This window comes from Streptomyces sp. JK94, from assembly GCF_053613315.1.
This window is the reverse complement of the sequence record NZ_JBSICH010000027.1, coordinates 57,672-113,730: the sequence shown is the minus strand read 5'-3', so window position 1 is coordinate 113,730 and position 56,059 is coordinate 57,672. Positions and strand designations below refer to the sequence as shown.

Genomic DNA, 56,059 nt, shown 5'->3' with positions numbered 1-56,059 from the left:
CGGAGTCGGGGTGAACCGGTCCACGACCGGCGGTCCCGGCGGCCGACGGGGAAACGGGGGGCGACGGGGGCGACGGGCCCTCGCGGGGCCGGGCGACGCCGATCGTCGAGCGTCCGCCGCGGCCCGGGCACGGCTCTCGGAGGCGGCGTCAGACGGCGAGCGCCCGGACGGCCGACAGGTCCTCGCCGGTCAGCTGTGCGACCCGGTGCGCCGGTACGCCGGCCGCCAGCGCACGGACGAGCAGGGCCTCGCGGCCGTCCGCGCAGGAACGGTAGGCGAGCAACTCGTCCTCCAGTCCGGCGACACTCTCCGGCGCGGCGTGGTGGCGTACCCGGCTCAGCTCCTCCTCGCTCAGCGGTACGGGCAGTCGTGCGGCCTCCTCGGGAATGGCCGCCGTGTCCTCCGGCGGAAGCAGCCGAAGTCCGGCGGACGACGCGCCGACACCCTGCGCGTCCAGCCACGCACGTACGGCGGGGGTCCCCATACAGGCAAGCTCACCGACGGCCGCGGGCGGCACTCCGAGGCTCACGGCGGTGTCACTCAGCAGCACGAGGTAGGCGTCATCGGTCATCCGCGGTTCCTCACGGGAGAAGGTCGTGTCCTGGCTGTTCCCCCTCTACCCGGCTTCGGCCGTCTCACGGCCGGACCTGCCGGTGTGCTTCCCCGGAGCGTCGGCCGGAAGCGGCCCGCAGCCGCCTCCGGCCGCCGCGGCGTCACCGGGGACGGCCGCGGGATCACCCATCACCGCGGGCCTCTCCGGCAGTTGTCCGCCCCCGGTCGGTCTCCGCCGCGCCCCGGAGGCCCGTCGACCGGCCCCGCGGTGTCGCCGCGCAGGGCCGCCCCCGCAGGGCCTCATCCCGGGGACCCGCGACCGTCGGTCCCGGTGCGGCGGAGCCGGTCCGTGCGACGCGCGAGGGTGTCGAGACGGGCGGCCAGCTCCACGTGGTCGTCGGCGAGGTGCTCCCGAGCGCCCGTCAGCGGACCGAGGAGCCCGGCGGCGTCGTCGTGCCCCAGGGCCCGCACGAGGGGCGTCCGGGCCTCGGCCGGCAGCCCGGCGAGGGCGGCGAGCTGGCCGGCGAGCTGACGGAGGTCGGCCGCGTTGCCCCGGGCCCAGGCGGTGACGGCGCGGTCGGCGGCGCGGCTGTCCCGGGTGGCCTGTACGCGCTGTTCGCCGGTGGTTCCGGGGGCTCCGGGCCGTAGGCGCAGGTACCGGCGCTCGGCGGCCTGCCGGCTGGCGACGCCGAGGGGGCGTGCCAGGTCGGCCCAGCTCGCCCCCGCCTCGCGGGCGGTCTCGATCAGTCCCGTCTCCCAGCCGGCGAGCTGGTCGCGCACCTCGCGCAGCAGCAGCAGCGCGGCGAGGGCCTGGTCGGAGCCGACCTCGGTGCCGGGCTGCTCCGCGGACCGCGGTCGCTGGGCGGTGTGGACGGCCTCCTCGATCGCCGCCAGCGCTGCCTGGGCGGCGAGGAAGGACGCGGGCCGTGCGCCGGACTCCTGCGGTTCTGCGGCGGCCATGGTCACCTCCGTTCGTGTCACCCGTCGGATGACGATCGTGTTTGTCATCGTTTCGATGACATGCTACAACAGAGGCAGGAAACAGCGCAGGAGCGAATCCGCTCGACGTTGGAGGTGTTTTCCGTGCTGATGCGCACCGACCCCTTCCGTGACTTCGACCGGCTCACCCAGCAACTGCTCGGCGGCACGTCCGGTACCTGGTCCCGTCCCTCGGCGATGCCCATGGACGCCTACCGGGAGGGCGACTCGTACGTGATCGCCCTCGACCTGCCCGGCGTCGACCCCGACGCGATCGACATCGACGTCGAGCGGAACATGCTGACGGTCCGGGCCGAGCGCCGGCCCGCCCCCAAGGCCGACGGCGTGCAGATGGAGCTCTCGGAACGCCCCCTGGGTGTCTTCTCCCGCCAGGTGATGCTGGCGGACACCCTCGACACCGAGCACATCACCGCCGACTACGACGCGGGCGTGCTCACCCTGCGCGTCCCGATCGCCGAACGGGCCAAGCCGCGCAAGATCTCCATCTCCACCACGTCGGAGCGCAAGGAGATCTCCGGCTGAGACCGGCCGGACCGCGCCGGGCGGCGGAGGACCGAACACTTCGCACCCCTCGTCCTCCGCCGCCCGCGGGACCTTCGCACCGGTCCGGCCCTCTGCACCCGCTCCCCCTCACCTCTGCGGGCCCACCCGGCCCCCCAGCACCCGCCACGAACGAGAAAGGCCTTCCATACCGATGCAGTCCACGACGGTCCGGGTTCCGGCGGCAGCCACGACCGAACCGCTCACGCCGTACGACCGGATGCTGGAGCAGGTCCGCTACCACGGCGCCTACTCCACCCGCGAGCGGGCCGAGGAGGTCGCGTCCGCCGTGCTGGCCGCCCTCGGCCGCCGGGTCACCGGCGAGGAACGCGTCGAGCTGGCGGCCTGCCTGCCCCGCGAAGCCGCCGAGATCTTCGCCGCCCAGATGCCCGTGCCCGAACCGATGACCGGCTGGGCCTTCGTCAGGGACCTCGCGGACCGCACCGGCGGCAGCCTCGCCACGACGCGTTGGGACGTCGGTTCCGTCCTGGGCGTCGTCGCCCGCCTCGCCGGCCCGGACCTGCTCGACCGCGTCATCGCCCAGCTCCCCTCCGGCTACGGCATCCTCTTCGGCCGGGCGGAACTCACCCAGGCGGCGTGACCGGCCGCCGGTTCGCGGCGGAGGCGGCGCCCCGCTCCGCCGCCGCGAGCCGGCGCAGCGCGCGCACCAGGGCCTCGACACCCGCCTCCGCCTTCGACCGGGGGCATCCGACGTTCAGCCGCACCCGCCCCGGGGCGCCGTAGGCGGCCCCGGGCATGATCGCCACCCGCTCCGTCTGCACGAGTTCGCGCTGCAGCACGTCGTCGTCGACGCCGAGGGGCCGCAGGTCGATCCAGGCGAGGTAACCCGCCTGCGACGGCTCCCAGGCGAGCTGCGGGAACTCGGCACGGAGACGGTCCGCGACCATCGCGAGGTTGCCCGCCAGGTACGCGCGCAGAGCGTCCAGCCAGGGCGCCCCCGCCCGGTACGCGGCGATGTGACCGACCAGGGACAGCACCGCGGGGGAGGAGAGGCCATCGGCGTCCTTGAGCTGCCGCAGGTAGGCGTCGCGCGACGCCGGGTCCCCGATGATCCCGTAACTGCCCGTCAGAGCAGGGATGTTGAACGACTTGGACGCCGAGGTGAGCACGGCCCAGCGACCGTCGCCGCCGTGCCGGACCCATGGGCGGTGGACGTGCGGGGCGTGGGCCAGGTCGGAGTGGATCTCGTCGCTGATGACCGCGACGCCGTACCGTGCGCACAGCCCCGCCATCCGGTCCATCTCGTCCACCGACCACACCCGGCCCGTCGGGTTGTGCGGGGAGCACAGCAGCAGCACGGCCGTGTCGGGAAGCGCCAGGAGCCGTTCGAACTCGGCCCAGTCGTGCGTCGGACACGGCCGGAGCCGTCGTCCGTGGGCCGCCACCGTCCTGGGGAACGCGTCGTACATGGGCGTGTGCGCGACCACGCCGTCGCCGGGCCCGGACCACAGGCGCAGCAGCTGCGAGATCTGGTAGACGACGGAGGGCCCGTAGACGACCGACCCGGGGTCCACGTCCGTGGCGTGCCGTGACGCGTACCAGTGGACGATCGCGGAGAGGAAGTCGTCCTGGCGCCACCGCGAGTATCCGAGGACCCCGTGGTCCAGGCGGTCGCGGAGTGCGGACAGGATCTCCGGGGCGGCCTCGAAGTCCATGTCGGAGACCGTGAACGGCAGCAGGTCCGGCACCCCGAAACGGTCCTGGACGTAGTCCCACTGCGTGCACCAGGTGCCGTGCCGGTCCACGGGGGTGTCGAAGTCGTAGTGCACCGGGGGGAGGCCGGGCGCCGGTCCTTGCGAGGCGGGGGAGGAGGTCACGGCCGGCCCACCGGGATCATCGTGGCGAGGGCGTCCTTCACCGACTGGACCTGGGGACCGATGACGACCTGCACGTTGTGCCCGTCGAGCTTGACGACACCCACGGCCCCCAGCTTCTTCAACCGTGCCTCGTCGACCTGCCCGGCGTCCTCGACGGTCATGCGCAGGCGGGTGATGCAGTTGTCCAGCGACCGGACGTTGGCGGCGCCGCCGATCGCGTCGAGGATGGCTACGGCGTCGTACTTGCCCGCGACCAGCTCACGCGCGGGCTCCGCCGCCTCACCCGGGGCGGAGCCCGCCGCCCCGCCGGAGCCGGCGGCCTCGTCGTCTGCGGACGCGTGCGCCTCCCCCTCTCCCTCCGGATCCTTCTCGCGGCCGGGAGTCCGGAGGTCGAACCGGGTGATCGCCCAGCGGAACAGGACGTAGTACACGGCGAACCACACCGCCGCGATCAGCGGCACCAGATACCACCTGGTGGTCGAGCCCTGGAGCACTCCGAAGACGACCCAGTCGATGACGTTGCCGTCGGTGTTCCCGATGAAGACGCCGAGCACGGCCGCCGTGAGGAAGCCGAGGCCCACGAGGACCGCGTGCAGGACGTAGAGCCACGGTGCGATGAAGAGGAACAGGAACTCCAGCGGCTCCGTGATGCCGCCCACCACGCAGGCCACCACACCGGACACCAGCAGGGCCTTGATCTCCGGGCGCATCCGCCGGTTCGCACAGTGGTACATCGCGAGCGCCGCACCCGGAAGACCGCCCAGGTAGGCAGCCATCTTGCCCTGGGAGAGGAAGTGCGTCGCGTCGGTGACGGCGGCGTTGGGCGCGGCAGAGCAGTCGAGGTGGGCGTAGAACAGGTTCAGCGCACCGGAGACCTGGTCCCCGCACACGGTTCCCGAACCGCCGACGTCCGTGAAGCGGAACATGGCCACGAGGATGTGGTGCAGGCCGACCGGCCGCAGCAGGACCTCTCCCATGCCGAAGAAGAACGGCCCGAACACCCCGGTGTGCCCGATGCCCCGGCCCACGGCGGTGATCCAGCCGTTGAAGGCCGGCCAGACCAGCGGAATGAGCAGACCGACCGCGCTCAGCACCAGCGCCGACACGATCGGTACGAAGCGGAGCCCGCCGAAGAACGCCAGCGCGTCGGGCATCCGCTGGGCGCGGAAGCGCCGGTGCAGCAGGCTCACGACGATGCCCACGGCCACGGCGCCCAGCAGGCCCGTGTCGATGGACTGCACCCCCAGCACGTCGGCCGTGCCGTAGTGCTCGATCGCCTTCTCGTCCTCGAAGTCGACGCCCTTGGCGGTGAGGTGGAAGTTCACCGCGAGGTTCATGGCGGCGAAGCCGACGAAGCCGGAGAAGGCGGCGACCCCCTTGTCCTCGCGGGCCAGACCGAGGGGGATCGCCATCGCGAAGAGGACGGGCAGGAACGTGAAGGCGACCAGACCGGTGTTGGCCATCCAGGTGAAGACGAGGTGCCAGCCCTCACCCCGCAGGAAGACAACGTTGTCAGTGACCGCCTCGCTGGAGAGGGAGGAGCCGATGCCCAGCATGATGCCGCAGAACGCGAGCAGGGCCACGGGGAGCATGAACGTCTTGCCGAGTCCCTGGAGGAATTCCCAGAGTGCGGCCTTGGTCTTCTGCATCTGTACGGAACTTTCGGGCCTGGGGAAAGGGCGGATCGAGGGGGCCGGGGGCCGCTCCGCCGCACGGATCACATCACAGCGGATCGGCGACTGTCCATGCCCCCGACCGGCGGCGGAGACCACCCCGCTGCACCGTCGGCGTGTTCGAACGCGTACGTCGTCCCGTGCGGAACCGCAGCCCGCGAACCCGCATCCGGAACTCGTCCGGGTCGAGCGGCGCGGCGGATTCGCGCGCAGATCCGGACATGGCCGGCTCGCGCCCTTATCGCCCGGCCTCGTGCCGTTCAGACTGCCCGTGGACGGAACCGAGGGGGAGGGGCATCGATCGTGGCTGGGCGACGACGGGGTGCGGCCGCACGCAGGCGGCGGACGGCGCGGCCGGCGGCGTCGGCGGCGGGCGGCGTCGCGCTGGTGCTGATGGTGGTGTCCCGGCCGGTCGTATGGCCGTACCTCGCGGGCGCGGTGGCGCTCGGCGCACTGGGAGCGGCGGGCTGGTGGCTGTGGCGCACGGACCGGCTCGCGCGTGGCCGGGACCGTCGGTGGCGGCACGAGGAGGCGGTCAGGGCGGGGCACCGGACGCTCGCGGAGGTGGACGCGATGACCGGTACCGAGTTCGAGGAACTGGTCGCGGGCCTCTGCCGCCGGGACGGCTGCACGGAGGTGCGCCGGGTGGGCGGTGCGAACGACAACGGAGCCGATGTCGTCGGCCGGCTTCCGGACGGGCGGACCATGGTGATCCAGTGCAAGCGCTATGCGCCGAGCAGCACGATCGCGAGCCGTGAGGTGCGCGACCTGCTGGGTGCCAAGGTGCACTTCGGTGCCGACCTGGCGGTGTTCGTGACGACCACTCGCTTCAGCCGGCCCTCCGAGAGGTTCGCGCTCCAGCACGGCATCCTGGCCGTGCACCGGGACCACCTCGGACTGTGGAACAACGGGGTCCGCCTGTTGTCCCTGTCCGAGGTCAACGGCCGCGGACAGGGTGATTCCCGCCACCGGACGCGCTGGAAGCAGGCGTACGGCAAGTGACGTCCGGCGCCGGCCCGGGTTCCCCCGGACGTCCGCCGGAGCAGGACGACGGGCGGAGGCCTGCTCGCGCGGAGGGTGACGGGCGGACGCCGACGCGCGGTGTCACGCTGGACCGACACAGGATCTGCGAAAGGGCATCGCCGTGATCACCGATGACTTCGTCCCCGGCTCCCCCTGCTGGCTCGACCTGGGTACCCCCGACGTCCGTGGCGCCGCGGTCTTCTACGGCGCGGTGTTCGGCTGGGACTTCGAGCCCATGGGAGAGGACGCGCAGGGCGGCGTGTTCCGCAAGGGCGGCAGGACCGTCGCCGGGGTCGGCCGGCTCACCGAGGACGGCGCGCGTTCCGCCTGGATGGTCTACTACTGCGTCGCCGACGCGGACGCCACCGCCCAGGCCGTGCGGCAGGCGGGCGGCACGGTACGAGTGGAGCCGACGGATCTCGACGACTGGGGCCGGATGGCCCAGTACAGCGACCCGGCGGGCGGCCAGTTCGCCACGTGGCAGCCGGGCCGGACCAAGGGCGTCGAACTGGTGGACCAGCCGGGTTCGCTGTGCTGGACGGAGCTGTACACGAACGACGCGGCGGCGGCCAAGGAGTTCTACGGCGGTGTCCTCGGCTGGCGGTTCGGTGACGTGGAGACGCCGGGCGGTGGGGGCACGTACTCCCTCATCACCCCCGCCGGTCTCCCCGAGGAGCGTATGCACGGCGGCCTCATGGAGGTCCGCGGACAGGATCTCGCCCTGGCGGACGGCCGGCCGTACTGGCATCCGGTCTTCGCCGTCACCGACTGCGACGCCGCGGTCGCCTCGGTCACCGGGAGCGGCGGCAGCGTGCAGATGGGCCCGGAGGACGCGGAGGGCGTCGGCCGGATGGCCGTGTGCCTCGACCCGTCGAACGCGGACTTCGTGGTTCTCGCCCCGGCCCAGGGGTGACCGGCACCCCCGTACCGGTACGTGACCCTGGCCGTGTCCGGTCACGGACGAGGGCCCCGGCCGCTCCCCCCGGTGGTCGACGTCCCCGGCCGGGCGCCGGTCCCCGGTGGTCGACGCCCCCGGAGGCCGTCGGCCAGGGGCGGGGAACGGGCGGCGTGCGCGTTCTCCCGCAGCGTCGCGGAACACGCCGACGCGAAACCGGGACCGGGGTTTCCCGCTTCCGCGCGAACGGGAACCCCCTCGGCAGCGGCCATGGCGTGCCGGGTGGACGGTGCGTGTCCGGCGGCTCGCCCGCGCCCGGCCCGATCCGGCGGTGGCAGGCTCAGGACCCGCGGCACCCCGGGGCCCGGAAAGGCCGGGCCGGCCCCGGGGCGGACCGGCGACCGGCTCTGGCCCACCACCACGCGACGAAGGCGACGCCGACGACCAGAGCCGTGACGAGGAAGCCCCCGCGCGTTCCGGTACCGGCCGGCCGCGGGGGCCGGACGCCACCGGCCGGCCCGTCGGCGGCAAGCCGCCTGGGCTGCGGCGGGGCCCCCTCCTCGTACGCCAACGCCTCGGAGATCCGCCGCCACGTGTGCGCGGGCGCCGCCGCCGGGAGGTCCCCCGGCCCCGCGGCGCGGGCGGCGCGCACCACACGGGTCAGCAGCCTCAGTTCCTCCCGGCAGCGCGGACACGTGGCGATGTGCCGCAGGGCGCCGCCGTCCTCGTCGCCGGACGCGTGACCGAGCGCCAGCTCCATCAGGTGCGCCGACTCTACGTGGCCCACTGCGCCCTCCTGCGTGGTCCCGGGCTCCGTGACGTCCGCGTGCAGGGGGGGTCCGGCCGGTCGGCGCGTGCCGTCGGACACGCCGGCCTGCGACTCGGCGGGCCACCGGGCCACCGGGACGCCGGTCAGCGTCAGCGCTCCGGCCGCGGCGACGTACGCCGGCCACGGGGCGGAGGACTCCGCGCCCGCGGCGGCGTCGGTGCGCCCGGCGGGGACGGCGCTGGACCTCGGTTCCGTGCCGCGGGACGTCTGCGTGGCCGGCGCCGGGTTCTCGTCCTCGGCGCTGCCCCAGGCGTAGACGGCGTTGCCCGTCCCCTGCTTCAGGTTCACGTCGGCGGGCCCGACGGCCGCGGTGCCGGTGCCGGCCAGGACGACGTCGGCGGCGGGGGCGCTGCGGCGCAGCACGCCCCCCACCGTCGCCGACCGCCCCCGGCGCCACCATGCTGCTCGCCTGCGTGCCGGGGGAGAACCACACACTGCCGCTGGAGGTGCTGTCCGCCGCGCTCACGGAGCGGGGCCTCCCGGTGCGCATGTTCGGCGCTGCCCTGCCCGTCGAGTCCCTCGTCGCGGCGGTGCGCAGGACCGGACCGGCCGCGGTGGGACTGTGGGCGCAGTCGCACACCACCGCCAGCAGGCCACTGGCCCAGCACGTGGCCGCGATGGAGTGGGGAGTGCGCGGCGCCCGCCGCAGGTCGGCCGTCCTGACCCTGGGGCCCGGCTGGGCGGGCCGGACGGTGGCCGGCCCGGCACGGCCCACCGGACTCGCCGAGGCCGTCGCCGCGCTGGAGTCGGTGGTCCCGCGGTGACCCCCCGTGGCCCGCGGCGTCCGACGGCACGGCCGATCCGGTCGCCCGGACGGGCCCGTCGGCACTCCCGCGAAGCGGCCGGCCCCCGCCCCGGAGCGCGGCGATCCGCATCGGACGGGGCGGACAGGCGTGCCGCGCGGACGGTACGCGCCGCCCTGGGGTAGTGGTGGCTCCGGGATGTCAGCCGGGGCCGCCGCATCCGCGGACGGTCGGCGGCCCGAAACAGGGATCGACCGGAAATGATCCGTCGAAGCCGACTCCGGGAGCGGAACGTGGAACTGAACGGCGCGCGTGTGCTGGTGGCCGGTGCGACCGGCGTCCTGGGCGGGGCGGTCACCGCCGAGCTGGTCGGCCGGGGCGCCCGCGCGGCCCTCGCCGGACGCGACCCGGGCCGCCTGGAGCGTGCCGCACGGACCCACTCGGTCACCACGACCGTGCTCTTCGACGCCTACGCCCCCGAGTCGTGCGCCCGGGCCGTGCACCGGGCCTCGGCGGCCCTCGGGGGCCTGGACGCCGTCGTCGCGGTCTTCGGATCGGTGGCCTTCGGCACGGCGGAGGAGACAGGCGACGAGGTCGCGGAACACCTGATGGCGGTCAACCACCTGGCGCCCGCGGCGTTCTTCCGCGCCGCACTCGGCGTCCTGGGCCCCGGCTCGGCCATCGCCGCCGTCACCGGCGTGGTGGCCGAACGCCCCCAGCCCCGGATGGCGGACTACAGCGCCTCCAAGGCCGCACTGAGCGCCTGGCTGGGCGCAGTGCGCCGCGAAGCCCGCAGCGCCGGTGTCGGAGTACTGGAGATCCGGCCCGGGCACCTCGACACCGGGTTCGCCGATCGCCCCGTGGCCGGCACGGCACCGCCGCTGCCCGCCGGCGGCGACCCGCGTCGCGTGGCGGCCGCCGTCGCGGACGCACTGGCGGCGGACGCCGAACTCCTGCGCACCGGCCCCGACGGAACGCCCGTCGTCGAACGGCGCGCCCGGTGACGCGCCCCTGCGACGACCCGGCCGACGTGGTCGTCATCGGTGGCGGCGCGGCCGGCCTCAGCCTCGCGCACCGCCTGACCGGAACCGGCGCCGCCACCGTGACCGTGGTCGAGCCACCGGACGGCCCGCGGCGGCCGGCGGAGCGCACCTGGTGCTACTGGGACCGGGGCGCCACCGACCTCGACGAGGCCGTCACCGCGTCATGGTCCGTGCTGCGCGTACACGGCGCCGACGGCCGGGGGGTCACCGTCGACCCGGCCCCCCTGACGTATCGGATGGTGCGCTCCACGGGGTTCGAACGGCTGGTCCACTCCCGGCTGGCCCGTTCACCGGGCGGGCGTCTCCTGCGCGCGACGGCGGACACGGTGCGCGACGTGCCCGCGGGCGCGGAGATCCGGTGCACGCTCCCCGACGGCCGGCCACTGACCCTCCGTGCCCGGCGCGTCTTCGACTCCCGGCCGCTGCGCGCCCTGCCACCGGCCCGGACACAGCTGCTGCAGCACTTCCGCGGCTGGTTCGTCCGCACCGACGGCGAACGGTTCGACCCCGCGGTCGCCGACCTCATGGACTTCCGGGTGCCCCAGCCGGCCCACGGGCTCGCCTTCGGCTACGTCCTGCCGCTGACGCCGGACCGGGCGCTCGTGGAGTACACCGAGTTCTCCCGGGCCGCGCTGACCACCACGGCGTACGAGTCGGCACTGCGCCACTACTGCACCGACGTCCTGGGCCTCGGCGCGCTCACCGTGGAGCGGACGGAGCAGGGGGTCATCCCCATGTCCGACGCCCGCTTCCCCCGCCGCGCCGGCCGGGCGGTCTTCCGCATCGGCACCGCCGGCGGCGCCACCCGGCCGGCCACCGGCTACACCTTCGCCGCGGTGCAACGGCAGAGCAGGGCCGTCGCCGCCGCGCTGCGCGACGGCCACGGGACCGTGCCCGCACCCCACGGGCGACGGGCGCTGGCCATGGACGCCGTACTGCTGCGCGCCCTGGACACCGGGCGGATCAACGGCCCGGACTTCTTCACCGGCCTGTTCCGCCACGTCCCGGCGGAGCGCCTGCTGCGCTTCCTCGACGGCACCACCTCGCCGTGGGAGGAATGGGGCATCGGGCTGCGCACCCCCATCCGGCCGATGCTGCGCACGGCAGCCGAACTGCCCTTCCTGCCCCGCCGCTCCCACCCCCTCGCCCGAAACGGAGAGAGCCACCGATGAGCCTGCTGCGCGACCACGACCTGGCCCGCGCCTTCGACCACGCCTCCCACACCTACGACCGCCTCACCTCCCTCAACCCCGGCTACCGCACCGGCCTCCTGCGCTCGGCCCGCCGTCTGCGGCTCCCCGACGACGGAGCCGGGCTGCGCGTCCTGGACCTCGGCTGCGGCACCGGCGCCTCCACCCTCGCCCTGCTCCGGGCCGCGCCCCGGGCCCGGATCACCGCCGTGGACGCGTCTGCGGGCATGCTCCGCCGCGCACTGGCCAAGCCGTGGCCCGCACGCGTCGGCTTCCTGCACCTGACCGCCGAGGAGGTCGCGACGGCCGGTGAGGGCCCCTTCGACGCGGTCTTCGCCGCCTACCTGTTCCGGAACGTCACCGACCCGGACGCGGTTCTCGCGGACGTCCGCGCCCTGCTGCGGCCGGGCGGACGCCTCGCCGTCCACGAGTACAGCCTCAGCGGCTCGCCCACGCACCGGGCCCTGTGGACGGCGGTGTGCCGCGGCGTCGTCGTCCCGGCGGGCACGCTCACCGGCGACCGCGCCCTGTACCGCCACCTCCGGCACAGCGTCGACGCCTTCGACACCGCTCCCGCCTTCGCCGACCGGCTCACGCGCGCCGGCTTCACCGGAGTGCGTGCCGCCCCCGTCGCCGGCTGGCAGACCGGCATCGTGCACACCTTCCTCGCCCGCAACGGCTCGGCCGCGCCAGGGGAGCGCACCCGGTGACCGCCCGCCGCGCCGACGCCGCCCGCCGCGGCCGCGACCGCAAGGCCGAGGTGCTGACGCCCCCGCCCGGCAAGGACCGGTTCCCGTGCGGGGACGAGCCGTCCGTCGCGGTGATCGGGGGCGGGATCGCCGGTCTCGCCGCGGCCACCCTGCTGGCCGAACGCGGCGCCCGCGTGACCCTCTACGAGAAGGAGGAAGCACTCGGCGGCCGGCTCTCCGGCCGGCCCACCAGGCTGGTGGACGGCTCGCCGGTGACCATGACCCGCGGCTTCCACGCCTTCTTCCGCCAGTACTACAACCTGCGCGGCCTGCTCCGCCGTACCGACCCGGCCCTCGCGCGCCTCACCCCGCTGCCCGACTACCCCCTGCGGCACAGCGGCGGCCTGACGGACGGGTTCGCCCGCGTCCCGAGGACACCGCCGTTCAGCGCACTCGGATTCGTCGCCCGGAGCCCCACCTTCGGCCGGCGGGACCTGGCCGCCATGGACGCCCGGGCGGCACTGCCCCTGTTCGACGTGCGGGTGCCCGAGGTGTACGAGCGCTTCGACGAGGTCACCGCCACCGGTTTCCTGGACGCCGTACGCTTCCCGGAAGCCGCCCATCACTTGGCGTTCGAGGTGTTCTCCCGCAGCTTCTTCGCCGACCCGCGTGAACTGTCCGCCGCCGAACTGCTGCTGATGTTCCACATCTACTTCCTCGGATCGGCCGAGGGGCTGCTCTTCGACGTACCGAACGAACCGTTTCCCCAGGCACTCTGGGAGCCGCTCGGCGACTACCTCCAGCGCCTCGGCGCGGACCTGCGCACCGGCACCCCCGTGCACGCCCTCGCCCCCCTCGGCGACGGTGGAGCGGAGGTGCGCACGGACCGCGGAGCCCGGCGTCACCAGGCCGTGGTGCTCGCCCTCGACCCCGGGGGACTGCGCCGGATCGTCGCCGCGTCACCGGACCTGGGCACGTCCGGCTGGCGTGACGACGTCGCCGCCCTGCGCACCGCGCCGCCGTTCCTCGTCTCCCGGCTCTGGCTCGACCGGCCGGTCCGCGCCGACCGCCCCGGGTTCCTCGGCACCAGTGGCTACGGCGGGCTGGACAACATCAGCGTCCTGGAACGGTACGAGGGCGAGGCCGCCCGGTGGGCCGGGCGTAGCGGGGGATCGGTGGTGGAACTGCACGCCTACGCCGTGGACCCCGGCGCGGTACCCGAGAAGGTGCAGGACGGGCTCGTCGACCGGCTGCACCAGGTGTACCCCGAGACCTGCGGGGCGCGCGTCGTCGACGCCCGGCACGAGTGGCGCTCGGACTGCCCGCTCTTCGCGGTCGGTTCCCACCACCGGCGCCCCGGGGTGCGCACGCCCCACCCGTGGCTGGCCCTGGCCGGCGACGCGATCCGCTGCGACCTGCCCGTCGCCCTCATGGAACGAGCCGCCACCACCGGTTTCCTGGCTGCGAACGCGCTGCTCGCCGACCGGGGCGTACGGGGCCAGGTGCTGTGGACGGTTCCCCGGGCGGGACGCTCGCCCGTCCTGCGTGCCCTCGCTGCCGTAGCGGGACGGCAGCGGCCCTCCCGCGCGCCGGCCGGGAGGTCCCGGTAGCGCGAGCCGATGGCGTGCCGGCGAGCGTGAGACGTGCCGACGAGCCGATGGGGTGACGCGCCGGTGGAGCGACGAGCCGATGGGGTGACGCGCCGCACACCGGCGGTCCGGTCCGTGCCGGACCCGGCGGCGACCGGACACCGGCGGCGCGTTCCGGGTGGCTGCCCCTGGGGCCGGCCCCGGCAGGCGCGGCACCCGGGCCGGGTCGAACGGCCCGGTCCCCACGGCGCGGGCGGCCGCCCGCGCCCTCGTCAGCCGGCCCCCTCCGCGCGGTGCGCTGTCACGCCCGACGCGCGCGCGACCAGCGCGGCGAACTCGCGCCGCACGGCCGGCCGGGCGCCGGTGCGGTCGAAGTGCCGGAGACTGTCGGCCGCCAGCTCGCCGATCTTCGCCTCCACCGTCTCCCGGGCGCCGGTGCGCTCCAGCGCCGCCCGTGTCCGCTCCACGGCATGGTCCGTCCCGGTGTCCGCGTCCGGCGCGAGCGCGGCGGCGGCATGGTGGTCCGCGGTGGTGCCGGCGAGCCGGTGGGCGACGGCCAGCAGGTAGGTGAGCTTGCGCGACCGCAGATCGTCGTCGGCCGGCTTGCCGGTCAGCGCAGGGTTCCCGAAGGCACCGAGGAGGTCGTCGCGGAGCTGGAAGGCCAGCCCGGCGCACCGCCCGGCCGCCCGCAGCGCGTCCACCGTGTGCTCGTCGGCCCCCGCCAGGATCGCGCCCAGGGCGAGGGGCCGGGCGACGGTGTACAGGGCACTCTTCAGGGTGGCGATGGTCAGGGCCTCGTCGACCCCGGACGAACGGGCGGCCTGGGCGTGCAGGTCGAGGTACTGTCCCGCGACCATCTCGGCGCGCATCGCCCGCCACTCCCCGTGCAGGCGCGGGCCGTGCGGCGTCCCGAACGCCGTCTCCGTCAGCAGGTCGTCCGCCCACACCAGCGCCAGGTCGCCCGCGAGAACGGCGGCCGAGGTCCCGAACGTCTCCGCCGGGCCGTGCATGCCCGCGGCCCAGTGCGTGCGGGCCAGTTCGACGTGCAGGGCCGGAGCGCCCCTGCGCCGCAGTGACCCGTCCATCACGTCGTCGTGGACGAGGGCGCACGCCTGGAGCAGTTCGAGGGCCGCTCCGGTGCGCAGTACCGCCGTGGTGTCGCCCGAGCCGCCCGCGGCCCGCCAGCCGCAGCACGCGAACGCCGTACGCAGCCGCTTGCCGCCCCGCGCGACCAGCGCGGCCACCCGCTCGGCCACGTCCCGGGCGAAGACCGGATCGACCGCACGGGAGTCACGCAGGCGCGCGTCGAGGACCTGACCGAGGACGGTGCCGACCGCGTCCGCGGCGTCGGGCGCGGTGGGAGGGTCGTCGACGGTCCCGGCCGGTGCGCCCGCCGCCGGCGGCAGTCCTAGCATGCGCAACCCCTTCTCACTTCTCGCTTCCGGTCCCCTGCACGTGAGTGCTTCCACCGAGTGCCCTGATGCGGATGCGCCGATGTCCGCCCGGTCCGGAGGCGGCCCCGGGTGTGCTCACCCCAGTGACGCACCGGGGCCGGGCTCACGGCGCCCCCGGCGTCCGGGGTGAGGGAATGGGGGGCGAGCTGGTCGCCGAAGAGCCAGTGCACGACGGGCCTCTCCTCAGTCGCGTCCGCGGGCGTGCCTGAAGCGTGCCAGCCCGTCGGTGAGGTCGATCAGTGGGGCGGGATAGTCGAGTGCGTCCCGCCGGTCCGCCGGGAGCCGCCACGGCTCGTGCACCCTCGTGCCGTCCACGCCCGCCAGTTCGGGGACCCAGCGGTGCACGTAGGTGCCGTCCGGGTCGAAGCGCTTCCCCTGGATCACGGGGTTGAGGACGCGGTGGGGGCGGGTGTCGGTGCCGGTACCGGCGATCCACTGCCAGTTGAGCTGGTTGTTGACGATGTCGCCGTCCACGAGGAGGTCAAGGAAGTGCCGGGCGCCGATCCGCCAGTCCACGTACAGCGTCTTGGTCAGGAAGCTCGCCGCCAGCAGGCGCGCCCGGTTGTGCATCCAGCCCTCCTGACGCAACTGGCGCATGGCCGCGTCGACGACGGGATATCCCGTACGCCCCTCCCGCCACGCGGCGATGTCCTCGGCGGCGTCCTCCTCGTCGCGCCAGCGGTCGTGGCGGGTGCGGTAGTCCCGCACGGACGCCTCGGGCCGAGCGGCCAGCACCTGGTGGTGGAAGTCCCGCCAGCACAGCTGCCGCACGAACGCCTCCGCGCCGGGCCCGCCCAGCCCGCGGGCCCGGTGCACGAGTTCCACCGGTGAGAGAGCCCCGAAGTGGAGGTACGGCGACAGCCTGGAGGTCGCGTCGCCCGCCAGGTCGTCGTGCCGGTCCTCGTAACCGGACAGCCCGCCCCGCGACCACTTCGAGAACCGGTCCCGCCCGGCCGTCTCGCCTCCGGCCGGAAGACCCGGGGAGGTGTCCGGGACCTCCGCACGGCCGGGCGGCGGATCGCTGCGCACCCCGTCCGGAACGCGGACCGCGCGCGGCGCGGCGAGGGGCTGCCTCGGTGACTGCCGGGACCAGCGGCGGAAGTAGGGGGAGAAGACGGTGAAGTGGCCGGAACCGGAGGGCGTCACCGTCCCCGGAGCGACGACGGTGGTCACCGCGGCGTGCGCGTGCAGGGCCACGCCGTCGTCACCGAGCCGCGTACGCAGCCGTTCCTCACGGTGGTGGGCGTACGCGGTGACGCCCGCGGCGATGTGCACCTCGGCGGCCCCGCACTCGGCGGCGACCGCGCGGACCTCCCGGACGACCGGTCCGGTCCGGACGACGAGCCGGCCGCCGCGCCGGCGCAGCGAGGCGTCGAGGTCGTTCAGGCAGTCGGCGAGGAAGGCCCGCCGGTTGGGGGCGTCGAAGCCGGCCGCGTGCACTCCGGGGTCCAGCACGAACAGGGGGACCACCTCGTCCGCCGCCTTCAGCGCGGCGCGCAGGGGCGGATGGTCGTGCAGACGCAGGTCCAAGGTGAACAGGACGACCGCGACGGTCATGGGCCACTCCTGGTGGTGCGGTGCGGTGCGGTGCGGGGACGCGGGGGTGCTACGGCCGGCCGTTCCGCCGGCCGCGGGGGGATCGGATGCGCCTGGCGGGCGCACTGCCCTTGCGGGCCGTCATGCCCCGGGCGGCGGCCTGGGTGATGTTGCGGGCCATGCCCCCGAAGACGACGGCGTGGAAGGGCGAGACGGACCACCAGTAGGCGTGGCCGAGAAGACCCCGGGGGTGGAACAGTGCCCGCTGCCGGTACCGGGTACGGCCTGCGTCGTCCGTCTCGACGTACATCTCCAGCCACGCCAGTCCCGGCAGTCGCATCTCGGCCCGCAGCCGCAGCAGACGGCCCGGCTCGATCTCCTCGACACGCCAGAAGTCCAGCGAGTCGCCGACCCGAAGGCGCTCGGCGTCGCGTCGTCCGCGGCGCAGGCCGACACCGCCGACGAACCGGTCCAGCCAGCCGCGGACCGCCCAGGCCAACGGGAAGGAGTACCAGCCGTTGTCACCGCCGATTCCCTCGACCACCCTCCACAGCGCGTCCGGGGACGCGTCGACGGGCAGGTGCCGCTCGTCCTGGTAGAGGCTGCCGCCGGCCCAGTCGGGGTCGGTGGGCAGGGGGTCGCTGGGGGCTCCCGGGACGGACGCGGACGACCAGCGGGTGGCGACCTGCGCTTGTCGCACCCTTCGCAACGCCAGGGCCAGCGCTTCGTCGAACGGCAGAGGCCGGCCCGGAGCGTCGGGAACGTACCGGGCGATGTCGTGTTCGTGGCAGACGACCTCGTACCGCAAGGACTCCGTCAACGGCCGGGCGATGGAGGCCGGAACCGGGGTCACGAGGCCGACCCAGTGGCTGGACAACCGCGGGGTGAGCACCGGTACCGGCACGATGATCCGTCGCCGCAGCCCGGCGACGACGGCGTAGCGGCGCATCATCTCGCGGTAGGTGAGGACGTCCGGTCCGCCGATGTCGAAGGACCGGTCCACGTCGTCCGGCACGGTGGCGGAGCCGACCAGGTAGCGCAGCACGTCACGGACCCCGATCGGCTGCGTGCGGGTGTGCACCCAACTGGGGGTGACCATGACCGGCAGCCGCTCGGTCAGGTAGCGCAGCATCTCGAAGGACGCCGATCCCGAGCCGATGACGACCGCGGCCCGCAGCACGGTGGCGGGCACCCGGGAGTCGAGGAAGATCCGTCCGACTTCGGCACGTGAGCGCAGATGCGGGGAGAGCGTCCGTTCGGGGACGTCCCGCGGAGTGAGGCCGCCCAGGTAGACGATCCTCCGGACGCCCGCCGCGTGCGCCTGCTCGGCGAAGATCCGTGCCGCGCGACGATCGGTGTCCTCGAAATCCGCGCCGGCCGCGAGGGCGTGCACCAGGTAGTAGGCGACGTGGACACCGCGCATGGCCTCGGCGACCGAGTGCGGGTCGGTGACGTCACCGCGTACGTTCTCCGAGTCCGCCGCCCAGGGCTGGTCGCGCAGTTTGGCGGGGGTGCGGACCAGGCACCGGACCCGGTGACCGGCCGCCAGCAGCTCCGGCACCAGGCGTCCGCCGATGTATCCGGACGCGCCGGTCACCAGACAGTGCAGCTGCTCCGCGTCCCGCTGTCCGTTCGTTCCCACGGCCCTTCCTCCGGCTCGTTCCACGACACCTTCCCCGTCTCGACCGATCCTGGCCCCCGCACCGCCGCCCCGCCCGTCGCGAGGCGGCGGCCACCCCGGTGCCGCGACCGGCCGCCCGCGTCGAACGCCTGATCCGCCGGCGGGCCGCGCACGAGGGCTGCCGGCGCGGGGGCCGGTGGCGCGGGCCTGCTGCACGCTCGCCCGCGCACCCCTTTCGTGCTCGGCATCTGTTCGTGCCCAGCGCCCGTGGCGGACGCACGAGGAGCACGCCGCCGTGCGGTCAGCCGGGCGGAGCCTTCTCGCCGCCCCCCTGGCCGGCCCGGCCGCGGCCGAGCAGTCCCGTCGCCGCGAACGGTTCCGACGCCGCGAGCCGCGGCAGTTCGCGGCGCGACAGCCAGGTGACGACGGGCGGCATCGCGGCGCGCACGAGCTGGGTCGAACGCAGCCATCCCGGTACGTAGACGGATGGACGGCGTCGCTCGACGGCGGTGACCAGCCGGTCCGCCACGTGGGCCGTGGGATGCACCTTGCGCGCCGGTGGTGGCATGTGCGCGCGCAGTTCCCGCAGTACGGCGTGTTCGTCGGCGTCGCGCACCATGTCGGTGTCGGTCCAGTTGATGTAGGCGATGCCCACCCCCACGTGCCGGTGGGCGACCTCCGCCCGCAGCGCGTGGGCGAACGACTCGACTCCCGCTTTCGACGCGCAGTACGCGCTCATCATCGGAGCCGCCCCGATGGACGCGAGCGAGGCCACCTGGAGGAAGTAGCCCCGCGTGGCGAACAGGTCGGGCAGGAACGTGCGCGCGGTGGCGGCGCTGCCGATGAGGTTCACCTCCACGACGCGGCGCCAGACACCGGGGTCCGACTCGGCGAACGGCCCGCCCTCGGCCACACCGGCGTTGGCGACCACCACCGACGGAGGGCCGAGTCGCGCCCGGATCTCGGCACCGGCCCGGTGCATGCCGCGGTCGTCGGTGACGTCGACCTCCCAGCAGGCGGAGGTGCCCGGCAGGTCGTCCCTGACCAGGTCCAGGGTTCTCTCGTCGCGTCCCAGCAGCGCCACCTTCGCGCCCCGTTCGGCCAGGGTCCGGGCCAGGGCGGCTCCGAGACCGCGCGCGGCTCCGGTCACGACGGCCACGCGACCGTGCAAGGGCTTCCCGGAGACCGGCATGGAAGGTTCCTTTCGGCGGTGGCTCCTGCCCGGCCCACGCTAGACGCGTGCCGGCCGGGGGGCATGCCGGCTGCGGCCGGGCGGGCCACCGGGGCCCGGCACCGGAGGGCGGAACGGGCCCCCACCCTGGCGGGCGGTTCGCCGTCCCTCGGCCGTCCGGGTGACCGACCCGGCATCCGGCAACGGGCGCCGGCGCCGGGCGCCTGCCTCTCCGGGCGTCCGGCTTCGAGGCCAAGGTGCCGTGGCACCACGAGGTGCGTCCCGTCTCCGGGGCGGCGACGAGGGAGTGGGGCCGGCCGGGGAGGAACTGGTCGCTGGAGCGTCCGTTGCGCCTGCAGACATGGCAGAACAGGCGGTCCGGGCTGGTCGGCGCGTCGGGGCGGAGCCAGTCGCTCACGTCGACCGCGAGGACGAGCCTGTTGTCGGCGGCCCTGGGCTGCGGCAGCACGGTCAGCCGCACAGGCGGTCCGGGAACCACCTCCGGCCGCCTGCCGCAGGGTACGTGAAGTCCCGCTCCAGCTGGCCGGAGGCGCTGTTCGTCCGCGCTTCGGCGGCCACATCACGCTCGCACGACAGTGCTTTCACCGGAACCTGGGACGTTATAGGGGGAGGAGCTCTTCGGCGTCGGAGTGTTGTCGGGATCGGCCGGCCCGGAGGGAGCAAGCAAGACCTGCGGGGTCGCCTTGGGAGGGACGACGATGGACAGGGTGCCGGCCGCTGTGTGTGAGCGGTCGGCACCCTGAAGGCGGGGGAATGTCAGGCGGTGATGCGGTTGAAGTTGTTCCAGCCCTGGCCGATTTGGCGGCTGCTGTTGTATGGGGTGCCGTTGTCGCGGGTGAAGTTGTTGGAGTACAACCACATCGTGCCGTCCGGCCTCAACGCCACCAGGTCGGTGTATCCGTCGCCTGTGGCGTCGGCCGCGGTGATGCGGTTGAAGTTGTTCCAGCCCTGGCCGATTTGGCGGCTGCTGTTGTATGGGGTGCCGTTGTCGCGGGTGAAGTTGTTGGAGTACAACCACATCGTGCCGTCCGGCTTGAACGCCACCAGGTCGGTGTATCCGTCGCCTGTGGCGTCGGCCGCGATGATGCGGTTGAAGTTGTTCCAGCCCTGGCCGATTTGGCGGCTGCTGTTGTATGGGGTGCCGTTGTCGCGGGTGAAGTTGTTGGAGTACAACCACATCGTGCCGTCCGGCCTCAACGCCACCAGGTCGGTGAACGAGTCGCCCGTCACGCTGTGAGCGGTCCGTTCGGGCCCCTCCCACGTCCACCAGCTTGTCTGTTTGCGGGCACCAGCCCAGCTGAGACTGAAGTGGATGTGGTCCCTGTGCGGATTGCTGCCGCTGTACTCCCGCCACTCGTCTGCGGCTCGGCTCGACGACCAGATCTTCCCGTTCCAAATCAAGTACATGATCCCGAGCCGCCGGGCGTTGGCGTGCTTGTTGCCGTACTTGTCCGTCTTCAGCAGCCAGTCGAGGATGTCCTCGGCGACGGCGCGGTCACCGGAGTCGTAGTAGTTGAGCATGTAGTCCAGCGCACGGCCTTCCTTGTGCTCACTCGTGTCACCGTCATCGCAGGCGCGGGTGAAGTAGGAAGTGTGAGAGCCGTACGCCTCGTCGAGCAGGTCCCGGAGGCCCAGAGCGCCCGGCTTGACGGTCAGATCGCAGGTGTCCTGGGGGTCGTTGGCGGCATACGCGTCGATGGCCGACCCGAAGTCCGGGGTGGACGGCGCGGCCGACGCGGGCGGCGCCACGAGGATCGTCGCGGCGGCGACGACGAGCCCCGCCATCCAGGCTGTCAGCGCGGTGACCGGCCGCCACCGGCTCCGTGGGCGCGGATCGGCGGACGGTATCGAGTCCGCCTGGGGTCTTGCTCTCCTTGTGAACACGGCACTCCTTCGGTCGGGTCTTCCGGGAGGGCCTGCCGGTCGGCTCGCGTGCACGGCGCCCCCGTTCAGTTCGCTGCGTTGGTCCAGTGCCGGCGCGCTCGTCGCCACGGATGCGGCCACTCGCTGTGCGACCAGCCATGCACTGGCCTTGCGGTTTCCGACGGCAGTCTGGGGTGCCTTCGCCGTGTGAAGTACCTGAAACTATTCAGGGTGCTTGTTGCCGCCGCGTGGGAAGCGGGACGGTAGGGACCGGGTGCGGGCCCGGGCGAACGAAGAAACCCTGGCCGGGACTCGGGACCCGGGAGCGGACGGGCAGGGGCGGCCGCCGCCGGATCCGGTCCGCTGCGTCGCGCATGACGGTATTGGTCGCCGGTTGACATGAAGTCGCCGCGCGAACTTCGGTCCGATCCTGTCGAGGCAGAGGCGCCGAAGGTTCTACTCGACGGTCTGCACCGGGCGAAGATCCGGCTCGCTGATGAGGTGCTCGTAGTCGGCGACTCCATCGGAGACAGCACCCGAGCCGAAATCGCCTACACCCGGTCGCTGGGCAAGCCCGTGCGGTTCAGGCACCCCGAAGTCGACCCTGACGCCTGACGGGTGAGGAGCGGGAGCTGCTGGCGCTGGGAATCCGGTTGGTGGAGCGACTCGCGGCGCACTAGCCTTTCCGGCGAAGCCGTGGCGGACCGGAGCCGCTCGGCTCAGGACAGCCGCGGAGGCCCCGGGGCCGCACGGACCAGGTCGTCCCCGTACCGGGGCCCTCACGCCGCGGGCCGGCACCATCCGTTCGAGGGGACAGGGGGGCGGGCGACGATGCACACGTCGGAGCTCCCGCGTGCGGTGGCCGCGGGCAGGGCGATCGCTTCGTCACTGGGCCTGGCAGCAGACGACGTGGTAGTGATCCACGACTCGAACAAGCTCACCCTGCGGCTGCTGCCGTGTGACGTCCTGGCCCGGGTGGCACCCGTGGCACAGCAGGTCGCGCGGTTCGAAGTCGACCTCGCCGTGCGGCTCGCCGAGTCCGGGTGCCCCGCGGCGGCCCTCGACCCTCGAGTGGAGCCCCGCATCCATGAGCGGGACGGTTACGTGGTCACGCTGTGGACCTACTACGAACCCGCTGCGCCACGCGAGGCCGCACCGGCCGACTACGCCGACGCGCTCGCGCGGCTGCATGCCGGTATGCGCAGGCTCGACGTCCCGGCACCGCACTTCACGGACCGGGTGGAGCAGGCGCAACAGCTCGTGGCGAACCGCGACCGTACTCCCGCGCTCGGGGAAGCGGACCGGGCGTTGCTCGGTGACACGTTGAGCAGTCTGCGGCGAACGATCGGCGAGCGCGGCGGCGCCGAGCAACTGCTGCACGGGGAGCCCCACCCGGGCAACGTGCTCCCCACGGAGCACGGGTTGCTCTTCATCGACCTCGAGACGTGCTGCCGTGGGCCCGTCGAGTTCGACCTCGCCCATGCTCCCGAAGAGGCCGGCGAGCACTATCCGGGCGCCGATCCGGAGACGCTGCGCATGTGCCGGCTCCTCGTGCTGGCGATGATCACGGTGTGGCGCTGGGACCGGGAAGACCAGTTCCCCGACGGGCGTCGACTGGGTACGCAGTGGCTTCACCGGCTCCGGGCGGCACGCGGACGCGACGGCCTGGACGCACCGGGCTGATCGCGCCGCTCCGTGCCCGGCGCGCTGCCGCGAGGTCGGCATCATGGCCGTCCTGCGGCAACCGCTCCCACCGCACCGACGCGACCTGTACCGCCTTCGGCCGGCTCGACCTCGTCGCCGCACGAGGCACCCGGACCCACAGGCGGGCCGGCGGGTGCGCGCAGAACGTGACGGGCGGAACCGAGACGGGGCACGCCACCGGCACCTACTCGCGCCTCACCCGCACGGTCGTGGGTCCGGGCAGGTTCGCCACGCGGGTCGAAACGGTCGTGCCCTGTTGCCGGACGCCCACGTCGGGGCCCCGGGCCGGGAGCGCCCCGGTCTCACCGCCGCTGTCGGTCCACAGGTAGGTGACGTTCACCCAGCCGTTGTCGACGAGGCCGACGTCGTACAAGGTGCCGTCGGCCAGGTCGATGCCGGCCGGGTTGGCGACCTGCCGGCCGAACTCGTCGCGTCCGCCGTTGTAGCCGTCCTCGTAGGCGGCCTGTGCTTCGGGCAGGCCCCGCGGCAGGTCCTGCCACTGCTCGCGCTGAGCGGACGGGTTCCAGTGGTCGTCGTGCGTGTTCCAGGGGCCGACGTCCCAGACCGGTGCCGTCTCGCAGCGGGCGGGCCCGCAGACCTGGACCGAGTACTGCCCGCTGCCGTTGGGTGACAGGGCGCGTCGCGAGGGAAGCGCCACGAAGTGGTCGTTCTCACGGATGACGTGGCCGTTGGCAGTGGTGTGACCGACCAGTCCCACCCGGGTGGCGAAGACCCGTGCCGAGAAGGCGGAGGCCGTCGGCGGCGCGGGCTCGGCGTGACCGCCGCCGGCGTCGTCCGCCGTCAGCGTCAAGGACCTCACCGCGGCCGTGTCGCCGCCCTTCGCGCTCCACAGGGTGAGCCGGGCCTGGATCTCCACGGCATCGCGCGGCAGTTCCACGGCGGTACCGGCAGCAGCCTGCCGCCACTCGGTCCAGGTGCCGTCGGCCGACCGGCCCCGCACGTCGCTCTCGACGCTCGCCGCCGCGGGCACCGTCGCGTCCAGGGCCACGGTGACCCGGTTCACCGCCCGCTCCATGGGCCGGGCCTCCAGCACGGCGGACGCGTAACCGCCGTCCCGTTCCAGGGAAGCGGGGCCGGCGGAACCGTCCCGCACCCGCAGGGCGCCCTCGGCGTACTGGACGTTGACGTCGTCGGTACCGGTGCGGGACAGGTCCGGTTGCCACGACACCGGGGCGGACGAAGAGGCCGCGGCGGCGCGAACCGGTGCGGTGGCCGGCGCGGCACCGGCGAGAGCGATCAGGCACACCGCGCCGGCCAGCGCGTGTGCGGACCGCGATCCGCGGCGCGGGGCGGAGCCCCGGCGCGAGGGGGGAGGGGGCAGCATGTGGGGGACTCCCGGGGGCCAGGCGTCGTCGACGTCGATGAGGAGGGCGGAGACGCGACCGCCGTGGCCGGACAGGTTCGACCGCGCACGGTTGCTGCAGCCGTCGTACTCCACCAGCCCGCCCCGGACCGGGCAGGCCACGCGGTCGGACGCCGGTGCGGGCACGCCCGCCACCCGGGCGGAGTCCGGCGCGGGCGGCTGACGGACGCTCATGCGACGCGGCCCCGTATGCAGGCGCCCCGGAATTCGCGGCCCGCGGTGGCCCGCGGCTGCCGGCACCGGCACGGCACCGCGGGCGGTCCGGGCCCGACCGCAGGGGCGTCGACGGGGTCCGCAGGGCACCGCTCTCGGAGGAAAGGCTTTTCGGACGCTCTGACCAGGGAACACGTTCGCTGACTTCGCCCAGCGAGACACAGGAGGCCGACGTGGCGGACGACCAGCGTCACCAGCAGAACCCGACCGATCAGTATCCGCGTCCCGACTTCGCCGCGCAGGACCAGCCGCATCCGGGCTGGACGGGGCCGATGGACCCGCCGCCCGACCACGGTGAGGAGTCGTACCGCGGCTCCGGGCGTCTGGTGGGCCGCAGGACCGTGGTCACGGGCGGTGACTCGGGCATCGGCCGCGCCGTGGCCCTGGCCTTCGCGCGTGAGGGCGCCGACGTACTGTTCACCCACCTCGCGCAGGAGGAGGACGAGGCGCGGGAGACGTCCCGTCTCGTGGAGGAGGCCGGGCAGAAGGCCGTGGCCGTCTCCTGCGACATCCGGGAGGAGGAGAACTGCCGGGCGTTGATCGACCGGGCCGTGTCGGAGTTCGGCGGCATCGACGTCCTGGTGAACAACGCGGCCTACCAGATGGCGCAGCCGGACGGCATCGAGGCGATCCCGACGGAGCAGTTCGACCGGGTCATGCGGACCAACCTCTACGGCATGTTCTGGCTGACGAAGTTCGCACTGCCGCACATCCCCGCGGGCGGCAGCGTCATCAACACCACCTCGGTCCAGGCTTACAAGCCCAGCCCGCAGCTGCTGGACTACGCGATGACCAAGGGCGCGATCGTCACCTTCACCCAGGGACTCGCCCAGATGGTCGCGGAACGCGGCATCCGGGTGAACGCGGTGGCGCCGGGGCCCGTGTGGACCCCCCTGATCCCAGCGACGCTGCCGGACACGGCCGAGTTCGGCAAGCAGAGCCCACTGGGACGGCCCGCCCAGCCGGCCGAGCTGGCACCCGCGTACGTCTATCTCGCCTCGCAGGAGGCCGGCTACGTCACGGCGGAGATCCTGAACGCGACCGGTGGGACGCCCCTGCCGTAGGCCCGGGGTCAAGCACGGCCCGGTGGCGGCCGGGGGCCTCGCCCGACGCGTTTCGCCCGTGGCGGGAAACCGGAAGTCGGTACAGGCGTACGGACGTGACGCGCGGCGAAGGGCCGCCACCGTGGCCTTCACCCCTGCGCCCGCGCCGGCGCCGGTGAGTGACGTCGGGCCCGCGGTGGCCTGTGGCCTGGTGCGAGCGGCTCCCGGGGCGGCCGGCCGACGCGAGGCCGACGCCGGAGCCGGGCGCTCACGGTGCGCCGCCGAGACCGGGCGCTCACGGACCGCTGCCGAGACCGGGCGCTCACGGTGCGTTGCCGGGCCTGGGCCGCGGTACCCTGCCGCCCATCGAGGTCACACCACGTCGGGGCGCCGGGGGACTTGCATGGCGGAGCGGGACGAGGCGATCCTGGCCGGACTCGGCTCTCTTCCCGCTCCCGTGCGCGCGGACTGCATCCGCGTCCTGGAAACGGCCGTGCGGGTCGCTCCCAGGGCGTGGACCCGCCGCAGGGGCGTCCGACCGCAGTGGATCACACTCCCGGACGGCGACGGCGACGTCGTGGTCCGGGTGGACTCCGGCGAACTGAGCCGGCACGTCGACTGGGCCGGCCCACGGTCCGACCGCTCCTTCGCCGGCGCCCTGCGGGAGAAGCTGGGGACGAACCGGTGCGCGGCCCTGGTCCACGGCAACGCGATCGACTCGCGCTCCTGGGGCTGGGTCCTCCCCCTCCTGTTCGGGCAGCTGCCCAGGCCGGACACGGCGGTGAAGGTCGACGTCGAGCACCGCACGGGAGCCCGCGCCACTTTCTCGTTCCCGGTCACACACCGGCGCCTGCCCGTCCCACGCCTACGGTTCGAGCAGGACGTGCGCGCGATCCTGCGGCGCGCAGGAGAGACGTGACCCGAGCGGGCCCGCCCGGAGAGGACGCCGTCAGGCCGTGGCCCGCCACCGCGCCCACCGAGTCCGGCGCCGACCCGCACGCCGAGGTGCAGACTATTCTTGACGACCTTGCCCCGGGGAACGCTCTGGACAGGGCGCATATCGCCGTGGTCGGCCACGGGCGCACAGCTGTGTGTGAAGCTTTCCCCATGACTCACCCGCGTGAAGAAGTCAGGGTCCGACTGCAGACCGATCGTCCGCACTCGGCCCGTGTCTGGAACTACCTGCTGGGAGGCAAGGACAACTACCCCGTCGACAGCGAGGCCGGCGACGTCATCCTGGCGACGTTCCCGGAGTTCGCCGCCGTCGCACGGCTGCAACGGCGCTTCCTCTCGCGCGCCGTACGCTTCCTGGCGGGGGAGGCCGGTGTGCGGCAGTTCCTCGACCTCGGCACAGGCCTGCCCACCGCGGACAACACGCACGAGCTGGCCCAGCGCATCGCGCCGGAAAGCCGCGTCGTGTACGTGGACAACGACCCCCTCGTCCTCGTCCACGCACAGGCCCTGCTCACCAGCAGTGACGAGGGCGCGTGCGCCTACATCGACGCCGACGTCAGGGACCCGGACCGCATCCTGGCCGAGGCCGCGAAGACCTTGGACCTCAGCCGCCCGGTCGCCCTGACCATGCTGGGGATCATGGGCCAGATCTCCGACGCCGAACGCCCCGCGGAGCTGGTGAGCGCGCTGCTGGCGGGGCTTCCCCCGGGGAGCTACCTGGCCCTGAGCGACGGCACGAACACCAACGAGGCGCTCAACACGGCGGTCGGGGTCTACAACGGGCAGTCGGCCAACACGTACCACCTCCGCTCGCCGCAGGAGATCGCTGCCTTCTTCGCCGGGCTGGACCTGGTGGAGCCGGGGGTCGTGTCCACGGCCACGTGGCGGCCGGACGAGCACCGGTCCGATGAGTCCACGGCCGACGTCTCCGTCTGCGGTGTCGCGGTCAAACACTGACGCTTCGCCGACGGGGGCCGGACAGGGAACGGCGGCCCGGGTGCCGCCGTCGTCGCAGCGAGGGCTCGCCCGGGAAGCCCGCCCCCCCCTTGAACTGAACACAGGTGCTCCCCACCCGCCGTCGCCGCGTGCCCGGCGGCCGGCGGTGCGGGCACCGGCCGCCCGGACGCGTGATCAGGGCCGCTGCGGTGCGGCCCTCGTTAAACTGCCGGTGGGCAGAGCACCGAGTTCAGGGGGGACCCCGATGCCGGCACACGACCCGTCCGTCCGCGGCTCCAGCGCCATCGCCGGGGTCGGCGGAGCCGCCGGGATCAGCGGAGCCGGGGGCGGGCCCGGCGGGGCGAGTGGGACGCCCGGCCCGCCGGTCCGTCAAGCCCTGTCCGACAGCGTGTACGAGGACATCAAGGCCCGGGTCATGGACCACGAGATCGCCCCGGGCGCACGGGTCGGCATCGAGGCCCTGGCCCGTACGCTCAACGTCTCGCCGACCCCCGTGCGCGAGGCGCTGGCCCGGCTGGAGTCCGACGGCCTCGTCGTCAAGCGCTCCCTGTCCGGATACCGGGCGACCGAACTGCTCACCCGCCAGGGCGTGGAGGAGCTGTTCGAGATGCGGCTGATCCTGGAACCGCGCGCCGCGGCGCTGGCCGCCCTGCACGCCGACGAAGGACAGCTCGACGCCATGGAGGCGACGCTGGAGGCCATGCAGGCCCACCCCGGCCCCGCCGGACCGTACGCGTCCTACCGCGATTTCGCCGCCCTCGACCAGCGCTTCCACGACGTCGTCGCCGGGGCCGCGCACCGGCCGCTGCTCGCGGACGCGGTCGAGCGCCTCCACTCCCACCTGCACATCTTCCGCCTGAACAGCGCCCAGGACGGGGGTGATCCGACCCTGGACGAGCACGAGCGGGTGGTACGGGCGATCCTGCGCCGCAGGGCCGAACGTGCCGAGGAGGCGATGACCGAGCACCTCACGCGCAGCCTGGAGCGCCAGCTGAGCCGGTTCGCGAAGTGACCGGCTCAGTGGTGGTCGCCCCGGGCCGGGGGCCGCTGGGCGGGCCGGCCCGCCAGCCGGTACACGCGTCGTGCGGTGCCGGACCACACCTCGGCCCGCTCGGCCGCATCCAGCCCCGCCGACAGTTCCCGTGCCGAGGCGACGACCTGCCCGTAGCTCGCGGCGAGGGTGCTCACCGGCCAGTCCGAACCGAACATGACCCGCCGGGGGCCGAAGGCGTCGAGGACGGTGCCGGCGTACGGTCTGAGATCGTCGACCGTCCATGACGCCCAGTCGGCCTCGGTGACCATGCCGGACAGCTTGCACACCGTGTTCGGCAGCCCGGCCAGCTCCCGCACCCGTCCCGCCCAGGGCTCCCGTGCCGCCGACGCGATCGGCGGCTTGCCGAGATGGTCCAGGACGAAGGTGAGACCGGGGACGGCGGCGGCCGCGCGGATCGCCGCCGGCAGCTGGTGCGGCAGCACCAGCAGGTCGTAGACGAGTCCGGCCGCGGCGACGGCCCGCAGGCCGCGCAGCACCTCCGGACGGGTCAGCCAGTCCGGGTCGGGTTCCCCCTGGACCTGGTGGCGGATCCCGCGGAGCAGGCCACCGCCGGGCAGCGATCCGAGCCGGCCCAGCTCGTCGGCGACGCCGGGGGCCGTCAGGTCGGTCCACCCGACGACCGCCGCGACCAGGTCGCTCTCCGACGCCAGGGCCAGCAGCTCGGGTGTCTCCTCGGCGATGTTCACCGTCTCCACCACCACGGTGGCCGTCACCCCGGACGCCCGGGCCACGGCCTCCAGTTCCGCCGGTGCGAAGGACCGGCGCAACGGTGCGAGCCCGGGACCGCCGAGCCACTCCTGGTCGCGTACCGCGAGGTCCCACAGGTGGTGGTGGGCGTCGACGACGCTCACCGCCCGTCCCCCTCCGGCACCGGCGCGTCGCCGGACAGCAGTCCACGAGCCCGCAGACCGTCCCACACGGCCTCCGCGACGGGCCCGCGGTACTGCGCGACGGCGTCCCGGACCTGGTCCGCCGAGCGCGCGCCGACGAGGACCGACGCGACCGCCGGATGCCCGAAGGGGAACCGCAGCGCGGCGCGGCGCAGGGGCACCCCGTGCGCCTCCGTGACCTCGCGCATGCGCACCGCCCGGCGCAGGAGTTCCCCGGGTGCCGCGGCGTAGTCGTACGTGGCCCCGGGGGCGGGATCCGCCAGCAGCCCGGAGTTGAACACACCGCCGACGACCACGCTCTTGCCGGCCGCGTCGGCGGCGGGCAGCAGTGCCTCCAGGGCCCCCTGTTCGAGCAGGGTGTAGCGCCCGGCGCAGAGGACGGCGTCCACGTCCGTGTCCGTCAGGAAACGCGTCAGCATCCGGCTCTGGTTCATCCCCGCGCCGATGGCCCGGACCATCCCCTGCGACCGCAGCTCCTCCAGCGCCGGATACGCCTCCCGGAACACCTGCTCCTCGTGGTCGTCGGGGTCGTGGAGCAGGACGAGGTCCACGCGGTCGGTCCCGAGACGGGTGAGGCTGTCCTCCAGCGAACGGCGCACACCGTCGGGGCTGAAGTCCCATCGCCGCCGGTGGGTGGCCGGCACGGCGAAACCGTGGGCCAGGTCGTCGCCGCCGCCGTCGTGCGGGACCAGCACCCGGCCCACCTTGGTGGACAGCGTGAAGGCGTCCCGGGGCCTGCTTGCGAGGACCTCGCCCAGCCGGCGTTCCGACAGGCCCAGACCGTAGTGGGGCGCGGTGTCGAAGTAGCGGATGCCGGCCTCCCAGGCGGCCTCCACGGCGGCCGCCGCCTCGTCCTCGCCCACGGCTTCGTACAGACCGGCGACCGCGGCGGCACCGAAGCCGAGCGCGGTGACGGGGACCCCGCTGCGGCCCAGGACCGTGACCGGCAGAGCGTCCGCTCCGGCACCGTCCCCGCCCCGCGTCCTCACCGTTCCTCCGGACGCAGCCGCAGTCCCTGCATGCCGCCGTCCACGGCGAGGGCCGTTCCGGTGACGCCGGCCGCGGCCGGGCTCGCCAGGTACACGATCGCGGCGGCGACCTCGCCGGCGGTGATCAGGCGGCCCATGGGCTGGCGGGCGTTGAGCGCGGCGCGCTCGGCCGCGGGGTCCTCCGCCCGGTCCAGGAGACGGCCCACCCAGGGCGTGTCCGCCGTCCCGGGGTTCACGCAGTTGACGCGGACGCCCTCGCGGACGTGGTCGGCCGCCATGGCCAGGGTGAGGGCCTGTACGGCGCCCTTGCTCGCGCTGTACAGGGCACGCTGCGGAAGCCCGGCCGTGGCCGCGATCGAGCACGTGTTGACGACGGCCGCGTGTGCGGAGGCGCGCAGACGGGGCAGGGCCGCCCGGGTGGTGCGGACGATGCCGAGGACGTTCACGTCGAGGACCCGGTGCCACTCGGCGTCGTCGTTGTCCTCGACCGTTCCCGCGGCGCCGATGCCCGCGTTGTTGACCAGGATGTCGATGCCGCCGAGGTCGTCGGCCGCGGTGGCGACGGCGGAGCGTACGGAGGCGTCGTCGGACACGTCGGCCAGGTAGCCGCGCAGGGGTGCGCCGGCACCGGACGGGTCGAGGTCGAGGACGGCGACGTCGGCCCCGCGGGCGACCAGCAGGTCCGCGGTGGCCCGGCCTATCCCCGAGGCGCCACCGGTCACCAGGGCCGTCAGACCTGACAGTTCGCTCACGGGCGGGTCTCCGTCTCCTGGCCGGCGAGGTCGGCGGCCCAGAAGGTGCCGTCGGGATAGCGGTACGCGGTGATCGACCCGGGGCGCATCCGGGAGGAGAATCCGGGCATCGTGGGCGCCGTGTAGTGACCGTCGGAGACGACCGCGGGATCCTCGAAGTGCTCGTGCAGGTGGTCGACGTACTCGATGACCCGGTCGTCGGTCGTTCCGCTCAGGGCGACGTAGTCGAACATCGACAGGTGGCGCACCAGTTCGCACAGGCCGACACCGCCGGCGTGCGGGCAGACCGGGACGCCGAACTTGGCGGCGAGCAGCAGGATGGCCAGGTTCTCGTTGACACCGCCCACCCTCGCCGCGTCGATCTGCAGCACGTCGATCGCGTCGGCCTGGAGCAGTTGTTTGAAGACGATGCGGTTCTGCGCGTGCTCCCCGGTGGCGACCTTGACGGGCGTCACGCCCCGGCGGACGGTCGCGTGGCCGAGGATGTCGTCGGGGCTGGTGGGCTCCTCGATCCAGTACGGGTCGCTCGCGGCGAGGGCGTTGGTCCAGTCGATGGCCTCGGTGACGTTCCAGCGCTGGTTGGCGTCGACGGCGATGCGGACGTCCGGCCCGACCGCCGCGCGTGCCGTGCGCAGCCTGCGGACGTCGTCGGCCAGGTCGGCGCCGACCTTGAGCTTGATCTGGGTGAAGCCGTCGGCGACCGCCTGCTTCGACAGCCGGACGAGCTTCTCGTCGGAGTGGCCGAGCCAGCCGGGGGAGGTCGTGTACGCCGGATAGCCGCGCGACAGGAGCAGGGCCTCGCGGCCGGCGGAGCCCTCCTTGCCCGAGCGGAGCAGGGCGACGGCTTCCGGCCGGCTGAGCGCGTCCTCGATGTAGCGGTAGTCCACCTGGTCGGCGAGCCACTCCGGGTCGGCGTCGGACAGGAGCTTCCACACCGGTTTGCCGGCCCGTCTTGCCGCCAGGTCCCAGACGGCGTTGACGACGGCGCCGATCGCCATGTGCATCACGCCCTTCTCCGGGCCGAGCCAGCGCAGTTGGCTGTCGCCGTTCAGAGCCCGGCTCACCGTCCCCGGGTCGGCGCACACGGCGTCCACGGACCGGCCGACGACATGTTCCCGCAGTGCGGTGATGGCCGCCGCCTGGACTTCGTTGCCGCGTCCGATGGTGAAGGCGAAGGCGTGCCCCGCCAGGCGGCCGTCCGGTCCCGGGTCCGCGTCGGTGCGCAGGACGACGTAGGCGGCCGAGTAGTCGGGGTCGGGGTTCATCGCGTCCGAGCCGTCGAGGTCGCGTGAGGTGGGAAAGCGGATGTCGACGACCTCGACGTCCGTGATACGTGCCGTGCGGTGGTCGTTCATCGCCCTCTTCCCGCGTCCTCGGGGTCTCGCGCAGGCGGTCGGACCCGTCGGGCCGACCCCCGGAGCGCCGCCGGCTCGCAGACGGGATGCCGGCAGGGCGGGGGCACTACGGCCGACGTTCCGCTTGCTCGAAGCCCCCTGAAATCACATAGGATTTGATGGTCGTGATCCTCGTGCAGGGCTGCTCACCGCGTCAAGACCCGTACAGGACGTGAAGTTGAGGGGGTGCAACGGTCAGGCCGGGACGGGATCGTATAGAGCTACCACCGTGGGGAGTCCACCAACCCCGCGCGCACGACGACGAGAGACGGAGTCGGAGAGGAGACCCCCGACCGGGGCGGGCGGGGCCGCGCCGCGGGTCCGAGTGCGCGGGGTGACCGTGGACGCCGGCCCCGACGGCCGGGCAGCCTTTCCCGTCGGCCGGGCAGCCTTTCCCGTCGGCACGTCAACTGGCCTGGTGAACGGTCGGGTTGGCCGGCCCGCGCGGTGCGGACATCACGTTCCGTGAGGGCTGCGTGCGAGGATGTCGTCCGTGACCAGTTCGCCTTCCCCACCCGCTCCCGGTGGCGCGCCGCGCCACCGCGGTCTGGGCCCCCGTACCGCCGCCGGGCTCGTGTTCGGCTCCTCGGCCGCGGTCCTGGTGGTCGAGATCGTCGCTCTGCGACTGCTGGCCCCCTATCTCGGTCTCACCCTCGAGACCAGCACCATGGTGATCGGGATCGCCCTCACCGCGATCGCCGCCGGTTCCTGGCTGGGCGGGCAAATCGCCGACCAGGTCGATCCACGCCGGCTCATCGGCCCCTCGCTCGGGCTTTCGGGCGTGGTCGTGGCGCTCACCCCCGCCGTGCTGCGCAGTACGGCGCAATGGGCTCCCGCGGTGCTCCTGTTGATCGCGTCACTGACCATTCTCGTGCCGGGCGCGCTGCTGTCCGCGGTGACGCCGATCGTCACCAAGCTGCGTCTCACCAGCCTCGCCGAGACCGGCACCGTCGTCGGCCGGCTGTCCGGTGTCGGTACCCTCGGCGCCATCGTCGGTACGGTCCTCACCGGCTTCGTCCTCGTGTCGCGGTTGCCGGTCAGCGGCATACTGATCGGCCTCGGGACCCTGCTGGTGGCCGGCTCGGCGCTGGTCGAGTGGCGAACGCGCGGGTGGAGCGGCACCCCCGCCCTGACGCTCGTGGTCGTCGCCGGTGGCCTCGCCACCACGGCCGCGCCCGGTGGCTGTGACGCGGAGACCAAGTACCACTGCGCACGGGTCGTCGCGGACCCCGACCGCGACGGCGGCCGCACACTCGTCCTGGACGGTGTGCGGCATTCCTACGTCGACGTCGACGACCCGACCTTCCTGGAGTTCGCGTACGTGCGGGCCATCGCGTCGGTGGTCGACGCCGCCTTCCCCGAGGGCGAGCCGCTCGCCGCACACCACCTCGGCGGTGGCGGGCTCACCCTCCCCCGTTACCTGGCGGCCACGCGGCCCGGGACGCGCAGCCTGGTGTCCGAGATCGACGGCGGGGTGGTGCGGATCAATCACGACCTGCTCGGCCTGAGAGCACAAGCCGGTATCGACGTACGCACCGAGGACGGCAGGCTCGGGCTGCGGCGGCTGGACACCGGCAGCCGTGATCTCGTCGTCGGCGACGCCTTCGGAGGTGTCAGCGTGCCGTGGCACCTCACCACCGCGGAGGCCCTGACGGACATACGGCGGGTGCTCGACGAGGACGGCCTGTACGCCGCCAACCTCATCGATCACGGCGACATGGACTTCGCCCGTGCCGAAGCGGCCACGCTCGGCGAGACCTTCGAGCACGTGGCCCTCGTCGGTGAACCCGCCGACATCGGCCTCGGCCCGTCCGCCACCCCCGACGGCGGCAATCTGGTGGTACTCGCTTCCGGCCGGCCGCTCGACCTGCGCGCGATCCAGGAAGCGCTGGACGCCCGGCACACCGGCTGGAAGATCGTCACCGGCGGCGACCTCGCTTCCTGGACCGGTGACGCCCGACCGCTCACCGACGACTACGCCCCCGTCGACCAGTTGCTCCAGCCCTCAGGTCCGGGGGCCCGCTGACCGCATCACCGACACGTCCGGAGACCGTCCTGGGCTCGGCCGCCGAGCCGGAGGCGGCCGACCCGCGCCCGCTTCACCCATGACACCGAGGGACGCGCCCGAAGAGCGCGCACGACCAGCCTGCTCGAAGCCCGGGTCCCGAGTACGACCGAGCCTCCCCCTTCTCCGCGAGCGCTGCGGGAGGGGGTGACGGCGCCGAGTGCCGCAACGGCCGCCTCCGACCGGTCGCAGGGCGCGGTCGAGCGCGGTTGACCGCGACACGGCCCTCTCGGCCACGGACGGAGAACGACAAAGGCGAGGAGATCCCTCCTCGCCACGTCCAAGGTATAGCGCACCGGGGGGCTTGCGGCAAGGCCCGGGGGACGGCGCAGAATCGGCGGCCGAGACCACGACCTGCGGAAACGGGAGGGACGACATGCGTATGCCGTCGGAAGAAGGCAGCACACCGGCGTCGGGGGCATCGGCATGACCGAGCGGTACGTGCTGGATCTCCGGGAGGTCGACGAGACGCGGACCGCGGTCGTCGGCGGCAAGGGCGCGCACCTGGGCGGTCTGTCGCGGATCGACGGGGTCCGCGTGCCGGGAGGCTTCTGCGTGACGACGGACGCCTTCCGGCGGGTCGTGGCGCAGGCGCCGTCGGTCGCGGACGACCTCGGTCGGCTGTCGCACGTGAACCCGGACGACACGGAGGCGGTCCGTGCGCTGAGCGCACGCGTGCGACGGACCATCGAGGGGATCGAGATCCCGGGTGACCTCGCGGCGGCGGTCACCCGTGCGCTCGCCCGGCGTGGCGACCGGACCGCCTACGCCGTCCGGTCCAGCGCGACGGCGGAGGACCTGCCGACGGCCTCTTCCGCGGGCCAGCAGGACACGTACCTGAACGTCGTGGGACCGACGGAGGTCCTCCGGCACGTCAGCCGCTGCTGGGCCTCGCTGTTCACCGAGCGGGCCGTGACCTACCGCCGGCGCAACGGCATCGACGACCGTACGGTCCACATGGCCGTGGTCGTGCAGGAGATGGTCTTCCCGGAGGCGGCCGGCGTCCTGTTCACGGCCGACCCGGTCACGGGCGACCGGAGGACCGCCACCGTGGACGCCGGCTTCGGCCTCGGGGAGGCGCTGGTCTCCGGCCTGGTGAACCCCGACGTCTTCAAGGTGAGAGACGGCGAAGTCGTCGCGAAGACGATCGCCGCCAAGCAGCGGGCCGTGCGCGCCCTGCCGGCCGGCGGTACGCGGATGGTGACGCTCGACGCACGGCGGCAGGAGCAGCCGGCCCTGACGGATGCGCAGGCGACCCGACTGGTACGGCTCGGACGGCGGATCGAAGCACACTTCGGCCGCCCGCAGGACATCGAGTGGTGCCTGGTGGACGGGGCCTTCGAGATCGTCCAGAGCCGTCCCATCACGACGCTCTTCCCCGTCCCCGAAAGCGGCGGCCAGGGCAACCGCGTGTACCTCTCCGTCGGGCATCAGCAGATGATGACCGACCCCATGAAACCCCTGGGCATCTCGGTGTGGCAGCTGACCGCGCTGGCACCGATGCACGAGGCCGGCGGGAGGCTGTTCGTCGACGTCACCCGCCCCCTGTCCACGCCCTCGGCCCGCGCGGGCCTCCTGGACACCGTGGGGAGAGGCGATCCGCTGGTCAGGGACGCACTGGAGACACTCCTCGGCCGCGGGGACTTCGTCGCGTCGCTGCCGGACGCCGGCCCCGGCGGGCCGCCGGGCGGCGGCCTCCCGGCTCCGGTCGAGACCGACCCGGCCCTCGTCACCGGACTGATCGCGCGCAGCCAGGCGTCGCTCGCCGCCCTCGAGCGGGACATCCGGACGAAGACCGGGCCGGCGCTGTTCGACTTCCTGCTGGAGGCCTTCGAGGAGCACAAGCGAATCCTCGGGGATCCGCTGAGCAGGCAGGTGGTCATGGCGGGCATGGAAGCCGCCTGGTGGCTCAACGACACGCTGCTGGAGTGGCTGGGGGAGAAGAACGCGGCCGACACGCTCACGCTGTCCGCCCCCGGCAACGTCACCTCGGAGATGGGGCTGGCGCTGCTCGACGTCGCGGACGTGATCCGCCCCCTTCCCGAGGTGGTGGCCTTCCTCCAGGACGTGAAGGAGGAGGATTTCCTGGACGAGTTGGCGCGGCTCCCGGGCGGGAGCGCGGCGCGCGACGCCATCGAGGCCTACCTGGACCGGTACGGCATGCGCTGTGCCGGCGAGATCGACATCACGCGACCGCGCTGGCGCGAGCGTCCCACCGCTCTCGTGCCGGTGATCCTGGACAACGTCAGGAACTTCGGACCGGGCGTCGCCGCGCGGCGCTTCGAGGAAGGGCGGCGGCAGGCGCGGAGGAAGGAACAGAGCATCCTGTCACGCCTGCGGGAGCTGCCGGACGGCGAGCGCAAGGCCGACGAGGCCAAGCGGATGATCGATCGGGTCCGCACGTTCGCCGGATACCGGGAGTACCCGAAGTACGACCTCGTCAGCCGCTACTTCGTCTACAGGCGGGCCCTTCTGGAGGAGGCCGGACGTCTCGTGCGGGCCGGTGTCCTCCCCGACGAGGACGACGTCCACCACCTCACGTTCCAGGAGTTCCACACCGTCGTGCGCTCGCACCGGCTGGACGAACAACTCGTCCGGCGCCGGAAGGACGCCTTCCGGACGTACCGGACGCTCACGCCGCCCCGAGTGCTCACCTCGGACGGCGAGGCCGTCACGGGGGCGTACCGACGGGACGGCGTGCCGTCCGGTGTCCTGGTCGGTCTGCCGGTCTCCACCGGGACCGTCGAGGGGAGGGCCCGCGTCGTCCTCGACATGGCGGAGGCGGATCTGGCGGCGGGCGACATCCTGGTCACGGCCTGTACGGATCCCAGCTGGTCGCCCCTGTTCGTCGGAATCACGGGACTCGTGACGGAAGTCGGCGGACTGATGACCCACGGCTCGGTCATCGCCCGGGAATACGGCCTGCCGGCCGTCGTGGGCGTGGAGCAGGCCACCCGGCTGATCCGGGACGGGCAGCGGATCCGCGTCCACGGAACCGAGGGGTACGTCGAGCTCCTGCCCTGACCGGCCGGGCGGCCGGCACCGGCGTCCGCACCGCGCCAGGGCGAGCGGCCGTGCGCCACAGGTCCGCGGCGGCATGCGAGCGGTCGACGGCGCAGGCCGGGCGCCACGCCGATCCGGGCCGTTCGCGCCGCGGCGTGGCCCGTTCGGCAACTCCCCACCGGCAGAGCACACTTGATGGGACCGGTACAGGCATGAACAGGCCGGGTCGGGCAACCAGGAAGGAACCGAAGGAGCAAAGCAAGCCAACCGCACCGGACAGGGAGATATCGATGTCGTCCTACAGCCGCACGAGCGCGCACAAGACGAGCCGGACGAGCGGACTGGCGATCGCGGGACTGGTCTGCGGCATCGTCGGCCTGTTCCTGCTGCCGATCATCCTGGGCCCGCTGGCCATCATCTTCGGTGCCGTGGCGATGCGTCAGACCGGTTCGATGATGGCGAAGTGGGCCATCGGTCTCGGAGTGGTCGACATCATCCTCATGATCGTGATGTTCACCGTCGCCGCCAACAACGGCGGCAGTTTCACCTGGAACATCGGCTGACCCACAGCCCCGGGGCCCCTGCCCGCCCCGGCCGCCACGCCCGCCCGTACGCCCCTGCCCGCCCCGTGCCGGGCCCGGGGCGAGGAACGGGGCGGCGGCCGGGGCGGGCAGGGGCCCTTGCGCGGGTACGTCCACGGCGCCGTGGACGCCGTCTCGCAGGACCGCACGGGACGGTCGGCTGCCGCGTGACGAACGGCTGGACGGTCTTCCGGGCCGGCGGTGAGATCGACATCGCCTTCGCCCCCGTCGTACGAGCCGCGGTGGTCCGGCTCCTCGCCGACGGTCACCGGCGCTTCGTCCTGGACCTGTGCGGCGCACCCTTCCTGGACTCGGCGGGGGTCGGCATGATCGTCGCGGTCACCAAACGCATCCGGGCCCACCACGGGTCGCTGCGGATCGCCTGCGACGACAAGCGGCTGCTGCGCGTCTTCTCCCTCGGCGGGCTGCGTCCCGTCTGCTCGTTCCACGACTCCGTGGAACAGGCCGCCGCGCACCCCGCCGGCGCCGAGGACCTCGCCGGCTGGCCCCGCCCGCGACGCTGACCTCCGCGCCGTCCGTCCCGCCCGGCCGGGCAGAGGCGGTCGCCGGACGGGGACGGTGCGCCGGCCGGTGCCACGCGGCGACCACGGCGTGGGCGGCCTCCTGCCGCGTCCGGTGCCGCCCCCCCCGGGAAGTGTGCGCGGCGCGCACCTGCGGTGGGCGTGTTGTGCGGTGATGCGGCCCTGGTCGGGGAGGCGGGCGGAACCTGAGAGAGTGGGGGGTATGGACATCGATCGCAGAAACAACGTCACGGTCACCGGCAACCTCCTGGGGCGCACCGTGGTGCTGGCACACGGGTTCGGCTGCGATCAGAACATGTGGCGGCTGACGGTGCCGGCCCTGGCCCGCGACTACCGCGTGGTGCTGTTCGACTACGTCGGCGCGGGCCGCTCGGACCTGTCCGCTTTCTCGGAGGACCGCTACGGATCGCTGGACGGCTACGCCGAGGACGTGGTCGAGGTCTGCGAGGCACTAGACCTGCGCGACGCCGTGTTCGTGGGGCACTCCGTGAGCGCGATGATCGGGGTGATGGCCGCCAAGAAGGCGCCGGAACGGATCGGGGCGCTGGTGATGGTGGCCCCGTCCCCGCGCTACGTCGACGACGAGGGCTACCGCGGCGGGTTCAGCGCCGAGGACATCGACGAGCTGCTGATGTCCCTGGAGTCGAACTATCTGGGGTGGTCGGCGGCGATGGCACCGGTGATCATGGGCAACGCGGACCGGCCCGACCTGGGTGAGGAACTGAAGAACAGCTTCTGCGCCACGGACCCGGACATGGCGCGCGTCTTCGCCCGCACCACGTTCCTGTCGGACTCGCGGGACGACCTGCGGGAGGTTCACGTGCCGACACTGATTCTCGAGTGCACCCAGGACGCCATCGCCCCGCGCGAGGTCGGCGCCTTCGTCCACCAGGCGATCCCCGGCTCGAAGCTGGTCACGCTCGACGCCACGGGCCACTGCCCGCACCTGTCCGCGCCCGAGGCGACCAACGAGGCGATCATCGGATTCCTGGAGGGCCTGCAGTGATGTGCCGCACCGGCCGGCAGCCCGACCCGTGCGACTCCGGCAACGGGGACGTGTCGGGCGCGGTGTTCGCCTCGCTGCTGGAGGACAGTGCCGAGGAACTGTACGAGAGCGCGCCGTGCGGATACCTGTCCACGTTGATGGACGGCACCATAGCCAAGATCAACAGCACGCTGCTGGACTGGCTGGGGCTGGAGCGGGACGACGTCGTGGGCCGGATGCGCTTCACGGACCTGCTGACCGTGGGCGGCAAGCTGTACCACGAGACGCACTTCGCGCCGCTGCTGCAGATGCAGGGGCAGATCAGCGGCGTGGCCCTGGAGGTCAGGCAGACCGACGGCGGCCGGATACCGGTGCTCGTCTCCTCCGTCGTCAAGCACGGCAGTACCGGCGAGCCCCAGCTGATCCGCACCACCGTCTTCGACGCCCGCGACCGCCGCGCCTACGAAGAGGAACTCCTGCGGGCCCGCAAGGCGGCGGAAGAGGCACGCAGGGAGGCGGAGGCCGACCGGGCCCGGCTGCAGGACGCCCTGGCCGTGCTCCAGCAGTCGCTGCTGCCCGCCACTCTGCCGCCCGTACCCGGGGTGGAGGTGGCCGCGCACTACCGCACCGCCTCTCCCGACCGGCTCGGCGGCGACTTCTACGACCTCTTCCCCGTGGACGGCAAACGCTTCGCCTTCTTCCTCGGCGACGTGTGCGGCAAGGGCCCCCAGGCCGCCGCGGTCACCTCACTGACCCGCTACACCCTGCGCGCCGCGGCCCTGCACGACCCGGAGCCCGTCTCCGCCCTGACGACCCTCAACCAGGTGCTCCACGAGCGCTACACCGGCGGTGACCCGCGCTACTGCACCGTCGTCTTCGGCGTCCTCGACCCCGACTGCGCGACCGGGCAGGTCACCGTCCACCTCGCCGCGGGAGGCCATCCCCCGGCCCTCGTCCTGCGCGCCGACGGGACGGCGGAACTCCTGCCCACGCCCGGCGGCCTCCTCGTCGGCGTCCTGCCCGCCGCCACCTTCGCCACGGCCACGTGCGTCCTCGGCCCCGGGGACACCCTGGTGCTGTACACCGACGGCCTGACCGAGGCCCGCACCAGCGAAGACCGTGCCAGCCTGTACGGAGAAGAGGCGCTGCTCGCCTTCGCCGCCGGCCACGCCGGGAAGTCCCCGCAGGCCGTCGTCCAGGCCCTGACCGGCCTGCTGGACGGATTCGGCGAGGGCCTCGACGACGACACCGCCCTGCTCGCCCTCGGCGTTCCCGCCTCCGCCCCTCCGACCGAAGCCACCGAATGAGCGCGCTGAAGATCACGACCCGAGACGCCCCCACCGGTCCCGTACTGGAGATCCTCGGCGACCTCGACTACGCCACCGCCGACCAGTTGCGCGACCTGCTCACCTCGCTCACCCTCCGGCCGGGCCAGCGCCTCGTCCTGGATCTGGCCGGCATGGAGTTCTGCGACTCCAGCGGCGTCACCGCCCTGATCGTCGCCCGCAACCACGCCCAGGCCGCGCAAGCCGACATCGCGCTCGCCGCCGTCCCCGCCCACACCCTGCGCGTACTGCGCGTCGTCGGCCTCGACCAGATCTTCGGCCTCCTTGCCGAGAGCCCCGCCGCCACGCGGTCCTGACCCGCCGGGGGCACAGGCGAGCAGCGCGAGGGGGCCTTCACCGGCCCCGTGCGTGTGCGGCCGGCCCTCCGGCGGGCTGCGGGCGCACACGCACGGAGCAGCCAGTGCTCGGCGGGACGTTGGGGAGAGCCGTCGCGGATGCCCGCCGGGTCTCCGGGCCGCCTTCGCCGGTCGTCGTCGCACGGCGCCGGCGACGACCGCCGCGGCCGACGACCGCCGCGGCCGACGACCGCCGCGGCCGACGACCGCCGCGGCCGACGACCGCCGCGACCGGCGCCGAGCGGGAGGAGGAACGGTGGACGCTCATCGGTCGGGGACGACGGCCGCGACGATGCGGGAGGCGGTGCACGCCCTGCTGTCCGTACTGGAGAAGGGGCAGGTGAGCGAGTTGCGTGCGGGGCCGGACCGGCTGGACGCACCCGAACTGCGGGAATGGACCTACCTGCCCGGCTCGCGCCCCGGTCTGTCCACCGAGGGGCTCGACGGCCGGCAGCGTGAGGCCGTCGACGCGCTGCTGGCCACGGCGCACAGCGCCCCGGGCGCGGAGCCGGCGCGCGGGGCGGTCGAGGTGGAGCGTCATCGCCGCGCCACGGCCGGTGCCACGGGGCCCGACCGCTACTGGCTACGACTGCTCGGAGACCCGGACGGCGACGGCCCCTGGGGCTGGCGGATGAACGGCCACCACCTCGCCGTACACGCACTGGTCACGAGGGCCGGGACCCGGGTGACGCCCCACTTCGTCGGCGCGGAGCCGGCGCGCCTCGCGGACGGCCCCCGGGCCGGCCGCCGGCTGCTGGTACCGGAGGAGGACCTGGCCCGGGAACTGGTCACGGGCCTGGACGCCGGACGGCGGGCGAGGGCGGTCTTCGCCGCCGCACCACCCGACCACATCCTGACGCGCGACGACCCGTTCGCCGATCCGGACCTGTTGCCGGCCGGCCTGCCGCACGGCGGCATGACGCCCGGTCAGCAGCGGCTGCTGGAGCGGCTCGTGCGCCGCTACCTCGACCGGGCACCCGCGGGAGTGCTGGTCCGACACCGTGAGCCGCGGGCTGGACGGTCTCTCGTTCGCCTGGACGGGCGGCCGTGAACCCGGGGGCCGGCACTACTACTGCGTCCGGGGCCCGGACCTGCTCATCGAGTACGACAACACCCAGGACGACGGCAACCACGCCCATTCCGTCTGGCGGCACGTCCGCCACGACTGGTGGGCCGACCTGCTCCGCGCGCACTACGCGGAGCAGCACGGATGACGGAAGCCCGTGGGGGCTCGCCCCGGCATGTCGCGGCCCGCCTCGCCACGGCCGTCGGCGAGGATTCCACAGCCGGTGCGTGCGGCCGCGGGGAGCCGGAGCCGACGGCCTCGGCGTGAGCCGAGCACACCGGACACCATTCGCGAACGCGCAGGGAGACGGTTGTGGCGATCGGACGGGTCGGACTCGTGGTGCACGGCGGTCGCGAGGGCGCCACGGCAGCGGCGGACGACGTCCGGGCGTGGTGCGGGGAGAACGGCGTCGGGTGCGCCGACATCGACGTGTGGGGCGGCGCGGGACGGCGCAGCGCGCGGGAGGAGGTGGAGGCCGCGGGGGACCCGGACCTCGTCGTGACCCTCGGCGGTGACGGCACCTTTCTGCGCGGCGCCCGGCTGGCGGTCGAGAGCGACGCCCTGATCCTGGGCGTCGACCTGGGGCGGGTCGGATTCCTGACCGAGATCCCGGCACCGGACGTGCGCTCCGCCCTCGACGCCGTCCGGGACGACGACGTGGAGCCGGAAAGCCGCATGCTGCTCACCCTGCGGGCGTCGCGCCGGCTGGAGGTGCCCGCGGAGATGGAGGCGCTGCTGCGCTACGGGCGGGGCCCGCTGCTGCCTCCGCCGCGGGTCCGCACCGACTGCGAACGCGGTGACGAGTGGGGCATCGCCCTCGACGTCTTCGCCCTCAACGACGTCGTGCTCGAGAAGCTGTCGCGGGACCGGCAGGTCTCCGTCGGCGTCTACGTCTCCGGCCGCCTGCTGGCCTCGTACTCCGCCGACGCCCTGATGGTGGCCACCCCGACGGGATCCACCGCCTACAGTTTCGCCGCGGGCGGACCCGTCGTCTCGCCGCGGGCCGAAGCGCTCGTCTTCACGCCGGTCGCCCCGCACATGACGTTCGACCGCTCGGTGGTCGCCGCCCCGGACGAGCCCGTCGGACTGCGGATCCTCGAACGGTCCGGGCAGGCCGCCGTGAGCGTCGACGGGCAGTTGCGGGGCGTGCTCGATCCGGGGGACTGGCTCGGTGTCTAGGCGGCTCCCCGCCGGTTGCGGGCGGTGCGGCTCGGACCCGTGGACTTCTACGGCCGGCTGAGGGAGCGCATGCGGCTGACCGATGCCCCGGCCGCGGTCGCCGACGGCACTCCCGCACCGCTGTGGCCGGTGAGCACCCCGCCTCCCGGTGACCTCGCCCACCTGGCCATGCCCGGGCCCCTGGCCTGAGAACGCGTCCGGGGTACCGGCCCGTCACGCGGTGGAGCGGATCGCGGAGATGTCGAACTGGAGCCGGACCTTCTCGCTCACCATGCTGCCGCCCGTCTTGAGCCGCTGGTTGTAGACCAGTCCCCAGTCCCGGCGGTCGATCGTGGTGGTGCCGTCGAAGCCCGCGCGTTCGTAGCCGAACGGATCCATGACGGAGCCGAGGTAGTCGAGCTGGATGTCGACGGGCCGGGTGGTGTCGCGGATCGTGAGGTCGCCCGTCATGCGGAAGCTCTCCCCGGTCTCCTGGACGGTGGAGGTGCTGCGGAAGGTCATCTCGGGGAAACGGCGCGCGTCGAAGAAGTCTCGGCCCACGAGGTGCCCGTCCCGTTGTTCCACACCGGTGTCGACACTGGCGACGCGGATGACGAGTTCCGCCCGGGACCGGGAAGGCAGGACTCCGTCGAAGTAGAGCGCGCTGTCGTAGTCGGTGAAGGCCCCGCGGACGGTCGTGACCATGGCGTGCCGCACGGAGAAACCGATCCGGCTGTGCGGGCGGTCGATGGTCCAGTGCCCGGTCAGCGCGCCCAGTGCCGGATCGAGTGCGACGTCGCCCGCCGCGGTCTGCGCGGCGGGCCCGTTGGAGTCGGCGGCGGACGGCGGGTCGATGAATGCGGTCTGGCGGCGGCTGAAGATACCCATGAGTCGTAGCCTTTCCAAGTTGGATCACTTGGTGCTATCACGGAGCCGCCGGGGGGACGCGGCAAGATGTCTGGCCTCGTCTGGCTTCCATGATGCCGACCGCAGAACTGCACACGTTCGCCATGAATGTGGACGCGTTTCCTGGTGACTTGGCTCTCTTGGGGCTTGTGCCCCGTGTGCCGGTCGGCTGCCGCCGCGGCGATCCGGTCGGGGCACCGTCACCGCGGGCGCGACCGCCGCCGGGTCCACGACCTGCGGCCTGCGGCGGCCACGGCTCCGACCGAGGCGGGTGTCCCGCCGCCCCCGGACTACCCGGCCGGGTCCTCTTCCTCCTGCCGGAGGGCGCGCTTGATCTCCTTCTCGATCTCCTCGGCGGACTGGCCGCTGACCGTGGCGTGATCGGCGATCGCCGCCTGCGCCGCCTGTGCGGCCTCCTGCCAGGCCCGGTGCTGTACGTCGAACTCCTCGCCGTCGAGTCCGGCGAGCCGGGCGCGCTGCTCTTCGGCCGCCCGTTCAAGAACGATCAGATCATGAGGAATGTCCATCCCACGGATCCTAGGCCGGAGCCCGCGGTGCCCCGGCCCCGACCCGCGGGCGGCACGAGGCGGACGCGGTGATCGTCGTGCCGCCGCGGGATCGTGCGTCGGCGTCCGCGGCAGCCGGCGCCCGCGAGGCCACCCCGGCACTCGACGACCGCCCTGTGCGGGGGGCGTCTCGGACGGGGAACCGGGCAGAGGACGGACGACCCCGGCGACGAGCGGAGGACGCATGGACGAGTACCCCCCGGCTGCTGCAGACGGTACTGGACACCACCAACCCCCGGCAGCCGGCCGAGTTCTACAGGCAGTTGCTCGGCCTGACGTACCGGCCGGGGGACGAGCCTCCGGCCGACGGCGGGCAGGAGGAGCCCGACTGGCTCGTCCTGCGCACGTCCGACGGAGCGAACAGCCTCGCCTTCCAGCTCGTGGAGCGTCTCCCTCGCACGACGTGGCCGGTGCACGACGTTCCGATGCAGGCGCACCTCGATCTCACCGTGCCCGGCACCGAAACGCTGGCGCGCCAGCGCCTGAGGGCCGAAGCGCTGGGCGCGCAGCTCCTGCTCGACCGCTTCGACGACCCGGAGGCGCCGCTGTACGTCTTCGCGGACCCCGCGGGTCATCCGTTCTGCATCTTCGTCCCACCCGCGCCCTGAGCACGGGAGGGCATGCCCCGCGGGCGGGGACCGCCAACCGTGGAGACCGGGCGCACCGGCCTCCTGGACGCGTGCGAGGGCCGGCTCCGGCTGCTCGCGTACGTCCCTCGGAGCCGGCGACGAAGGCTGTCCGGCGGCTCCGGGCGGACAGACCCCGCACGCCCTGTCGGCCCTTCGGCCCTGTCGGCGTCATCGGCCGACCCCGGTGCCCGGAACCCGCTCTACCACGCGCTGTTGGTCTCCATCAGGCGTGACGGGCGTGTGTCCGGCTTCCCGGCGCGGTCGGACTCGTCCTGTACGAGCAGGGACAGCAGGGAGGCCACGGTCAGACCCGCCTCCGCCGGATGACGGAGCACCCTGTCCGGCTCTATGCGGTACGTGTTGGTGCGGCCGTCGCGGGTGTGGGAGAGGTAGCCGTCCTGTTCGAGGTCGGAGATGATCCGCTGGACGGCACGCTCGGTGAGCCGGCAGCGGGCGGCGATGTCGCGGATCCGGACGTTCGGGTTGTCGGCGATGGCCGCCAGTACACGTGCGTGGTTGGTGACGAACGTCCATCCGCTGTGAGATCCGGGCACTCCGACCATGCCCAGCATTGTAGAACCACCCTTCCCGGATCATGAATACATGACATAATTTTCGCGTAACGTAGGGCGCGTCCCCACGGGGAAAGTCACAGGAGGGACCCGAGGGTGTCTTACGACGAAGCCGGCACGGAGGCCGTGACGCGCGAGTGCACGGGCGACGCCGGCAGTGGCGGGAAACCGTCGGCCGCACCGAGCGGCCTGCCGGTTCCGGACGGGGTGGCAGTGGTTCAGTACGAATGGCACGGAGCGTGGGTCGTCGTCGCACGGGGCGCCTACGACGTGCACTCGATCACGCCCCTCGCGGCCGCGATGCGCGTCGCGGCCGCGCAGCACGAGAAGGTGGTCCTCGACGCGTCCGGTGTCGCCTTCGTGGACTCGGCGCTTCTCAACCTGCTGATCCGTACCCGTCGGGCGACCGATCTGCGGCTGGCCGCGCCGCCGCCACAGCTACGGCGGATCCTGGAACTCACCGGAGTCGACGCCATCCTGCGGGTGCACGCGACGGTGGAGGACGCAGCCGTCGGCTAGCGCCGTGCGCGAACAGGCGCGCCGGGGCGGGGCGTCAGCCGGGGGCTGTGGTGACGGCCTTGTCACAGGCGGTGGATACCCTGCGGGAATGAGTAACGCGATGTGGGAAGCCCTGGCAGCGACGCCCCTCCCGGAAGTGCGGCGTCGAGCTGCCGTCATGGACGACCTCGCCGAGGTCGAGCCGGTGACGGTGACCGGAGCCCGCCGCCTGGCCTGGAACGACGGCGGCGGCCAGTCCGCGGTCTGGTACTTCGCGGAGGACGGCCGTGTGCTGCTGCTGACGTTCGACCACGAGTCGTCCCTGAACCTGTACGCCGAGGAGGATTTCGCCCTGCAGGAGTCCTTCTACGAGGGCGTCCCCGCATCCCTGGTCGCCCTGGTCCGCGACCGCCCCGAGAACTACGAGTCGCTGAACCTCACGGACTCCGCGACGGGCCGGAGGATTCACTACGCAGGCGGTGTCTTCTGGTACGACGGCACGCGCTGGCACGTGTCCGACGGCCTGGCGGAGTACTGCCGCCGCGAGGACGTGGACCTCTTCGGCGAGTCCGGCTTCGACTACTGCCTGGGCGACTACCGCTTCGGCCAGGACTTCACCCCGGAGACCGTCGTGGCGGGCCGGGAGGAAGACGGCAGCTACGAGGACGAGAAGGAGAGGGAAGCGGACCTCCTCGGCGTGCGCGAGGTCTTCGCCCGGCACGGCTAGCACGTATCGCGGTGGCCGGCCCCGCTGCACGACGCGGTGCGGCCCCACCCCGCGGTGGCCGGGGTGGGGTGCGCGGGTGGCGTGCCGGGCCGTCTCCCACGTCCGGCGTGGACCGCCGGACGTGGGAGACGGCCTGCCGTGCAGCAGCCGGGTGTGCGCGGCTTGCGGTCAGTCTCCTGCCGAAGCGGTCCCCGGCGCCGCTGCCCGGGTCAGGTAGGCCGTGGAGAAGTTGTCCTCGACCTCGGCCTTCTCGGCCGCGTTCGGGTAGGGGTTGGTGCAGGAGACGCCCGCGGTGGAGCCCGACATCAGGCTGGAGCAGGGACCCGGTTTGCGGTCCGGCAGGCCCAGGATGTGACCGAGCTCGTGGGACGAGATGCGCACGGTGTCATAGCCCTGGTTGACGGCTTGGCGCCCTATGTAGACGGTGCCGTTGCCGAGGGAACCGGGCAGGGCGCGCGGCCAGCCGTTGTCCGCCAGGACCCGGATGTTCGCGCGCTGCCCGGACGCGGCCGGACGCAGTTCCACGTTGTCGACGCTCGCGTTCCAGATCGCCGCGCCGCGATCGACGGCCGACCTGAACTCCGCGGAGCCGCTCGCGTCGTAGGTGTAGACCCGGGCTGCGGCAGCGGAGGGCGCGGCACCGCCGGACGGGCCGGCGGCCACGGCCTGGCCGCTCAGCAGGGGCAGGGACAGGAGCAGGGTCGCGGCCAGGCCGCCGGACAGGGTACGGACGTGCATGTCGAACTCCTTGTGGGGGAAGGTAGTCGCGTTCATGACATCATCTGCCTCCCTGCCCATCGCGCACGGCTGCCAATCCGTCATTCCGGCCCGGGTGCTCGGCGCATCGGCGTCACGGGACGGGCGGTCCGGGCCGAGGAGGGCGGCGAGGAGGGGGCGGCCCCCGTCCAGCATGGCCCTGCCGGGCTTTGCGACGGAGGCGAACGCGGAGAGATCGAGCGTGCGCTGACACGTTCGCCTCCCGGCGGTCAACGATCGCTGGTGGCCGATAAACGATCGTTGTCAACCATCGGGGATGTGCGTACGCTGCCCCGCAGTTCGTGCCCCTCAGCCGTCAGGGAGCTCACCGTTGGAGTCGTACACCTCGCTGGCCCGGACGGTGCGGCGACTGGACCGGGCCATCGACGAGCAGGGCCTGGCCCGTTCGGAATCGCTCAACCCCTCGGTGCTGGCGGCCGGGACGGCTTTGCCGGAGAGCGTCGTCCGGCACCTGCTCGCAGGCCGCGAGCCGCCGGACGACACGGTCAACGAACGCGTCTGCGGGCGCATCAAGGCGCTCAGTGACGCCTACCTGCGGCGCCACGGCAAAATATTGAAGGACCTGGCCGCCGAGGTCTCCGCACGGACCGGAATCTCCGACGTATGGGCACGTGCGGTCTGCGACGGCAAGAAGACGCCGAACGTCGAACTCCTGCATCACCTGGTGGGGTTCTCGGCGTGGAAGGCGGGGAGTCGTTCTTCACGGCACCGGCCGACGAAGCGCTCAACCGGGTGCTCCTGCCCGTCGTACGGAAGCTGGAGAACCCGGACCTGGGCCCCGGGACGGCCCTGCACGAAGTGGACCCGGTCGCGGCACTGCTGGACCGGTACGGCGTGGTGAGCGCGGATCTGCGAGCGCACGGATCGGTTCCGCGGGCGCAGCTGGAGCGCCTTCTGGAAAAGGTGCTGAGGTCGGTGCCGCCTCAGGGGGGAGACGGCGGGCGATGAGCGGCAGAGCCATGAGGTCACTGCTGAGCGCGCTGGGCGAGGAGGCATCGAAGACGCTCAGCCGGCCGGCCGACCCACGGGACGTCATGGAGGAGTTCTGCCGCGCCATGAGTGTCCGCAAGGGACGTCCGATCGACCTCAGATTCAGCACGTTCCCCAAAGACATGGCCGACGTGGACGTGTCGGGCGCACGCCTGGACCTCGGGGACCGGTCCATCATCGTGGTCGAGGCGGACACCGCCCCCCTGGCCCAACTGGTGATTCTCGGCCATGAACTCTGGCACGAGGAAGAGGAGGACAGAGGCCACCACATTGCCGGGCTGCACGGAGCAGCCCGCACACTCACCGCCGAACAGCCTCCCGAAGCCGTCCGCCGGGCCGTCGAGGAGATCCTCGCCTTACGCGAAGTGCCGCGCGAGGCCATCCTCACCGTGGCGGCACGAGCGGACTCGGCCTCGCAGCACGAGGTGGACGCGGAGACCTTCGGGCTGCTCTTCGGCCGCGAGGTGCGGTCCTGGATGAAGGGCCGGTACGCGGAAGGGCCGGTCAGCGCCGCGACCGTCGAGGGACGCATCAACCTCTCCCTGCTCAACCGCGGCGGACGCATCTTGTGAATCCCCCCTTCCACATCCCTTACGCGGTCCCCACCGCGCTGCTCCTGATCGCTCTCGTCCTCAAGTTCCCCACGCTCGTGCGGGCCTGGCGCGATCCCGACGTCCGCGCCACCACGCTCCTGCTGAGCTTCGCCACGGCCGTACTCGTGTTCATCACGCCGGTCAACATCGAACGCCTCAACGAGCTGACCGGCGTACCGAACATCGCGTCGCCCTGGGCGTACAGCTTCCTGACCGCGTTCTGCGCCACCGGTCTGACCATGATCATGCGCTGGAGGGAGGAACCGTCCCCGCGGCGCCGACGGCGGATGCGCAGCGTCTACTGGATCTACGCCGGGATCGTCGCGGCGCTGTGGGTGACGTTCCTGCTCGCCCACGTACCCGAGGCACGGATCTACGACCTCGACACCTACTACGCCGGCACCCCCTGGATGCGTGAGCACATCCTGCTGTACCTGCTCGCGCACATGGTGTCGTCCCTGGTCGCCACCTCCATGCTGTGGAAGTGGTTCCCCGAGATCGGCAACCGCTGGCTGAAGTCGGGCGTCGTCTGTCTGCAGGCCGGCTTCGCCTCGGGCCTCGTGTTCGACGCGGTGAAGACGACCGCGGTCGGCGCACGCTGGTCGGGCCACGACTGGGACGCCCTCAGCACCCAGGTGGCGCCTCCCTTCGCTCTCCTGGAAGCGATCCTCGTCGCTGTCGGCTTCATCGTGCCCCAGGTCGGGCCCTCCCTCCAGAACCGGGTCCACGAGGGGCGTGAGTACCGGCAGTTGCGTCCCCTGTGGACGGCCGTCCACGACGTGGTGCCGTCCCCCGTCTCCCCTCGATTCCGCCGGATGTCTCTGGGCCTGCGGTTGGTGCAGCGCCAGCAGAGGATCCACGACGCCCTGCGCATCCTGGCCCCCTACCTCGACCGGGACCTCCACCGGCAGGCGTGGAACCTCACACCGGACGGCATTCACGAGGACCGGGCACGGGGCATCGCCGGGGCCGTCACCGTCCGGGCGGCCATCGAAGCCCATCGCAACGACGAGCCCGCCCGGGCGGGCTTCGAGAAGCAGCGGCTGGCCGCCGATTTCAGTGACCACATCGACGCGATCTCGCAGGGCCTGCGGCAATCCCGTCTCATCGACAGCATCCACCAGCGGGTGACCAGCACAGAAAGCGTCAACTCAGATGTCTCCTAGCACCAGCCGCCCCACCGCCGTCGTCATAGGCGCCAGCGCGACCGGTCTGTTCGCCGCCGCCGCACTCACGGAGTTCGCCGACGTCGTCGTCATCGAGCGCGATGTCCTGCCCGACGGCCCGGCGGCCCGCCGCGGCGTCCCACAGGCCCGGCACGCGCACCTGATCTGGAGTGGGGGCGTGCAGGCCCTCGACGACCTGCTGCCCGGCAGTGTCGACGAGGTCGTCGCCCGTGGCGGGCGTCTGGTCCACATCATGGGCGACATGGTCTCCCGGGCGCCCAACGAGGTCTGGTTCCGACGGTTCCTGTCGACCCACCACCGCAACCTCGTGTGCTCCCGCAACCTGCTGGACGCCGTCCTGCGCGACCACGTACTCGCGGACAAGCGCATCACCCTGCGGCAGAACACCACCGCACTGGGGCTGGAGGGCGATGCCGCGCACGTCACCGCGGTCCGCGTCCGCGAGGGCGAGGAGGACTCCACGCTGCCGGCCGACCTGATCATCGATGCTTCGGGCCGCGGCTCCCGCACACCGCGATGGTTCGAGGAACTGGGCCTGCCGCGCCCCACGGAACGGTCGGTGGACGCCGGCGTCACCTACGCCACTCGCCTCTTCCGCGCCCCCCACTCCACCGCCGACATCAGCTTCCCGCTCGTCAACGTCCAGGCCAATCCCGCCAAGGCACCGGGGCAGGGCGGCATCATCCTGCCCGTCGAGGACGGCCAGTGGATCGTCACCCTCTCCGGCACCCGCGGCGGCGAACCCGGCAGCGACCCCGCGGCCTTCGTCGACTTCGCCCTCGGCCTCGGCGACCCCGTCATCGGTGAACTCCTCAGGGAAGCCGAACCACTCGGCGACGTCACCACCACGCGCTCCACCGCCAACCACCGCCGGTACTACGAGAAGGCCAGGCACTGGCCCGCCGGATTCGTCGTCCTCGGCGACGCCGTCGCCGGCTTCAACCCCGTCTACGGCCACGGCCTCACGGTCGGCGCCCAGTGCGCCCTCGCGATGCGGACCGTCCTGAGAACCACGGGCATGACCGCCCCCGGCACCGCGCGGCGGCTGCAACGCGCCGCGGCCCGCCCGGTCGGCGCGGCCTGGGACCTGGCGGTGGGACAGGACGCCCTCTACCCCGGCGCGGCCGACACCCCGCTCACCTGGGTGGAACGGCTCCTCGCCCGGTACGTGGACCGCGCCGTCGAGACCGGCGCCGCCCACCCCCGCGCCCTGGGCGCTCTCCTGGACGTGATGAGCCTCGAGAAGCGACCGACCCGCCTGTTCTCGCCCGACATGCTCGTCCCCATGCTGTTCGGCCCGAGGAAGCCGCCCCTGCACGGGCCGCCCCTGAGCGAGGCCGAGCGGAAGAACGCCGTCTCCTGACCCCGGCCCGCCCAGTGGAGGTGGAGGTGACGGGGGGCGGGGTCCGGTCTTCGACCGGGCACCGCAGGCCGGAACCGGCCGCATCTCACCCCTGGACGTCGGGAACGAGGACCACCTTGCCCGTCGTCGCCCTCGCCTCCAGGGCGGCGTGCGCCGCGGCCGCCTGCGACAGGGGAAAGGTCTGATACGCGGGCACCAGACTCCCGTCGGCGGCCGCCGTGAGCGCGCGGACCTGATCGGCGGCCGTGTCCTGGCCTTCCAGCAGCAGGGCCAGCGCGTCGGTGAAGCGCAGGCCGCGCTCCTCCAGCTCCGTCGCCTCGGGGCGGAACTCCTCCCGCGAGGCCGCGCCGATGGTGATGTAGCGCCCGCCCGCGGCCAGCAGTCCGAAGGCGGTTCGTCCCTTGTCGCCCTCGACACCGTCCAGAACGACCGTGACACCACGCCCGCCCAAGGCGTCGCGCACGGTACCCGCCCAGTCGGGCAGGTCGTAGTCCACGGCGATGTCCGCTCCCAGCTCCCGCACGGCCGCGGTCTTCGCCGGCCCGCCCGCCGCTCCGACGACCGTGGCGCCGAGACGGCGGGCGAACTGGACGACCAGACGGCCGACGCCACCGGCCGCGGAGGTGACCAGGACCACGTCGCCGGAGGTGAGGTCCGCGATGTCGAGCAGACCCATGGTCGTCGTGCCGGTGACGACCATGGTGACGGCGGCCTCGTACCCCAGCCCGGCCGGGATCCGGTGCAGGGAGGAGACGTCGGCGACGGCGAGTTCGGCGTAACCCCCGGGCCCGCCGTGCGCGGTCACCACGTCGGCGCCCAGCCAGGCCTCGTCCACCGACGGCCCGACCGCATCGACGACTCCGGCCACCTCCGCACCGAAGACCGCCGGAAGCCCGGGCAGTGGCGGACCGATCTCCAGTCCTTCCCGCATGGCCGTCTCGATCTGGTGGACTCCCGCGGCCCTCACCGAGAGGCGGACCTCGCCCGGCCCCGGTACGGGGTCGGGCACGGTCTCGTAGCGGAGGTTCTCAGCGGGCCCGAACTCGTGCAGCACAACGGCGCGCATGACCGTTCCTTCCCATGGTTCTGCTGGACGTCCTCCACTCTGCGACCTCCACTTCACTTGAGGTCAAGCCCCTCGCGACGGGCTCTCCCGGCGTGGGGACTGCACGTTTGACCATGGGGAGCGGAACGTACCGGCGTGGGCCGCTGCCCGTTTCGTGAGCCGAAGTCAGGGCAGCCGGATACGACACGCCGCCGAGGTCGGCCTGCCGTACCTGCCCGGCGCCGCCCCTCGGGAGGAGTGCATGGTGCGACGTTCCGACGCTCCCGCCACGCCGCCATGGGCCAGGCCGGGCAACCGGTGGGGACCGTGGTTGTACTGGCCGATGCTCTGCGTCAGCGTCGCCTTGTTGGTCTGGCGGGTGATCGACCGGGACGGGGCCGGACCGATCCTGTTCGCAGCCGGCCAGGTCCTCGTCTGGGTCTGCCTCCTGGTGGCCAACCGGACCGCACGACGCAGACACGAAACGCCCTGAGTCCATCACGCGGCCGCTGGGAACCCGGTGGGAACACCGTGGCCGGCTGCACCGACACGCGCTCACGACCGCCGCCGGCGTCTCGGCCGGCCGCGACAGAGGCGGCACCCGGCCGGCCGGCCGTCGGCGGGCGCGGCCGTGGCGTCACGCGCGGAACCAGGAGCGAAGCGCTTGACCCTCCCGCGGCGTCATGCCGCATGCTCGGGGTCGTGGAAGAGCACCTGACCGTGGGACGCGTGGCGCGCCTGGCCGGCGTGAGCGTCCGCACCTTGCATCACTACGACGGGATCGGCCTCGTGCAGCCGTCCGCGCGGACCGCTGCCGGGTACCGGGCCTACTCTGCGGGTGACGTGGAGCGGCTGCGGGAGGTCCTGGCCTACCGGCGGCTGGGCTTCGGTCTGCGCGAGATCGCGGATCTGGTCGACGACCCGGCCACCGACGCGGTCGCGCACCTGCGCCGGCTGCGCGGCCTGCTGTCGGAACAGCGCGACCGCGCCGCTGCCATGGTGACGGCCATCGACGGGGAACTGGAGGCACGGGCGATGGGGATCAGAACGACGCCGGAAGAACAACTGAAAGTGTTCGGGGGGCGGTTGTACGACGCCATCGGGACCGCCTACCCGGCGACGCGGCGTACTGAGCCGCGGATCGCCGCGCGGATCTGGGAAGCGCTCGGGGACGCACGGACGGTACTGAACGTCGGGGCCGGCACCGGCTCCTACGAGCCTCCCGATCGCGACGTCGTGGCGGTGGAACCGTCGGCGGTCATGCGGGCACAGCGTCCCGCCGACGCGGCGCCGTGCGTGGCCGCCAGTGCGCAGAGCCTCCCCTTCGCCGACCGGTCCTTCGACGCGGCCATGGCGGTCAGCACCGTCCATCACTGGCCGGACCCGGTCGCCGGGCTGCGCGAGATGCGGCGCGTGGCCCGCCGGGTGGTGGTGTTCACGTACGACGCCAGTGCCACCGGCTGGCGTGAGAGGTTCTGGCTCACCCGCGACTACCTCCCGGAATTCGCCGGCCTTCTCGCCGGCTGGCCTTCACTGGCCGACCTGACCCGCGCGATCGGGGGCCGCGCCGAGCCGGTGCTCATCCCGTGGGACTGCGCCGACGGCTTCTTCGAGGCCCACTGGCGCCGGCCCGAGGCGTACCTGGACGAGCACGTGCGCCGCGCGGTGTCGGTGTGGACGCGAGTCGGGCCGGAGGCCGAGGAGCGGGCGGTGCACGGACTCCGCGACGACCTCTCCTCGGGCCGGTGGGCCGAACGCAACCGCGACCTGGTCGCCCTCGACGCGGCGGAGCTCGGCCTCCGCCTGCTCATGGCCTGAACCCCCGTGCGTGCTTCGACCCGGCCGGGGCGGCCCGCGTGCCGCGTGACGAGCCCGGTGTACGCGTCGACGGACGGTGCCCGGAGCGGCACCACGTCACCGGAGGCGGACGCGGCGGCGCACCTCGCCCGCGCGCGGGGGAGCGGCCGGCCGACGATCTCCTCCGGCGGGTGGCCGAGCAGCCGCTGTGCCTCCGGGCTCACCCGATGACCGTGTCATGGGCGTCGACGACCGTCGTGGCCGCCCTGGAGATGTCGAGGGGGCCCCGGGAGTCAGCGCTCTCGTCCGCGGTCCATGCAGTCACAGGCTCATACCCGCCCCGTTCGTCCCCTACAGAATCCGCTGCCCCTCCGGCCGTCACAACCGCAGGGCCGCACACCGGCGGCCCGGCGGGCCCGGCGGAGGGACCGGCGCGCGACCCGATGCCGACGCGGGGCCGTCGCGCCGCCCCCGTTCCGGCCGGGTCGCGGAGGAGGGGAAGCGGGTTGCTTCCCCCCCCTGTATCGATTCAGTGGTCCTTTCGCGACCGGGGCAGGAGGTGCGCGGGACGCACCGGAACGGGGGCGGCGCGACGCGGGCGGTGCGGCGTCGCGCCCCCGGCGGTGGCTACTCCGGAAGATGCGCCTCAGGGTCGTCGGCGCGGTGGTCGGGCAGGGCCGACCGGGCGGCCGCCTCGTGGTGCAACCGCAGGAACTCCAGATGGC

The 56,059-nt window shown here is 73.3% G+C and carries 53 protein-coding genes and 3 pseudogenes (1 of these 56 running past the window's edge); 34 read left to right on the top strand and 22 right to left on the bottom strand.

The genetic code is table 11. The features are described from left to right. Positions 1-148 precede the first annotated feature (148 nt). Both ACVV2G_RS24060 and ACVV2G_RS24055 read right to left on the bottom strand, forming a co-directional pair. Complete coding sequence (locus ACVV2G_RS24060) at positions 149-571, bottom strand: DUF6003 family protein (RefSeq protein WP_453844827.1); 423 nt, start codon at positions 569-571, stop codon at positions 149-151. 281 nt (positions 572-852) lie between these two features. Next, positions 853-1,512, bottom strand: a complete 660-nt coding sequence (locus tag ACVV2G_RS24055) for a type III effector protein (RefSeq protein ID WP_453844826.1) — start codon at positions 1,510-1,512, stop codon at positions 853-855. Between the two features lie 123 nt (positions 1,513-1,635). On the opposite strand from ACVV2G_RS24055, the gene ACVV2G_RS24050 reads away from it, so the two are divergent. Both ACVV2G_RS24050 and ACVV2G_RS24045 read left to right on the top strand, forming a co-directional pair. Next, positions 1,636-2,073, top strand: a complete 438-nt coding sequence (locus ACVV2G_RS24050) for an Hsp20/alpha crystallin family protein (RefSeq protein WP_453844825.1) — start codon at positions 1,636-1,638, stop codon at positions 2,071-2,073. Positions 2,074-2,245: 172 nt separating this feature from the next. Beyond that, positions 2,246-2,692, top strand: a complete 447-nt coding sequence (locus ACVV2G_RS24045) for a DUF2267 domain-containing protein (RefSeq protein WP_453844824.1) — start codon at positions 2,246-2,248, stop codon at positions 2,690-2,692. Here the strand turns inward: ACVV2G_RS24045 and ACVV2G_RS24040 are convergent. After that, on the bottom strand, positions 2,676-3,929 hold the full coding sequence (locus tag ACVV2G_RS24040) for a MalY/PatB family protein (protein ID WP_453844823.1): 1,254 nt from the start codon (positions 3,927-3,929) through the stop codon (positions 2,676-2,678). The two genes, ACVV2G_RS24045 and ACVV2G_RS24040, sit on opposite strands and share 17 nt — an antisense overlap. Continuing rightward, a complete protein-coding gene (malX, locus tag ACVV2G_RS24035) occupies positions 3,926-5,578 on the bottom strand; it encodes a maltose/glucose-specific PTS transporter subunit IIBC (RefSeq protein WP_453844822.1) in 1,653 nt (550 codons plus the stop codon). Before malX ends, ACVV2G_RS24040 begins: the two co-directional genes overlap by 4 nt. Positions 5,579-5,905: 327 nt before the next feature. Here malX and ACVV2G_RS24030 point away from each other — a divergent pair, with 327 nt between their 5' ends. Both ACVV2G_RS24030 and ACVV2G_RS24025 read left to right on the top strand, forming a co-directional pair. Further along, positions 5,906-6,604 (top strand): restriction endonuclease, encoded by a 699-nt coding sequence (locus tag ACVV2G_RS24030; RefSeq protein WP_453844821.1) that lies wholly within the window; start codon positions 5,906-5,908, stop codon positions 6,602-6,604. 142 nt (positions 6,605-6,746) lie between these two features. Then, entirely contained in the window at positions 6,747-7,538 is a 792-nt protein-coding gene (locus ACVV2G_RS24025; RefSeq protein WP_453844820.1) for a VOC family protein, read from the top strand. Between the two features lie 322 nt (positions 7,539-7,860). On the opposite strand, the gene ACVV2G_RS24020 is transcribed toward ACVV2G_RS24025, so the two are convergent. Further along, a complete protein-coding gene (locus tag ACVV2G_RS24020; RefSeq protein ID WP_453844819.1) occupies positions 7,861-8,712 on the bottom strand; it encodes a hypothetical protein in 852 nt (283 codons plus the stop codon). Between the two features lie 35 nt (positions 8,713-8,747). Between ACVV2G_RS24020 and ACVV2G_RS24015 the strand changes: the two genes are divergently transcribed. The 5 genes from ACVV2G_RS24015 to ACVV2G_RS23995 all read left to right on the top strand — a co-directional run bounded on the left by ACVV2G_RS24015 (position 8,748) and on the right by ACVV2G_RS23995 (position 13,624). Further along, positions 8,748-9,113 (top strand): cobalamin-dependent protein, encoded by a 366-nt coding sequence (locus ACVV2G_RS24015; RefSeq protein WP_453844818.1) that lies wholly within the window; start codon positions 8,748-8,750, stop codon positions 9,111-9,113. A gap of 272 nt (positions 9,114-9,385) precedes the next feature. Continuing rightward, positions 9,386-10,096 carry an SDR family NAD(P)-dependent oxidoreductase gene (locus ACVV2G_RS24010; protein ID WP_453844817.1) on the top strand — a complete coding sequence of 237 codons (711 nt, stop codon included), beginning with the start codon at positions 9,386-9,388 and terminating at the stop codon, positions 10,094-10,096. After that, entirely contained in the window at positions 10,093-11,307 is a 1,215-nt protein-coding gene (locus tag ACVV2G_RS24005; RefSeq protein ID WP_453844816.1) for a lycopene cyclase family protein, read from the top strand. The genes ACVV2G_RS24010 and ACVV2G_RS24005 overlap by 4 nt, the downstream gene beginning before the upstream one ends. Further along, positions 11,304-12,035, top strand: a complete 732-nt coding sequence (locus ACVV2G_RS24000) for a class I SAM-dependent methyltransferase (RefSeq protein WP_453844815.1) — start codon at positions 11,304-11,306, stop codon at positions 12,033-12,035. Before ACVV2G_RS24005 ends, ACVV2G_RS24000 begins: the two co-directional genes overlap by 4 nt. Then, the gene (locus ACVV2G_RS23995) at positions 12,032-13,624 is read left to right on the top strand and encodes an FAD-dependent oxidoreductase (RefSeq protein ID WP_453844814.1); all 1,593 of its coding nucleotides are present in this window, start codon (positions 12,032-12,034) and stop codon (positions 13,622-13,624) included. The genes ACVV2G_RS24000 and ACVV2G_RS23995 overlap by 4 nt, the downstream gene beginning before the upstream one ends. A gap of 251 nt (positions 13,625-13,875) precedes the next feature. Here ACVV2G_RS23995 and ACVV2G_RS23990 read toward each other — a convergent pair whose 3' ends face one another. From ACVV2G_RS23990 to ACVV2G_RS23965, 6 genes and pseudogenes are all read right to left on the bottom strand, one after another. Beyond that, the gene (locus tag ACVV2G_RS23990; protein WP_453844813.1) at positions 13,876-15,018 is read right to left on the bottom strand and encodes a polyprenyl synthetase family protein; all 1,143 of its coding nucleotides are present in this window, start codon (positions 15,016-15,018) and stop codon (positions 13,876-13,878) included. Between the two features lie 222 nt (positions 15,019-15,240). Further along, positions 15,241-16,614, bottom strand: coding sequence for a cryptochrome/photolyase family protein (locus tag ACVV2G_RS23985; RefSeq protein ID WP_453844812.1), 1,374 nt, complete (start codon positions 16,612-16,614; stop codon positions 15,241-15,243). Between the two features lie 49 nt (positions 16,615-16,663). Next, positions 16,664-18,235 (bottom strand): SDR family oxidoreductase, encoded by a 1,572-nt coding sequence (locus tag ACVV2G_RS23980; RefSeq protein ID WP_453844811.1) that lies wholly within the window; start codon positions 18,233-18,235, stop codon positions 16,664-16,666. 280 nt (positions 18,236-18,515) lie between these two features. Next, a complete protein-coding gene (locus tag ACVV2G_RS23975) occupies positions 18,516-19,406 on the bottom strand; it encodes an SDR family oxidoreductase (protein ID WP_453844810.1) in 891 nt (296 codons plus the stop codon). Positions 19,407-19,650: 244 nt separating this feature from the next. After that, positions 19,651-19,860, bottom strand: a pseudogene (locus tag ACVV2G_RS23970) (transposase); the annotation flags it as partial. A gap of 302 nt (positions 19,861-20,162) precedes the next feature. Beyond that, positions 20,163-21,191, bottom strand: a complete 1,029-nt coding sequence (locus ACVV2G_RS23965) for an FG-GAP repeat domain-containing protein (protein WP_453844809.1) — start codon at positions 21,189-21,191, stop codon at positions 20,163-20,165. A gap of 474 nt (positions 21,192-21,665) precedes the next feature. Here ACVV2G_RS23965 and ACVV2G_RS23960 point away from each other — a divergent pair. Together ACVV2G_RS23960 and ACVV2G_RS23955 are read left to right on the top strand one after the other, a co-directional pair. Beyond that, positions 21,666-21,884: pseudogene (locus tag ACVV2G_RS23960) on the top strand (hypothetical protein); the annotation flags it as partial. A 216-nt stretch (positions 21,885-22,100) separates the two neighbouring features. Beyond that, positions 22,101-22,952, top strand: coding sequence for a phosphotransferase (locus ACVV2G_RS23955; RefSeq protein WP_453844808.1), 852 nt, complete (start codon positions 22,101-22,103; stop codon positions 22,950-22,952). Between the two features lie 205 nt (positions 22,953-23,157). On the opposite strand, the gene ACVV2G_RS23950 is transcribed toward ACVV2G_RS23955, so the two are convergent. Then, positions 23,158-24,531: a hypothetical protein gene (locus ACVV2G_RS23950; RefSeq protein WP_453844807.1), complete on the bottom strand. Its 1,374-nt coding sequence runs from the start codon at positions 24,529-24,531 to the stop codon at positions 23,158-23,160. A gap of 212 nt (positions 24,532-24,743) precedes the next feature. On the opposite strand from ACVV2G_RS23950, the gene ACVV2G_RS23945 reads away from it, so the two are divergent. From ACVV2G_RS23945 to ACVV2G_RS23930, 4 genes are all read left to right on the top strand, one after another. After that, the gene (locus tag ACVV2G_RS23945; protein WP_453844806.1) at positions 24,744-25,634 is read left to right on the top strand and encodes an SDR family oxidoreductase; all 891 of its coding nucleotides are present in this window, start codon (positions 24,744-24,746) and stop codon (positions 25,632-25,634) included. Between the two features lie 382 nt (positions 25,635-26,016). Next, complete coding sequence (locus ACVV2G_RS23940; RefSeq protein WP_453844805.1) at positions 26,017-26,532, top strand: hypothetical protein; 516 nt, start codon at positions 26,017-26,019, stop codon at positions 26,530-26,532. 188 nt (positions 26,533-26,720) lie between these two features. Continuing rightward, positions 26,721-27,524 carry an SAM-dependent methyltransferase gene (locus tag ACVV2G_RS23935; protein ID WP_453844804.1) on the top strand — a complete coding sequence of 268 codons (804 nt, stop codon included), beginning with the start codon at positions 26,721-26,723 and terminating at the stop codon, positions 27,522-27,524. 244 nt (positions 27,525-27,768) lie between these two features. Further along, a complete protein-coding gene (locus tag ACVV2G_RS23930; protein WP_453844803.1) occupies positions 27,769-28,536 on the top strand; it encodes a GntR family transcriptional regulator in 768 nt (255 codons plus the stop codon). Between the two features lie 5 nt (positions 28,537-28,541). On the opposite strand, the gene ACVV2G_RS23925 is transcribed toward ACVV2G_RS23930, so the two are convergent. From ACVV2G_RS23925 to ACVV2G_RS23910, 4 genes are read right to left on the bottom strand one after another with little or no spacing between them, the layout of a single operon-like run. Further along, a complete protein-coding gene (locus tag ACVV2G_RS23925) occupies positions 28,542-29,429 on the bottom strand; it encodes an amidohydrolase family protein (protein WP_453844802.1) in 888 nt (295 codons plus the stop codon). After that, the gene (locus ACVV2G_RS23920; protein WP_453844801.1) at positions 29,426-30,457 is read right to left on the bottom strand and encodes an aldo/keto reductase; all 1,032 of its coding nucleotides are present in this window, start codon (positions 30,455-30,457) and stop codon (positions 29,426-29,428) included. Before ACVV2G_RS23920 ends, ACVV2G_RS23925 begins: the two co-directional genes overlap by 4 nt. Then, on the bottom strand, positions 30,454-31,209 hold the full coding sequence (locus ACVV2G_RS23915; RefSeq protein ID WP_453844800.1) for an SDR family NAD(P)-dependent oxidoreductase: 756 nt from the start codon (positions 31,207-31,209) through the stop codon (positions 30,454-30,456). The genes ACVV2G_RS23920 and ACVV2G_RS23915 overlap by 4 nt, the downstream gene beginning before the upstream one ends. Beyond that, on the bottom strand, positions 31,206-32,564 hold the full coding sequence (locus ACVV2G_RS23910; RefSeq protein WP_453844799.1) for an enolase C-terminal domain-like protein: 1,359 nt from the start codon (positions 32,562-32,564) through the stop codon (positions 31,206-31,208). The genes ACVV2G_RS23915 and ACVV2G_RS23910 overlap by 4 nt, the downstream gene beginning before the upstream one ends. Before the next feature lie 523 nt (positions 32,565-33,087). Here ACVV2G_RS23910 and ACVV2G_RS23905 point away from each other — a divergent pair. From ACVV2G_RS23905 to ACVV2G_RS23860, 10 genes and pseudogenes are all read left to right on the top strand, one after another. After that, the gene (locus tag ACVV2G_RS23905) at positions 33,088-34,629 is read left to right on the top strand and encodes a fused MFS/spermidine synthase (RefSeq protein ID WP_453844798.1); all 1,542 of its coding nucleotides are present in this window, start codon (positions 33,088-33,090) and stop codon (positions 34,627-34,629) included. A gap of 465 nt (positions 34,630-35,094) precedes the next feature. Next, positions 35,095-37,692 carry a rifamycin-inactivating phosphotransferase gene (gene rph, locus ACVV2G_RS23900; RefSeq protein WP_453844797.1) on the top strand — a complete coding sequence of 866 codons (2,598 nt, stop codon included), beginning with the start codon at positions 35,095-35,097 and terminating at the stop codon, positions 37,690-37,692. 269 nt (positions 37,693-37,961) lie between these two features. Then, the gene (locus ACVV2G_RS23895; protein ID WP_453844796.1) at positions 37,962-38,234 is read left to right on the top strand and encodes a DUF4190 domain-containing protein; all 273 of its coding nucleotides are present in this window, start codon (positions 37,962-37,964) and stop codon (positions 38,232-38,234) included. Between the two features lie 185 nt (positions 38,235-38,419). Then, positions 38,420-38,776, top strand: a complete 357-nt coding sequence (locus ACVV2G_RS23890) for an STAS domain-containing protein (protein ID WP_453844795.1) — start codon at positions 38,420-38,422, stop codon at positions 38,774-38,776. 220 nt (positions 38,777-38,996) lie between these two features. Next, positions 38,997-39,800: an alpha/beta fold hydrolase gene (locus ACVV2G_RS23885; RefSeq protein WP_453844794.1), complete on the top strand. Its 804-nt coding sequence runs from the start codon at positions 38,997-38,999 to the stop codon at positions 39,798-39,800. Further along, entirely contained in the window at positions 39,800-41,086 is a 1,287-nt protein-coding gene (locus ACVV2G_RS23880; RefSeq protein WP_453844793.1) for a SpoIIE family protein phosphatase, read from the top strand. Before ACVV2G_RS23885 ends, ACVV2G_RS23880 begins: the two co-directional genes overlap by 1 nt. Then, positions 41,083-41,421 carry an STAS domain-containing protein gene (locus tag ACVV2G_RS23875; protein ID WP_453844792.1) on the top strand — a complete coding sequence of 113 codons (339 nt, stop codon included), beginning with the start codon at positions 41,083-41,085 and terminating at the stop codon, positions 41,419-41,421. Before ACVV2G_RS23880 ends, ACVV2G_RS23875 begins: the two co-directional genes overlap by 4 nt. A gap of 295 nt (positions 41,422-41,716) precedes the next feature. Beyond that, positions 41,717-42,511, top strand: coding sequence for a DUF3500 domain-containing protein (locus ACVV2G_RS23870; RefSeq protein WP_453844791.1), 795 nt, complete (start codon positions 41,717-41,719; stop codon positions 42,509-42,511). Further along, a complete protein-coding gene (locus ACVV2G_RS23865) occupies positions 42,462-42,674 on the top strand; it encodes a DUF3500 domain-containing protein (protein WP_453844790.1) in 213 nt (70 codons plus the stop codon). Before ACVV2G_RS23870 ends, ACVV2G_RS23865 begins: the two co-directional genes overlap by 50 nt. Before the next feature lie 164 nt (positions 42,675-42,838). Continuing rightward, positions 42,839-43,894: pseudogene (locus ACVV2G_RS23860) on the top strand (NAD(+)/NADH kinase). A gap of 24 nt (positions 43,895-43,918) precedes the next feature. Here ACVV2G_RS23860 and ACVV2G_RS23855 read toward each other — a convergent pair. Together ACVV2G_RS23855 and ACVV2G_RS23850 are read right to left on the bottom strand one after the other, a co-directional pair. Then, entirely contained in the window at positions 43,919-44,572 is a 654-nt protein-coding gene (locus tag ACVV2G_RS23855; protein WP_453844789.1) for a YceI family protein, read from the bottom strand. A 308-nt stretch (positions 44,573-44,880) separates the two neighbouring features. Continuing rightward, complete coding sequence (locus tag ACVV2G_RS23850) at positions 44,881-45,117, bottom strand: hypothetical protein (protein ID WP_453844788.1); 237 nt, start codon at positions 45,115-45,117, stop codon at positions 44,881-44,883. 242 nt (positions 45,118-45,359) lie between these two features. Between ACVV2G_RS23850 and ACVV2G_RS23845 the strand changes: the two genes are divergently transcribed. Beyond that, a complete protein-coding gene (locus ACVV2G_RS23845; protein WP_453844850.1) occupies positions 45,360-45,764 on the top strand; it encodes a VOC family protein in 405 nt (134 codons plus the stop codon). Positions 45,765-45,985: 221 nt separating this feature from the next. Here the strand turns inward: ACVV2G_RS23845 and ACVV2G_RS23840 are convergent, their stop codons facing one another. Beyond that, entirely contained in the window at positions 45,986-46,348 is a 363-nt protein-coding gene (locus ACVV2G_RS23840) for a helix-turn-helix transcriptional regulator (protein WP_453844787.1), read from the bottom strand. Between the two features lie 105 nt (positions 46,349-46,453). On the opposite strand from ACVV2G_RS23840, the gene ACVV2G_RS23835 reads away from it, so the two are divergent. Together ACVV2G_RS23835 and ACVV2G_RS23830 are read left to right on the top strand one after the other, a co-directional pair. Continuing rightward, complete coding sequence (locus ACVV2G_RS23835) at positions 46,454-46,876, top strand: STAS domain-containing protein (protein WP_453844786.1); 423 nt, start codon at positions 46,454-46,456, stop codon at positions 46,874-46,876. Positions 46,877-46,964: 88 nt separating this feature from the next. Next, on the top strand, positions 46,965-47,582 hold the full coding sequence (locus ACVV2G_RS23830) for a hypothetical protein (protein ID WP_453844785.1): 618 nt from the start codon (positions 46,965-46,967) through the stop codon (positions 47,580-47,582). 168 nt (positions 47,583-47,750) lie between these two features. On the opposite strand, the gene ACVV2G_RS23825 is transcribed toward ACVV2G_RS23830, so the two are convergent. Beyond that, positions 47,751-48,320, bottom strand: coding sequence for a snapalysin family zinc-dependent metalloprotease (locus ACVV2G_RS23825; protein WP_453844849.1), 570 nt, complete (start codon positions 48,318-48,320; stop codon positions 47,751-47,753). A gap of 349 nt (positions 48,321-48,669) precedes the next feature. Here ACVV2G_RS23825 and ACVV2G_RS23820 point away from each other — a divergent pair, with 349 nt between their 5' ends. From ACVV2G_RS23820 to ACVV2G_RS23805, 4 genes are all read left to right on the top strand, one after another. Next, the gene (locus ACVV2G_RS23820) at positions 48,670-49,200 is read left to right on the top strand and encodes a hypothetical protein (protein WP_453844784.1); all 531 of its coding nucleotides are present in this window, start codon (positions 48,670-48,672) and stop codon (positions 49,198-49,200) included. Between the two features lie 103 nt (positions 49,201-49,303). Continuing rightward, on the top strand, positions 49,304-49,921 hold the full coding sequence (locus ACVV2G_RS23815; RefSeq protein WP_453844783.1) for a toxin: 618 nt from the start codon (positions 49,304-49,306) through the stop codon (positions 49,919-49,921). Beyond that, positions 49,918-51,108 (top strand): MAB_1171c family putative transporter, encoded by a 1,191-nt coding sequence (locus ACVV2G_RS23810; protein WP_453844782.1) that lies wholly within the window; start codon positions 49,918-49,920, stop codon positions 51,106-51,108. The genes ACVV2G_RS23815 and ACVV2G_RS23810 overlap by 4 nt, the downstream gene beginning before the upstream one ends. After that, positions 51,098-52,492 carry an FAD-dependent oxidoreductase gene (locus tag ACVV2G_RS23805; protein ID WP_453844781.1) on the top strand — a complete coding sequence of 465 codons (1,395 nt, stop codon included), beginning with the start codon at positions 51,098-51,100 and terminating at the stop codon, positions 52,490-52,492. Before ACVV2G_RS23810 ends, ACVV2G_RS23805 begins: the two co-directional genes overlap by 11 nt. Before the next feature lie 85 nt (positions 52,493-52,577). Here the strand turns inward: ACVV2G_RS23805 and ACVV2G_RS23800 are convergent, their stop codons facing one another. Beyond that, the gene (locus ACVV2G_RS23800) at positions 52,578-53,558 is read right to left on the bottom strand and encodes a zinc-binding dehydrogenase (protein WP_453844780.1); all 981 of its coding nucleotides are present in this window, start codon (positions 53,556-53,558) and stop codon (positions 52,578-52,580) included. A 241-nt stretch (positions 53,559-53,799) separates the two neighbouring features. On the opposite strand from ACVV2G_RS23800, the gene ACVV2G_RS23795 reads away from it, so the two are divergent. After that, positions 53,800-54,030 carry a hypothetical protein gene (locus ACVV2G_RS23795; RefSeq protein ID WP_453844779.1) on the top strand — a complete coding sequence of 77 codons (231 nt, stop codon included), beginning with the start codon at positions 53,800-53,802 and terminating at the stop codon, positions 54,028-54,030. A 197-nt stretch (positions 54,031-54,227) separates the two neighbouring features. Beyond that, complete coding sequence (locus ACVV2G_RS23790; RefSeq protein ID WP_453844778.1) at positions 54,228-55,355, top strand: MerR family transcriptional regulator; 1,128 nt, start codon at positions 54,228-54,230, stop codon at positions 55,353-55,355. 606 nt (positions 55,356-55,961) lie between these two features. Here the strand turns inward: ACVV2G_RS23790 and betT are convergent. Further along, a protein-coding gene (gene betT, locus ACVV2G_RS23785; protein WP_453844777.1) for a choline BCCT transporter BetT crosses the window boundary here: on the bottom strand, positions 55,962-56,059 show its end. 2,026 nt of this gene lie beyond the right edge of the window; only the last 98 of its 2,124 coding nucleotides appear in the window; its start codon lies beyond the right edge, outside the window; the stop codon is at positions 55,962-55,964.

Coding starts and splice junctions, on each gene's coding strand:
- ACVV2G_RS23965 (WP_453844809.1), bottom strand. CDS start 21,191: ATGGCGGGGCTCGTCGTCGCCGCCGCGACGATCCTCGTGGCGCCGCCC.
- ACVV2G_RS23800 (WP_453844780.1), bottom strand. CDS start 53,558: ATGCGCGCCGTTGTGCTGCACGAGTTCGGGCCCGCTGAGAACCTCCGC.
- ACVV2G_RS24060 (WP_453844827.1), bottom strand. CDS start 571: ATGACCGATGACGCCTACCTCGTGCTGCTGAGTGACACCGCCGTGAGC.
- ACVV2G_RS23930 (WP_453844803.1), top strand. CDS start 27,769: ATGCCGGCACACGACCCGTCCGTCCGCGGCTCCAGCGCCATCGCCGGG.
- ACVV2G_RS23805 (WP_453844781.1), top strand. CDS start 51,098: ATGTCTCCTAGCACCAGCCGCCCCACCGCCGTCGTCATAGGCGCCAGC.
- ACVV2G_RS23985 (WP_453844812.1), bottom strand. CDS start 16,614: ATGACCGTCGCGGTCGTCCTGTTCACCTTGGACCTGCGTCTGCACGAC.
- ACVV2G_RS23940 (WP_453844805.1), top strand. CDS start 26,017: ATGGCGGAGCGGGACGAGGCGATCCTGGCCGGACTCGGCTCTCTTCCC.
- ACVV2G_RS23875 (WP_453844792.1), top strand. CDS start 41,083: ATGAGCGCGCTGAAGATCACGACCCGAGACGCCCCCACCGGTCCCGTA.
- ACVV2G_RS24015 (WP_453844818.1), top strand. CDS start 8,748: ATGCTGCTCGCCTGCGTGCCGGGGGAGAACCACACACTGCCGCTGGAG.
- ACVV2G_RS23950 (WP_453844807.1), bottom strand. CDS start 24,531: ATGAGCGTCCGTCAGCCGCCCGCGCCGGACTCCGCCCGGGTGGCGGGC.
- ACVV2G_RS23790 (WP_453844778.1), top strand. CDS start 54,228: ATGCTCGGGGTCGTGGAAGAGCACCTGACCGTGGGACGCGTGGCGCGC.
- ACVV2G_RS23955 (WP_453844808.1), top strand. CDS start 22,101: ATGCACACGTCGGAGCTCCCGCGTGCGGTGGCCGCGGGCAGGGCGATC.
- ACVV2G_RS23825 (WP_453844849.1), bottom strand. CDS start 48,320: ATGCACGTCCGTACCCTGTCCGGCGGCCTGGCCGCGACCCTGCTCCTG.
- ACVV2G_RS23895 (WP_453844796.1), top strand. CDS start 37,962: ATGTCGTCCTACAGCCGCACGAGCGCGCACAAGACGAGCCGGACGAGC.
- ACVV2G_RS24000 (WP_453844815.1), top strand. CDS start 11,304: ATGAGCCTGCTGCGCGACCACGACCTGGCCCGCGCCTTCGACCACGCC.
- ACVV2G_RS23990 (WP_453844813.1), bottom strand. CDS start 15,018: ATGCTAGGACTGCCGCCGGCGGCGGGCGCACCGGCCGGGACCGTCGAC.
- ACVV2G_RS23880 (WP_453844793.1), top strand. CDS start 39,800: ATGTGCCGCACCGGCCGGCAGCCCGACCCGTGCGACTCCGGCAACGGG.
- ACVV2G_RS23855 (WP_453844789.1), bottom strand. CDS start 44,572: ATGGGTATCTTCAGCCGCCGCCAGACCGCATTCATCGACCCGCCGTCC.
- ACVV2G_RS23850 (WP_453844788.1), bottom strand. CDS start 45,117: ATGGACATTCCTCATGATCTGATCGTTCTTGAACGGGCGGCCGAAGAG.
- malX (WP_453844822.1), bottom strand. CDS start 5,578: ATGCAGAAGACCAAGGCCGCACTCTGGGAATTCCTCCAGGGACTCGGC.
- ACVV2G_RS23975 (WP_453844810.1), bottom strand. CDS start 19,406: ATGCCGGTCTCCGGGAAGCCCTTGCACGGTCGCGTGGCCGTCGTGACC.
- ACVV2G_RS23830 (WP_453844785.1), top strand. CDS start 46,965: ATGAGTAACGCGATGTGGGAAGCCCTGGCAGCGACGCCCCTCCCGGAA.
- ACVV2G_RS23910 (WP_453844799.1), bottom strand. CDS start 32,564: ATGAACGACCACCGCACGGCACGTATCACGGACGTCGAGGTCGTCGAC.
- ACVV2G_RS23905 (WP_453844798.1), top strand. CDS start 33,088: ATGTCGTCCGTGACCAGTTCGCCTTCCCCACCCGCTCCCGGTGGCGCG.
- rph (WP_453844797.1), top strand. CDS start 35,095: ATGACCGAGCGGTACGTGCTGGATCTCCGGGAGGTCGACGAGACGCGG.
- ACVV2G_RS24055 (WP_453844826.1), bottom strand. CDS start 1,512: ATGGCCGCCGCAGAACCGCAGGAGTCCGGCGCACGGCCCGCGTCCTTC.
- ACVV2G_RS24045 (WP_453844824.1), top strand. CDS start 2,246: ATGCAGTCCACGACGGTCCGGGTTCCGGCGGCAGCCACGACCGAACCG.
- ACVV2G_RS23885 (WP_453844794.1), top strand. CDS start 38,997: ATGGACATCGATCGCAGAAACAACGTCACGGTCACCGGCAACCTCCTG.
- ACVV2G_RS23815 (WP_453844783.1), top strand. CDS start 49,304: ATGAGCGGCAGAGCCATGAGGTCACTGCTGAGCGCGCTGGGCGAGGAG.
- ACVV2G_RS23935 (WP_453844804.1), top strand. CDS start 26,721: ATGACTCACCCGCGTGAAGAAGTCAGGGTCCGACTGCAGACCGATCGT.
- ACVV2G_RS23795 (WP_453844779.1), top strand. CDS start 53,800: ATGGTGCGACGTTCCGACGCTCCCGCCACGCCGCCATGGGCCAGGCCG.
- ACVV2G_RS23840 (WP_453844787.1), bottom strand. CDS start 46,348: ATGGTCGGAGTGCCCGGATCTCACAGCGGATGGACGTTCGTCACCAAC.